The organism is Nocardiopsis sp. JB363 (genome assembly GCF_900143625.1).
Lineage (GTDB): Bacteria > Actinomycetota > Actinomycetes > Streptosporangiales > Streptosporangiaceae > Nocardiopsis.
Genome location: NZ_FRFF01000136.1, coordinates 1 through 57,671, shown reverse-complemented (window position 1 = coordinate 57,671; position 57,671 = coordinate 1). Strand labels below are relative to the sequence as shown.

At 66.6% G+C, this 57,671-nt stretch carries 47 protein-coding genes (1 of these 47 running past the window's edge); 8 read left to right on the top strand and 39 right to left on the bottom strand.

Annotated features, from left to right (window positions below):
* The 32 genes from BQ8420_RS22000 to fxlM form a co-directional block, all read right to left on the bottom strand.
* Window positions 1-596, bottom strand: the 5' portion of a protein-coding gene (locus BQ8420_RS22000) for a hypothetical protein (RefSeq protein ID WP_087101054.1). 37 nt of this gene lie to the left of the window's left edge; only the first 596 of its 633 coding nucleotides appear in the window; it begins with the start codon at window positions 594-596; the stop codon falls past the left edge of the window.
* Window positions 597-697: 101 nt separating this feature from the next.
* On the bottom strand, window positions 698-1,369 hold the full coding sequence (locus BQ8420_RS21995) for a hypothetical protein (RefSeq protein WP_143847467.1): 672 nt from the start codon (window positions 1,367-1,369) through the stop codon (window positions 698-700).
* A 102-nt stretch (window positions 1,370-1,471) separates the two neighbouring features.
* Entirely contained in the window at window positions 1,472-2,071 is a 600-nt protein-coding gene (locus tag BQ8420_RS21990; RefSeq protein WP_087101052.1) for a hypothetical protein, read from the bottom strand.
* 104 nt (window positions 2,072-2,175) lie between these two features.
* Window positions 2,176-2,811: a hypothetical protein gene (locus BQ8420_RS21985; RefSeq protein WP_143847465.1), complete on the bottom strand. Its 636-nt coding sequence runs from the start codon at window positions 2,809-2,811 to the stop codon at window positions 2,176-2,178.
* A gap of 126 nt (window positions 2,812-2,937) precedes the next feature.
* Window positions 2,938-3,234: a hypothetical protein gene (locus tag BQ8420_RS21980; protein WP_143847463.1), complete on the bottom strand. Its 297-nt coding sequence runs from the start codon at window positions 3,232-3,234 to the stop codon at window positions 2,938-2,940.
* A gap of 797 nt (window positions 3,235-4,031) precedes the next feature.
* A complete protein-coding gene (locus BQ8420_RS33170) occupies window positions 4,032-6,440 on the bottom strand; it encodes an OmpA family protein (protein WP_160049385.1) in 2,409 nt (802 codons plus the stop codon).
* A 233-nt stretch (window positions 6,441-6,673) separates the two neighbouring features.
* Complete coding sequence (locus tag BQ8420_RS21970) at window positions 6,674-7,030, bottom strand: pilus assembly protein TadG-related protein (RefSeq protein ID WP_235006418.1); 357 nt, start codon at window positions 7,028-7,030, stop codon at window positions 6,674-6,676.
* Between the two features lie 65 nt (window positions 7,031-7,095).
* Window positions 7,096-7,470 (bottom strand): TadE/TadG family type IV pilus assembly protein, encoded by a 375-nt coding sequence (locus tag BQ8420_RS21965; RefSeq protein ID WP_087101047.1) that lies wholly within the window; start codon window positions 7,468-7,470, stop codon window positions 7,096-7,098.
* 62 nt (window positions 7,471-7,532) lie between these two features.
* Window positions 7,533-7,937, bottom strand: a complete 405-nt coding sequence (locus BQ8420_RS21960; protein ID WP_235006417.1) for a TadE/TadG family type IV pilus assembly protein — start codon at window positions 7,935-7,937, stop codon at window positions 7,533-7,535.
* The gene (locus BQ8420_RS21955) at window positions 7,934-8,140 is read right to left on the bottom strand and encodes a hypothetical protein (protein ID WP_087101046.1); all 207 of its coding nucleotides are present in this window, start codon (window positions 8,138-8,140) and stop codon (window positions 7,934-7,936) included. Before BQ8420_RS21955 ends, BQ8420_RS21960 begins: the two co-directional genes overlap by 4 nt.
* Before the next feature lie 22 nt (window positions 8,141-8,162).
* Entirely contained in the window at window positions 8,163-9,026 is an 864-nt protein-coding gene (locus BQ8420_RS21950) for a hypothetical protein (RefSeq protein ID WP_369825529.1), read from the bottom strand.
* A 5-nt stretch (window positions 9,027-9,031) separates the two neighbouring features.
* Window positions 9,032-9,874, bottom strand: coding sequence for a type II secretion system F family protein (locus tag BQ8420_RS21945; RefSeq protein ID WP_235006415.1), 843 nt, complete (start codon window positions 9,872-9,874; stop codon window positions 9,032-9,034).
* 62 nt (window positions 9,875-9,936) lie between these two features.
* On the bottom strand, window positions 9,937-11,250 hold the full coding sequence (locus BQ8420_RS21940) for a CpaF family protein (RefSeq protein WP_087101045.1): 1,314 nt from the start codon (window positions 11,248-11,250) through the stop codon (window positions 9,937-9,939).
* Entirely contained in the window at window positions 11,247-12,122 is an 876-nt protein-coding gene (locus BQ8420_RS21935) for a hypothetical protein (protein WP_143847461.1), read from the bottom strand. Before BQ8420_RS21935 ends, BQ8420_RS21940 begins: the two co-directional genes overlap by 4 nt.
* Window positions 12,119-12,775, bottom strand: coding sequence for an SAF domain-containing protein (locus BQ8420_RS21930; RefSeq protein WP_235006414.1), 657 nt, complete (start codon window positions 12,773-12,775; stop codon window positions 12,119-12,121). The genes BQ8420_RS21935 and BQ8420_RS21930 overlap by 4 nt, the downstream gene beginning before the upstream one ends.
* A gap of 124 nt (window positions 12,776-12,899) precedes the next feature.
* Window positions 12,900-13,376 (bottom strand): hypothetical protein, encoded by a 477-nt coding sequence (locus tag BQ8420_RS21925; RefSeq protein WP_235006413.1) that lies wholly within the window; start codon window positions 13,374-13,376, stop codon window positions 12,900-12,902.
* Between the two features lie 377 nt (window positions 13,377-13,753).
* On the bottom strand, window positions 13,754-14,260 hold the full coding sequence (locus BQ8420_RS21920) for a hypothetical protein (RefSeq protein ID WP_235006412.1): 507 nt from the start codon (window positions 14,258-14,260) through the stop codon (window positions 13,754-13,756).
* Between the two features lie 233 nt (window positions 14,261-14,493).
* Window positions 14,494-14,760, bottom strand: coding sequence for a hypothetical protein (locus BQ8420_RS31545; protein WP_143847459.1), 267 nt, complete (start codon window positions 14,758-14,760; stop codon window positions 14,494-14,496).
* An 806-nt stretch (window positions 14,761-15,566) separates the two neighbouring features.
* Complete coding sequence (locus BQ8420_RS21915; RefSeq protein WP_087101042.1) at window positions 15,567-16,637, bottom strand: bifunctional lytic transglycosylase/C40 family peptidase; 1,071 nt, start codon at window positions 16,635-16,637, stop codon at window positions 15,567-15,569.
* Window positions 16,637-17,515: a replication-relaxation family protein gene (locus tag BQ8420_RS21910; RefSeq protein ID WP_087101041.1), complete on the bottom strand. Its 879-nt coding sequence runs from the start codon at window positions 17,513-17,515 to the stop codon at window positions 16,637-16,639. Before BQ8420_RS21910 ends, BQ8420_RS21915 begins: the two co-directional genes overlap by 1 nt.
* Before the next feature lie 9 nt (window positions 17,516-17,524).
* Window positions 17,525-19,855, bottom strand: a complete 2,331-nt coding sequence (locus BQ8420_RS21905; RefSeq protein WP_087101040.1) for a type IV secretory system conjugative DNA transfer family protein — start codon at window positions 19,853-19,855, stop codon at window positions 17,525-17,527.
* Window positions 19,855-21,723: a VirB4 family type IV secretion system protein gene (locus tag BQ8420_RS21900; protein WP_087101039.1), complete on the bottom strand. Its 1,869-nt coding sequence runs from the start codon at window positions 21,721-21,723 to the stop codon at window positions 19,855-19,857. Before BQ8420_RS21900 ends, BQ8420_RS21905 begins: the two co-directional genes overlap by 1 nt.
* Window positions 21,724-21,735: 12 nt before the next feature.
* On the bottom strand, window positions 21,736-22,668 hold the full coding sequence (locus tag BQ8420_RS21895; protein WP_087101038.1) for a PrgI family protein: 933 nt from the start codon (window positions 22,666-22,668) through the stop codon (window positions 21,736-21,738).
* Between the two features lie 39 nt (window positions 22,669-22,707).
* Window positions 22,708-24,582, bottom strand: coding sequence for a hypothetical protein (locus BQ8420_RS21890; protein WP_143847457.1), 1,875 nt, complete (start codon window positions 24,580-24,582; stop codon window positions 22,708-22,710).
* Window positions 24,583-24,704: 122 nt separating this feature from the next.
* On the bottom strand, window positions 24,705-25,097 hold the full coding sequence (locus BQ8420_RS21885) for a hypothetical protein (protein ID WP_235006411.1): 393 nt from the start codon (window positions 25,095-25,097) through the stop codon (window positions 24,705-24,707).
* Between the two features lie 120 nt (window positions 25,098-25,217).
* Entirely contained in the window at window positions 25,218-26,045 is an 828-nt protein-coding gene (locus BQ8420_RS21880; protein ID WP_087101036.1) for a hypothetical protein, read from the bottom strand.
* 429 nt (window positions 26,046-26,474) lie between these two features.
* Complete coding sequence (locus BQ8420_RS21875) at window positions 26,475-27,077, bottom strand: phosphotransferase (RefSeq protein WP_200816043.1); 603 nt, start codon at window positions 27,075-27,077, stop codon at window positions 26,475-26,477.
* Between the two features lie 233 nt (window positions 27,078-27,310).
* Window positions 27,311-28,300, bottom strand: coding sequence for a thiopeptide-type bacteriocin biosynthesis protein (locus BQ8420_RS21870; protein WP_087101035.1), 990 nt, complete (start codon window positions 28,298-28,300; stop codon window positions 27,311-27,313).
* Between the two features lie 33 nt (window positions 28,301-28,333).
* A complete protein-coding gene (locus BQ8420_RS21865; RefSeq protein WP_087101034.1) occupies window positions 28,334-29,491 on the bottom strand; it encodes a lanthionine synthetase C family protein in 1,158 nt (385 codons plus the stop codon).
* Window positions 29,488-32,529: a lantibiotic dehydratase gene (locus tag BQ8420_RS21860; RefSeq protein WP_087101033.1), complete on the bottom strand. Its 3,042-nt coding sequence runs from the start codon at window positions 32,527-32,529 to the stop codon at window positions 29,488-29,490. The genes BQ8420_RS21865 and BQ8420_RS21860 overlap by 4 nt, the downstream gene beginning before the upstream one ends.
* Window positions 32,530-32,621: 92 nt before the next feature.
* A complete protein-coding gene (locus BQ8420_RS21855) occupies window positions 32,622-32,789 on the bottom strand; it encodes an FxLD family lanthipeptide (RefSeq protein ID WP_087101032.1) in 168 nt (55 codons plus the stop codon).
* A gap of 4 nt (window positions 32,790-32,793) precedes the next feature.
* Complete coding sequence (gene fxlM / locus BQ8420_RS21850; protein ID WP_087101031.1) at window positions 32,794-34,053, bottom strand: methyltransferase, FxLD system; 1,260 nt, start codon at window positions 34,051-34,053, stop codon at window positions 32,794-32,796.
* Window positions 34,054-34,987: 934 nt separating this feature from the next.
* Between fxlM and BQ8420_RS21845 the strand changes: the two genes are divergently transcribed.
* Window positions 34,988-35,533 (top strand): NUDIX hydrolase, encoded by a 546-nt coding sequence (locus BQ8420_RS21845; RefSeq protein ID WP_087101030.1) that lies wholly within the window; start codon window positions 34,988-34,990, stop codon window positions 35,531-35,533.
* Here the strand turns inward: BQ8420_RS21845 and BQ8420_RS31540 are convergent.
* The 3 genes from BQ8420_RS31540 to BQ8420_RS31535 all read right to left on the bottom strand — a co-directional run bounded on the left by BQ8420_RS31540 (window position 35,510) and on the right by BQ8420_RS31535 (window position 38,790).
* Window positions 35,510-36,688 (bottom strand): helix-turn-helix transcriptional regulator, encoded by a 1,179-nt coding sequence (locus BQ8420_RS31540; RefSeq protein WP_235006410.1) that lies wholly within the window; start codon window positions 36,686-36,688, stop codon window positions 35,510-35,512. The two genes, BQ8420_RS21845 and BQ8420_RS31540, sit on opposite strands and share 24 nt — an antisense overlap.
* 223 nt (window positions 36,689-36,911) lie before the next feature.
* Complete coding sequence (locus BQ8420_RS21835) at window positions 36,912-37,652, bottom strand: 5-formyltetrahydrofolate cyclo-ligase (protein WP_087101029.1); 741 nt, start codon at window positions 37,650-37,652, stop codon at window positions 36,912-36,914.
* 7 nt (window positions 37,653-37,659) lie between these two features.
* Window positions 37,660-38,790: a helix-turn-helix domain-containing protein gene (locus BQ8420_RS31535; RefSeq protein ID WP_143847455.1), complete on the bottom strand. Its 1,131-nt coding sequence runs from the start codon at window positions 38,788-38,790 to the stop codon at window positions 37,660-37,662.
* 323 nt (window positions 38,791-39,113) lie between these two features.
* Here BQ8420_RS31535 and BQ8420_RS21825 point away from each other — a divergent pair, with 323 nt between their 5' ends.
* The 7 genes from BQ8420_RS21825 (at window position 39,114) to BQ8420_RS21795 (ending at window position 48,345) form a co-directional block, all read left to right on the top strand.
* Complete coding sequence (locus BQ8420_RS21825) at window positions 39,114-39,590, top strand: roadblock/LC7 domain-containing protein (RefSeq protein WP_087101027.1); 477 nt, start codon at window positions 39,114-39,116, stop codon at window positions 39,588-39,590.
* Complete coding sequence (locus BQ8420_RS21820) at window positions 39,587-40,393, top strand: hypothetical protein (RefSeq protein ID WP_087101026.1); 807 nt, start codon at window positions 39,587-39,589, stop codon at window positions 40,391-40,393. Before BQ8420_RS21825 ends, BQ8420_RS21820 begins: the two co-directional genes overlap by 4 nt.
* Complete coding sequence (locus tag BQ8420_RS21815) at window positions 40,390-41,697, top strand: hypothetical protein (protein WP_087101025.1); 1,308 nt, start codon at window positions 40,390-40,392, stop codon at window positions 41,695-41,697. Before BQ8420_RS21820 ends, BQ8420_RS21815 begins: the two co-directional genes overlap by 4 nt.
* 59 nt (window positions 41,698-41,756) lie before the next feature.
* Window positions 41,757-42,488 (top strand): class I SAM-dependent methyltransferase, encoded by a 732-nt coding sequence (locus BQ8420_RS21810; protein WP_087101024.1) that lies wholly within the window; start codon window positions 41,757-41,759, stop codon window positions 42,486-42,488.
* On the top strand, window positions 42,485-45,397 hold the full coding sequence (locus BQ8420_RS21805) for a type I polyketide synthase (RefSeq protein WP_087101023.1): 2,913 nt from the start codon (window positions 42,485-42,487) through the stop codon (window positions 45,395-45,397). The genes BQ8420_RS21810 and BQ8420_RS21805 overlap by 4 nt, the downstream gene beginning before the upstream one ends.
* Before the next feature lie 120 nt (window positions 45,398-45,517).
* Complete coding sequence (locus tag BQ8420_RS21800; protein ID WP_143847453.1) at window positions 45,518-46,333, top strand: DUF6879 family protein; 816 nt, start codon at window positions 45,518-45,520, stop codon at window positions 46,331-46,333.
* Window positions 46,330-48,345, top strand: a complete 2,016-nt coding sequence (locus tag BQ8420_RS21795) for a tetratricopeptide repeat protein (protein ID WP_143847451.1) — start codon at window positions 46,330-46,332, stop codon at window positions 48,343-48,345. Before BQ8420_RS21800 ends, BQ8420_RS21795 begins: the two co-directional genes overlap by 4 nt.
* 123 nt (window positions 48,346-48,468) lie before the next feature.
* Here BQ8420_RS21795 and BQ8420_RS21790 read toward each other — a convergent pair whose 3' ends face one another.
* The 4 genes from BQ8420_RS21790 to BQ8420_RS32030 form a co-directional block, all read right to left on the bottom strand.
* Entirely contained in the window at window positions 48,469-51,852 is a 3,384-nt protein-coding gene (locus tag BQ8420_RS21790; protein WP_087101020.1) for a helicase-related protein, read from the bottom strand.
* Complete coding sequence (locus tag BQ8420_RS21785; protein WP_087101019.1) at window positions 51,849-55,799, bottom strand: Eco57I restriction-modification methylase domain-containing protein; 3,951 nt, start codon at window positions 55,797-55,799, stop codon at window positions 51,849-51,851. The genes BQ8420_RS21790 and BQ8420_RS21785 overlap by 4 nt, the downstream gene beginning before the upstream one ends.
* A 324-nt stretch (window positions 55,800-56,123) precedes the next feature.
* Window positions 56,124-56,375 carry a hypothetical protein gene (locus BQ8420_RS31530; RefSeq protein ID WP_041552828.1) on the bottom strand — a complete coding sequence of 84 codons (252 nt, stop codon included), beginning with the start codon at window positions 56,373-56,375 and terminating at the stop codon, window positions 56,124-56,126.
* Between the two features lie 1,023 nt (window positions 56,376-57,398).
* The coding region (locus BQ8420_RS32030; protein WP_200816041.1) for a transposase at window positions 57,399-57,671 on the bottom strand (273 nt) is incomplete at its 5' end.

Sequence of the window (57,671 nt, the reverse complement as noted above, 5' to 3'; positions counted from 1 at the left end):
ACGTCCTGGGCGAACGGGCGGGCACCTTGGCCGCTGTTCGATCGGGTGCAGCCTTGGAACACGCCCCGGCGGGTGCACCAGGTGATGATCGGGCTGCCCCTGTCCGGTTCGGGGTAGGGCACGGCGATGGTGATCGTGATCTCTGGCCGGGTCGTGTCCAGGTAGGTGTCGTCCAGGCGGTGCATCCCACCTCGGTCGGTGAACATCGGTCGGCGCAGGAGCAGGAAGCCCTGCTCGAACATCGCTTGGCGGAGTTGTCCTTGGAAGTGGCGTCGTGTTGAGGTGATGGGTTCCCAGGGCTGCCATTCCAGGCAGGTGTGCGCGAGGGTGTTGGCTGCCTGGGTGATGTGGTCCCAGGGGTCGTGCGGGCTGATCAACAGGGCGGTGTCCCAGTCGTGGGTCAGGTCGCCGTAGGCGTAGACGACCGTCTCCCCTTGGGTGGGACGCAGGTAGCGGTGGTGGGTGAGGCGGTACTCGCCGGCTTTCCTGTTGGCGATGATCAGAGCCCCGGGCCCGGTCGAGGCGAGCTGTTGTAGGAGGTCGGTGGTGATGTGCTGATCGGCCAGCCTCTGGGCGAGCGAACGGTGGATGTCCATACATGTCCTTCCTGTGGGTACGCCGAATACAGGTCTCGGCGCAGGTGGGTGTGGGGGCCGCCCCGCCCCGTGACAGGGCGGCCCGGTGAAGCGAGGTGGGGTCAGTTGGTGCGGGCCAGGTGCGCGTCGACCCGCTCCCGGATCAGGTGGACCTGCATGCCGGCGACGAACTGCTGGGGGATTTTCTTGGGCCAGCCGGTGACATGGCGTCCGAGGTCGGCGATCTTGATCACCGAGAACCCGGGCTTCTCGTCCCCTTCAGGGAGGGGGTGTTTGAGGGTCACTTCCAGGTGCGGGTGCGCCCGGTCGATGTAGCTCTCCCTGACCTGCAGGACCGAGGGGCCCCGGTAATCACCCGGGTCCAGGTAGCGGCGGTGGTAGGAGGGCGCGGTGGTCATATCGAACCCGAGCTCCTGCAGGCGCTGGCGCATCCGGATGAGTGCGTATGGGGTGGCGTTGCGGTCCTCGATGCGCTCGGCCATGCACTCATAAGCGGTGCAGTCGACCGCTGTGACGAACTCGTCCCAGGTGCCGTAGTGCACATCGATGCAGTCGTGGTGTTTGATGAGGTCGCCGTAACCGAATACCGGCAAGATCAGCCCGTCACCGTGGTCGGGGGCGTGGGTTACTCGGAACTCGCGGTGGCGAAAGTCAGCGATGATCATCCCGCCCGGCCCGACCCAGCCCAAGGTGCACAACATGTGCGAGGTGACCTCGGAGTAGTCGAAGTAGTCGGCCATCGCCTTGCGCAGACGAGGTGAGCGTTCAGTCACGGTGTGTGCCTTTCTTAGGGTGCGCCGAATACAGCGTTCGGCGCGAAGGTGTGTGGGTGGTGGGGCCGCCCCGCGACGGGGCGGCCCCGGGGTATGCGGTGTTTAGGGCCGCAGGTCCAGGTGGCGTTGGATGCGTGCGGGTGCTTCGCGTACGCAGGCCGGGGTGCCACTGGTGGCGGTGGTTCGCTCAGGCCAGCAGGTCACGTAGTAGTCCCGGTCGTACATGGCCAAGCTGATCAGCAAGCTGTCGCGATGGCGCTGGACGTAGGTCATCGTGAAGCTCAACCGGGGGTCGTGCTCCCAGGTGAGATAGTCGTCCCACCGGTAAGCGCCGTCTTCGGTACGGCTGGCCTCGGGGCGGCAGTCCAGGAGCAGACCGTGCCGGTGCAGGTCGCGCCGCACCGCCCGAGCCAGGCGGCTCGGGGGCTGGAAGAACAGCCGGTGATGGGCCTTGGCGGCAGCGCTGGTGGCCGCAGCGGCCACCCGGTCCCAGTCGCCGTCGTGCTCGATCAGGTCCAAGCGCAGGTCGTCGTGTCCGTAGGCGATGACCAGCCCGGGGGTGTTCAGATCCACCTCACGGGTGCGCTGCACCCGGTAGGACGCTAGGGCCCCGTGTGCGGTGATCAACGTTGCGGGTCCGCTTTCGTGCAGGTCGGTGAGCATGGGCACGGTGATGGTGTGCTGCGGCCAGGTCGGTGTCACAACCGGGTCCTTTCATGGCAGGCCGAACTCAGCGCTCGGCGCATGTGGTCTGGGTGAGGGGCCGCCCCGCCCCGTGACAGGGCGGCCCGGAAGGTGGCTGTGGCTCAGTCCTGGTAGTACAGGGCCAGGTGGGCGGCGACCGTGGTGGCGATCGTGGCCTCGATATCTGCGGCGCGCATGTGCAGGTAGTCGAACTGCATGGTGTGTTCGCTCAGCGGCCCGTTCACGCCGCTGGCCTGGATGTGCACCGGTTCGGCGAAGCCGAGCGGTACCGTGACCCTGGCAAGGGCCTTGCCGTCGGGGCGAGCGTAGGTATCGGTGACGACCGGCAGGTTGAACCTGTGGCCGATGTTCGGCCCGAAGGTGTGGACACTGTCGGCCGGGTAGATGCCTTGTCGGTCCAGGCGCCGGCGGATCGGCGTGAGCATCGGGGTCAAGGCCCGCACCTGGGGCCACTCGCACAGCCAGTCGTTGGCGATATCGGTCAGGTCCTTCGCCAGTTCCCCGTCATGGGTGGGCCTGCCACTCTCTTCACAGTTCTCCGCGAGGCTGTCCAGGGCGTCCTGGGAAGCGATGATCATCCGGTGCTCGCCTAGCCGTCCGGTGGGTCCGTAGATCTGAACCTCGTTGCTGGCCTCGATCCAGACCAGCAGGCTGCCGGGTTCGGCGTGGCGCAGGTAGGCCACCTGGTCGGCGGTGACTTCGATCGGACGCCGCTTGTGAGGCATACTCGTGCTCACAGCACACTCCTTCTGGGTTGTTGTGTTGGGCCCGCGCCCAGCCGTTCGGCTTCCACACCAGAACTCGGTGGGTGCGGGTGGTTCGGTGGGCCGGCTCGCAGGTTGGCGCCTGCGTGCCGGCCCGCTCTAGGCCGGCACGATCCGGTGCGCGCGCAGCCGGAACAAGGTGATCTCGAGTCCGGCCCGGTACAACTCGGCCCGTTCGTGTTCCCGTTGCGCCTGAAGGGCGGCCTCGCTGGGTCCTTCGGTGCGGTACAGGTGCATGGCCCTACCGCGTGCGGCCAACTCGCGGGCGATCGCTTCGCGGTGGTCGGCTGCGACCCGGGTCGCCCGTTGGGCTCGGGCCCGGTTGGCGATCACCGCCGGCGAGGCCGGCTTCGGGCGGGTGAATACCCATTTCCCGATAATGTAGGTTGCGCGCAATGTGCGCATTCTTTGACCCCCCTTATAATGGCCGGGTGTTTCTCTTTTTCGGCCCGAGTTTCGCTTGGTTGACTAGTGTTTGTCAACTCGTTTCGCGAAACTTTTTCCGCCGCCCCGAAAACGTCATGTGTTTCGGTGGCGAACCCTAGGTGATCTTGGGTGACACGTGTTTGTCAACTCGTGTCGCGGGAAATTCTTCCCGTCACCCCGGAACCGTGTTGCCGTTTCGGGAACAACCCCATAGCAACTTCCGTGACCCGTGTTTGTCAACACGGATCACGGGTTTCTCGAGAACTTTTTTCGGCGCGCGTTTTCCAGAGAAGGAATCGCGCACACGCGCCTACGCGCGCGAGGGGCCGGCGACGAGCATGGGCGACGCGATTTTGGGCGATCATGAAATGTATGAGCGACACTGATCTGGGCGATCACCACAGCCCAAAGGAATGTTATTAGATTTGTTTATAGGGTGGTTTTTTGGTTTTTGGGGAGGGGAGAGAAGAGGGAAGGAGAAGGGAGTGAGGAAAGAGAAGGGGGCGGGTCGGCCGATAGGCCGCCCCGCCGACGAGGAGGAGAGGCCGCCGCCCCCTACGTGAAGTGGACTACCCACTGGGTATAAGTCTGGCCGCGTGAGTCACGCTCAGATGCGCCCTGACCTGCAAGGATGCCAGCTTTCGGCCCTAGAGGGCCACTGGGGGCGCTGGCGTAGTCACAGGCGTAGTCACAGGCGTAGTCACAGGCAGGGGGACGGGCGTAGTCACAGGCGTAGTCACAGGAGCCCCCTGTTTTTCGCCCCTGGCCTACCCTTGCGACTGGGCCTCGGGGTGGGTGAGCCCGTCCAGGAGTTGCTCGCTCACCGGGCTGGGTTTCTTTTTCAGCTCACTGAGGGCTGTTTCCAGCGAACGGTAGGTGCGCCGGACCGCGTCGGGGCGACCCATTCCACCATAGACGCACATCACATCCTGGTAGATGGATTCGTTGAAGCGGTCAAGCTCCATTGCCTTTTTCAAATAGAAAACACGTGATTCCGCTGATTCGGCTTCTTTGGCCAACAGGACCAGCACCTCGACGAACTGGTCAGAGTAGTGCTTTCGGTAGGGCGCAAACCACTCCTCCTCGCAATCGGACAGAAGCGGTTTCTCCCAGAAACTCACCAACTCACGCAGGAGCGCTTCCCGGTCTTCCTCTGCAAGGTTCACACGCTGCCTAAGCTCGTTCGTGTGCCACACGTCGATGTCGAACAGGCCTTCTTGGAGGACGTAACGTCCGTTCTCCTTGAAGAGGATGTCGTCTTCGGATTTGAGCGCTTCGCGCAGCGGGGCTCGCAGGCTGGTGATGGCGTTGTAGCGGTCCTTGCGGGCTTTACTCTCGTCTTTTCCAGAGGCGAGGACTTCGTCGATCTGGCTCTCGGAAAGCCCGCGGGGGCTCAGGGCGAGCATCGCCAGCAGCAGCCGTGAGCTGGACCGGGCCAGCGCATCACGCCCGCCTGCCTCACACACCGGCTGCGGGGCGAACAACCGCACCCGTACCGAGGGCGGGTGCGTGCTGCTATCTGTCTCCTCGGGGGCGGGGGCAGGCTGGGCAACCGGCTCTGGCGCAGAAACAGCTTCCGTCTCAGGCTCGGGCTCAGGAGCGAATTCGGGTTCGGGTTGGGGGTCGGCAGGCTCCGAAACGCACGTCTCCCCCTCGTCCTGGGCGCTGTGGCCCCCAGGACGGACGCGGTGCCGCAGCAGGCCCACTTCGAAGGTCTGGCCGCCTTCGGAGGTCACCCGAGCCTGTTCCAGATCCTCACAGTGCACCATTGCCCCCAGACCTTGAAGCTCGCCCAGTACCCCCACCACGACCCCAGGGGTGTCCCTGAGCACCTGGTCGGCTTCGAGGGCGTCGCGCGCCTCTGTTGCTGTGCACACCACCAGGCTGCAGGGGGCACCGGGTCCGCTGGCCTCATCCGCCCCGAGTTCGTCATCCATGCTCTGTCGCTGGCGCGTCAGCAGAGCCGTCTCCACTGCGAGTCGCACACCAGGCAGATCAGCCACGATCCGCACACCCGAGGTGAGCGCGTCAATGTCGCCCAGCGCCTCCACAGCGGCCCGGGTGGCGACAACCGGCCCCTGCCCCTCATGGCCGGTGACCACAGCCGCCAACACCTCAGCAGCGTGGGCCCCGATGAAGGCGACCCCCTGTCGTGCGTCGACCCGGGCCGTCTGGCCCACCAACATGTAGCCGTCAGAGTCGATGATGCCGTTCTCGGCTCCTCCGAGGTCACCACGCACCAGCTCATCCCCGGGAGGATCGATGCCGTCGTCGGTCTCGGCAGAACCGTCCTCGCACTGGCCCGGCGCCTCCCCGCTCTCGGGGGCCTTCGTGCCGGACCGAGTGCCTCGTGTGTGGGCATGGCGGCGCCCGGCCGCATATCCCACACCCACCCCGGCAGCTCCGGCCGCAGCGCCCACCAACAACGGGCTGGGCCGGTCGTGGTCGCTGGCGGTGCTCACATCCAGCTGCACCTGTTCGGGCAAGGGTTCGGATGTCTCCTCTGCCGCCTTGCCCTGGCCTTCGGCTTTCTCTTCGGCGCCCGGCTCCTCGACGCTTGGGGGTTGGAGGGTGTATGCGATCTCCACACGCCGGTGCTCGGCGTAGGACGCACCCGGCTCGGTTGGTGGCTGGGCCGACCCCGCCCCGACGACCTCGAACTCGACAGGCTCTTCCAAGTGTTCGGCGAGGTAGTCCGCGACCGCCTGAGCGCGCCGCTCCGACAGACCCTGGTTGTAGCCGGGGTCGCCCACAGGGTCGGTGTGCCCGGTCACCACGACCGGAGCGTCGGCAAGGTTGAAGTCGTTGATCATGCCCAGGGTCGGCTCCAAGGAGTCCCGCATACCGGAGGTGAGATCGGCGGAGTCGAAGCTGAAACCGGACAGGTTGCGGGCCCTCTCGATCACCCTTTCTTCCTCTTCCTGTCCTCGGTCCTCGGATGTGGGTTCCTCCTGCCCTCCCGGCACAGAGTGAGCCGGGGCTTCAACGGCCGCGTCGGTATGGGCTGCCACGGCCGCTGTGTGCGTACTCGCCGCAGTCGCTCCTCCCGTGGCCAGAACCCACACCAAACGCACCAGCCCCACCCGGGGCACGAGTCCGCGCAACAGGGCGAGGATGTCCAGGACGATGATGACCAGGTAAGCGGCCCACACTGCCCACAACAGCGCCACGAACACCGCGAGGACCACCTCTGCGGGCAGGGTGCCACCACGCAGGTACTGCCACAACCACACCCAGGAAACGTCCTCGCTGAGCGGCCACCCGAGTTTGGACGCCAGTCCCGGCAGCCCGATGAGCATGACCACCGAGATCAGCGCTTCTCCGATAACCGACCACGGGCTTTTGGGCATACCTCTTGTGCCTTCCTTGTTCGTGAGCTGTTCCTTCGTGCTACGCAGGCTGGATCGTGTCAGGGCTGGTGGGCGGTCGCGCTCGCTTCGGCCTCGATCTCGGTCTCGGTGATCGGCAGCAACACCGGTGAGTAGACGGCTTGGGCCAGGACCACGACTCGCTCCTCTTGGACCACGGCCCACCCCCTCACCCCGGCCGAGTCCAAGTACTCCATCGCTGCTCGGCGCGCGTGCTCCTCATCCAGCACCGGGGCTCCCACGTCCAACGTGGCCGTCTGGTCCACCTGGTGGGTGCCCGCCCTGGCCGCTGAATGCGCCACGGTCATCAGCTCTGCTTTGGCCACCAGCATCTGCCCGCCCTCCCACACCAGCGCGAACACCAACCCAAGCAGCGGCATCAGCAGAATCAAGAACACCGACGCATGGCCGCCATCCGCCCGGCTCCGGCGGCACCTACGTTCAGAGCTGGGGGCGAAGTCGCTCATGGGAACGCTCGGTAGGGGTCCACCGGGGAGGCCGCGCTCGCGGACCACGTGCGCTGTCCGCCGAGCCCGCCCAGATCCACCACCGTCACTGTGCACTCCATTTCCACCTCCACCACCCCGCCCGGAGCGAACTGACCGGTGTTCACCCTCAGGGTGAAAGGAGTACACACCAGCCCCCGGTCGGTGAGTTCCTGTTCCGCAGCCTGCCGGGCCTGAGTGCGCGCCGTGCCCGCCTCGCGCTGCAATGAAGCGGCCCGCGCCGCTGCCGCTGCGGCGTCCTGGGTGATGAGCGCGGCAGAGACCTGACGACCGGCCACGACCATCAACATCAACACCACAACGATGACCGGGACCAGGAGGGTCAGTTCCACCGACGCGCTCCCCCCATCACCCCTACAGCGTTTACGCGCCTGGACGCGGGTTTTCTGAAGGGTCATGGGGCCAGGCGTTCTACCGGGCCCGACACTTCCGAGGAGACCGGCACCCGCGCCCCGGGCAGCAGACTCGGGGCCTGGCCGCTGACCCGCACCCGGGCCTGGTCGGCATTGCGGTCGGCCTCCACCCGCATCGCCCGCAGCACACTCCCACCCAACTGGTCGTGGGCCTGCTCGGCGCGCTCGTAAGCAGCAAAGGTAGATCCGTCGAACGCCCTCGCGGCGGACAGAGCCTGGGAGGCCACGGTTTGGGCGCGGTGCTGGGCATGTGCCCACAGCCCCACCTGCACCACGGCCAGCACCATCACGAACACCACAGGCAGGACGAACAACGCTTCGGCGCTGCCCCGGTCACTGCGGCTCCACCACCCGCCACGAGTACGGGCGCGGCCAGGGCTGGTCACCGGTTCACGCCCAGGTCGATGGACTCGGCCGCCGAGGTGAACTCGGATATGAGGATTCCGCCGACCACGGTGGCGATGGTGATGGCCACCATGATCGTCAACACCCACTCCGTGGTCGAGGACCCAGCATCCGAGGTGACGTTGCGTGCGAGGGCGAGTCGTATGCGTGCACGATTCCAGGCATAGCGAAGAGCGCTCTTCATTCCGGGGACTCCTTTTCCAGACTCAGAAACCAGCCATCACGTGGACCAGCGCCACGTAGACGATCAACAGCAAGAACCCCGAGACCAGGCCCATGGTCGGCAGGGCCATACGTTCGGTCGCCGCGAGCGCAGCGGCCTCGGCTTCAGCCAACCGTCGGGCCCGCAACGACGTCGCCTTGGCTGTCAACGAGTTTCTGGTGCGCGCACCCGACGCACCACCCAACCGCAACGAGGCCGCCAACTCGGAGAGCTCACGCACCCCGCTCTCCACCGCCAAAGCTTCAAGGCCTTCCCACGGGGGCCTGTGGCGCACCGTGGCCGAGTACACCGCTGCTCGGATCCGCTCAGGGGCCGTGCCCCTCCCGTGCTGAAGCGCTGTAGTCAGCGCCCCGGTACTGCCCGCACCGGCAGCCAGCCCCATCACGACCAGGTCCGCCAACGTCGACGTGGCCGCCCGCAGCTCGGATCGCTGACGGGCCGCCGCAGCACGGGCCGACAGGTCGGGAGCCAGCACACACCCGGCCAAGACCAGGAGGGCGAACAGCCCCGCCGGCAGGCTCTCAGGAAGAACATCGCCCGCCGCGAACAACACAACGGCGAGCAGGAGGCCGAGGCCGGTCGAGGCTGCTTTCTCCGCCCGATAGTCCTCCACCGAAGTACCCGCCGCCGCCAAGGTCCTGGCCATCTTCGGCCCCGGTATCCCGGTGTGGATGAGCAGGCTGCCCACACGGCGCCCGATCCGTCGCGACCACCCTCCCTGAACGGAGCGGCGAGGTTCGGGTTCCGGTCGTGGGGTCAGCCGTTCGGTCAGGGTGGGACGGCGCAGCGCATAGGCACCAGCGCACACCCCGGCCCCGAGCATGCCCCCGGCCAGACCCAGCATCATGACGCTCACCGCACACCACCAACCCCTGCCACAGCTGCACTGTTCACGGTTGTCGGGGAGAAGGGGCGAGGCTGCTCGACCGAGGCGGCCAGGCGGGCAAGCCAGAAGAAGGAGAGGGCCCACACACCGCCAACCAGGCCGAGGATCAGCTGGCCGGTCACCGTGCCCAACGGTTCGAGAAAGGTCGGGTTCAGGGCCACCATCCCCACCAGCATGATCGTGGTGGCAGCGGCAATGATGCGCACCGAGGAGCGCACCCGCGCCCTTGAGGCCGACACCCGAGCGATGCTACTCGCCCGCTCCCGAGCCGCCTCGGCCAGACGCGAGAGCGCACCGGCCACGTCCCCGCTCTGCCGGGAAGCACCCATAGTCAAGGTGAGGGCGACCAGGTCGCCCAAGTCCGAGTCGACGTCCCGCGCGAACACCGGTGCGGCCTGCTCCATGGGCTGGCCCGCCCGCAACCTAGCCTCCAACCCCTGCACCGGGGCCCGGACCGGTTCAGGGGCAACCGGCACCGTCGCGGCGATGGCCTGATGGAGCCCTGAAGCGCCGGTGATCATGTCCCGCAGCTGCTCAGCCCAGGATGCCAGGGCTTCGGCCAGGTCGGCCTGCTTCTGGGAGGTGGTGTCGGGGCGGAGCAGAGCGGGCATCCACCACCCTGCCACTGCGGCGAGCACCACCCCCACCGGCCAACCCGTCACCACACCAACAAGCGCCCCAGCGCCCGCCGAGGCCGTCAGACGGATCCAGGTGTGGCGCTGGCGCAGCGCTCCCACCCAGGCCGGTGGGTGCGCGCTGGTGGGGGTGCGCCGGGGCAGCAGACTCACCACGTAGGCAGCGCACGCCACCCCAGCCCCCAGCAGAACCCCACCGACAGCGAAGCCTCCTACTGTCCAGTCCCACGGGCCCATCACGCCCACCCCCGCCCCGAGTAGCCGACCCGGTCCAAACGGTCCGCGACCATCCCGGACGGGGCACACACCAGCCCACCCGAGGAAGCATCCGGTGTGCGGAGGTAGATCTCGTTGGAGATCACCTGCTCACCTTCGGCGCCCACGACTTCGCGCACGCTGGCCACGTACCGCTCACCTTCCGGGGTGGTGTCGATGTGCACCACCAGGTGCAGAGCAGCCCCCACCAGCGACGCTGTCGCCGAAGCCGTAAGGCGTTCGGGGCTTTGGGCGCAGTAGGCGGCCAGCTTCGCAAACACCTGCTGCGAACTCGAGGCGTGGATGGTGGACATCGACCCGTCCGAGCCCATCGACATGGCGTTGAGCAGAGCGATCGTCTCCGGGCCCCGGGTCTCACCGACGATCACCCGGTCCGGGCACATCCGCAACGCCGCCCGCACCAACTCCGCCAAGGCCACTTCGCCAATGCCTTCGACGTTGGCAGGGCGCCCCTGCAGGGCCTGGACGTCCAGGTCGGTGTCGGCCGAGCGGTGCAGACCCAGTTCAAAGGCGTCCTCGACGGTGATGAGCCGCTCGCCTTCCAGGGTGCCCAGCATTGCGCGCAGCAGGGTGGTTTTCCCGGAGTTCGTCGCGCCGCTGATCAGGAGGTTCAACCGGGCCCGCACGGCTGCACGGAGCAACTCCTGCACGGTCTGGTCGACCATCCCGGAGCGGGCCAGATCCCGAAGGCGCAGGTGCTGGGTGGGGTGGCGGCGGATGGTCAGGGTAGGACGAGCCGCCACACCCGGCATCACCGCCGAGAGGCGTTCTCCTCCTGGCAATTCCATGGACAGGATCGGCGCGGACACATCGAAACGCCTCTCCCCGCCCGGTGCACGGGCTGCGGCCCGCTGCACCAATGCCACCAGCTCATCGTCGGTAGCCACGACCGGTGCGCGGTGTTCCCTTCGCCCACCACCGAAGTCCACGACCGCAGGATCGTTGCCGGTGATGTGGATGTTCTGCACGCCCGGCTCGACCAACAACTCCTCCACTGGCCCCAGCCCAAGGACATGGTCCAGGACCAGACGGCGAAGGCGCGGTTCGTCTACCGTTCCCCGCGTGCCCTGCACCAGCGCCGTGCGTGCCCGCTCCTCCAGCAACTGGTCCACGAGCTGGCCTACCGCATCGGGGTCCGCTGACTCTTCAGGATGGGTGACGAGGTGTTCGGTGACGCGGCCGGCCAGCTCCACCGCGGCCGCACGCAACGAGTCCTCAACGATCGCCTCCCCGGAGGCGGATGTCAGGTCGGGGACCTGGTGCATCGTGGTCATGCCGCTTGCACCTCCAACACCCGACGCTTCTCCGCGCCGAGCCCGAGGCCGTCGAAGTCATCACACAGCTCCGCCAGCGCTTTGGCGGCCTTGATCAGCGGCATCCACTCCAAACCGTCAGGGTCGCGGCGTTGGGCACGCCACGCCGCCAGCCGATCCCTCAAGCGTTGGGGCGGGTGGTGCTCGCCCCGCACCAACCCAGCTCCGGTGGTGTCATGAGGGAGGCGTGCCCATACCGGCAGTCCACCGGTGACTTGGGAGACCTCGCTGTCCGTGTGCTGGCAATGCCCGGTGATGGCCAGGCCGACCCGGACCCCGTCCTGGCGTAGCGAGCCCAGGACCGGAGCGCACACCCGAAGGCGTTCGGCCTGCTCTATCTGGCCTGCCTCGACTAGGACCACGGCGGTGTCGGCGTGACGCAGCAGGGCCGCCCCCGCGGACCCCGGCACCGCACGCCCCACATCCACCACACTCACCCTCCCCAACGTCAGCAACCGAGGATTACGGGCGAGGGCCTCCACCGCACGTCCTGCTTCCAACGGATCGCTCGGGGCCGCCACCACCCGCAGCCCTCCGGGCAACTCGAGTGCGTGTCGCAGCACAGGGTCACGGGAACCGCTTGAGGCGGTTTCATGGGACGCGGGAGCGCAGGAGCCCCCCGGAACCGGTGTGCGCGAGGCCGCAGCCAACGACACCAACCCGGCCGGACCAGGCTCAAGGCCGTACCAGGCCGCCACATCGCCCCCCGAGGCATCGGCCTCCACCAGCACCGGCACCGTCAGTACCCCGCTCGGCCACGCGGCGGCCATGGCCGTGGCCAGACTCGTCACCCCCGGAGCCCCACTCAGCGAGCACACCGCCACCACCGTCATTCGTTCCCCTCCCCATCCTGGTCCTGGGCCTGCTCGTGCGGGTTGACCACCGCGACCTGAACCTCACCCGCAGCGACCGCGTCCGCGATCTGACCCGTCTGCTCCCGAGGCACCACCACCTCCACCGCCTGGCCACCGGGGCCGAACCCATCACCGCTGTCCGCGACCACGCGGTGCACCAGAGCGGTCACCACCCCCGAACCGTCCTGCGCCGTGTCCCCGTCGTCCTCGGCCGCCTCCGGTACACCCCCGGCCGGGACCAGGTCCACCGTCGTGCCCGCCTCCAACCCTTGAGGAAGCACTGCGACTGGGACTGGGACCAGAGCCGACCCCTTCTCCGGCCACACAGCCGTCTCCGACACCGCGCCCGCCACCAAAGGGGACCCCGCCGACACCGGGCGAGCCAGCACCATCCCCTCCACCGTGTCCGGCGCCAACAACCGCAGCCCCTCACTCGGCGCCACCTCGACCGAGGCGAGGTCCTGAGCAGCAATCACGTGCCCGGCGGGCAAATCAGTAGCGAGCACCGCCACCGGCAGCGTGTCTTCTCCAGCGAATCCAGCCCAGGCCCCGGCCGTCCCGCCACCGGCGATCAACGCGGTGGCCAACAAGGCCCACTTCCACCGGCGACGCGAAGTCGCCGCCAAACGCACCGACTCCCATTCCCGGCCCCCGTCAGGAGCCTCCGTCTTACTCTTAGTTTTCTGGTTGGTTTGCTGGGGTTTCGCGAGCGCGACCATCCCACCCTCTCTTTCCATACCTACCTCTGCCGCCTGGTCAGCCGGTGCGGGTGACGACCGAGTGGATCTCACTCACCGCGACCGCTTCCGTCGCCGACGTCGACAACTCCTCCAACTCGCCACCCTCCCCGGCGCTGGTGGACCAGGACACCGACCACTCCCACACCGCGACCAGATCCACCTCGGCCCCCGCGCCCCCAGGAGGAAGAGAGGTGTAGGTGTGGCCGCAGTCAGGCGAGCCCTCCTCACGGAACACAGCAGGGGAAAACTTCGTCCCGGCGCTTTCACACACCACCTGCTGGCCGTCCCCGGTCTCCCACACCACCCGCTCCGGGGTAGCGACCACCGTCACCGACCCCGCGCCCACCGACGCCGTCGCCGAAACCGGCTCCCACTCACCCGAGTTGATCCACATCCACGAGGGCATGTTCACGAACCGGGGCTTACCGAGCGGCGGTGCCGTCCCGATCTCCGGGAGCGGCAAGGTCATCGACGCCCGCGCCTGCTCGGCCAACACCACAGGATCGATCGCCTCAGGGCTGTCCTCGCCTTCAGGAGCCGAAAACGCTGTAGCCGAACACCGTGCACGCCCCGCAGGCATCTGAGCCGGGCCTTCCTTGCCAGATCGAAGGAACTCCGTATCCGGCATCACACACGAAGAGCTGGTATCACGGCCTTCACCGCGTCCTCCTTGGTGCGGTGTCGAGGGAGGGGCGGCCCCTGTGACCGCTGGACCTGAACCGGAGCTACGGACGACAACCTCACAGGACGCACCTGAGCAAGAGAGGCTCTCATCGAATCCGGGCGAATCCGCCCAAGCCACGGACACGGGGACCACACTGCATGCGACGGCTACCGCGCTGATCAGCGCTCCGTTCCAGAGTCGCCTGGTCAACATGCGTTGGGCTCTCCCGCCCACAAATCCTCAACCTGCCATTGTTGCTCAACTTCAATCACAGTGGCCCTATAGAGCCTCGTGTTCTTCTCCGACTCATCACGAGGAGCATGGCCTTCCAACACCCATTCGGTGTTGTCCATGCAGTCCTCGACCACGATGCTCGCGGGGTCGGCTTCTAGGTCAACATCGGTGGCCTCGGGACGCAGGACCGGCTCTCCCATGGCCTTGGCCCCATCGAGCATGGCCGTGGTCAGCTCGAGAGCTCGACCGCGCGCGTAACGCTCCAAGTCCGGGTGGTCCTCGTCCCCCTCCAGCGACGCCTCGACCACAGCGCCCATCATTCCCAGATAGGCCTCCACAGCCTCCTCCTCCGGAGAGTGCTCGGGTGTGGAAGGGGCGGCCAGAGGCGGCGTGCCCGCCTCGGCCTGCTCGTGCTCGCCCTCCGTTGGCGCACACCCTGCCAACGCCACCACGACCGCCACCCACGCCACCGCACGCACAGCACACCTCCGATTCCGCATCCAACGTGATCCCACTCCGTGCTTTCGAAGGGTGACACTAGCCACACGCAGTGTGACTGCACAAGAGGAATTCGGACACTCTCCGTCACCGAAACTGTGAAGAGACCCACCGCTCTCAGATGTCGAACTCTCTACCTGCACAAACACCAAAACGAGTCAACGCAAACAGGGCCGCCCCGGCGCGGGAGCGGCCCTGTTTCTCGTCTTTCCCGTCAGGCCACGGGCTGCTGTTGGGCGTGCCACTGCCGTACCAGTCCGGCCAGCTCGCCCCACTCATCCGGTTCCTCGACCTGGCTCACCCGCGAGAGGGCGTTCGGAGGTAGCGGACCATGCCGGTGCCGCTGCAGCGTTGGATTCTCAGGTTCGCGGTAACCACGTGGACGTTGCTCGTGCGCGACCAGGTAGGGGCGCACACCCCGACCACCCGCATCGTCTTCGCACCAGCCGAACCTCGGCAACCGCTTTCGCTTTGTCGTCACCTGGGGTTCGTAGAGGTGTCGGGCCCACTCTGAGTGATCGCGGCGGGCCTGATCGTAGCGTCGCACCCACTCGGGCTCCGCAGGCGACACCGGGGGGCGTGCTGTCGTGACCGCTCGCACGGGTGGAGTCTTCTTCGCTGGTCGCGGGCGCAGCGGGGGTGGCGGTTTCTGCGCGCCGAGGACGGCTTCGAGTACGGCCCCGACCGTCCAGCGCACACGACTGGCCCAGCCGCGTCGACGCCTACGGTGGCGGCCCCTACCATGGTCCATGGTCTTCCTCCTGGCTGTATCAGGTGGGGGATCACGCCTCGGTCGGTGTTGGAGCACCGTCCGAGGCACCTTTTTCTTGTGTTTTTCTTTTTCTCGAGGCGCGTGTTCCGCCGTTCGGGGCGGGGCGGGTGTCAATGGTCTTGGTGAGGTCGTACGCCCTCACCTAGACTGCGCTTCCTCGCCCCGCCCGATGTCAGCGGACAGGCGCTACCAGCTGGTTCTCAGTTCCCGCTCGGCCGAGGTGACCAGGTGCGGCAAAGATTATGTGCGAGCATCACAAAGCCCCTCTTTTTGAGCATGCGAAATAATTCGGACAAATAGGTATCGCGTTCATTCGGACTGACCGGCGTGGGTGTGATGTTTCCCTATGCAAGCGAGTATTTTCAACCCCGCATTTCGTAGAAGTCATGGACCAGCGAAAACACGGGAAATGGGGCCGCGCGGGCATCGCGTCCCGCACGGCCCGCAGGGCGGCCCCGACCCGGGGGTTCCCCGGGCTGGGGCCGCCCTGCGCCGGTGTGGGGCGGGTTGGCCGCTCAGCCCGGCCGTACCGCCGCCACGAACACGGTCGGGTAGTACTCGCCCGCCACCGGTTCGACCCGGATGTTCTGCCCGGTACGCGGTGAGTTGACCATCTGCCCGTCGCCCACGTACATGGTCACGTGCGAGGGGCTGCCTCCCGGGGCCCCGGTGTCGTAGAACAGCAGGTCTCCCGGCTGCAAATCTGCAAGATCTACTTGGGTTCCGGCGTTGACCTGGTCAGTGGTCACCCGCGGCAAACCCACCCCGGCCGCCTTCCACGCCTGCATGGTCAGCCCCGAACAGTCGAACCCGTGCGGGCCGGTCCCGCCCCAGATGTAGGGTTTGCCGACCTGGGCCAGCGCCCACTCAGCTGCTGCCCGCCCCTGCTCGGTGCTGGCCCCCGAACCCACTACGGGAACCTCCGCAGCAGCGGCCTGGGCAGCGATCTCGGTATAGGCCTCGATATGGCCCATCACTCTGTCCACGTACCAGCCCGCTCGGTTGTAGCGCAGCAGCGCCGCTTCGAGGTGGTCTGGGTCGGTGAAGTCGACCGGTTCGGCTCTGGGGTGGCTCACGCACAAGTACACCGCTGCGCTCCACATCGCGTCGTGAATGTTGTGCGGGTCGGCGATCCCGTCGTCGTTGCCGTCCAGGCCGTGGGAGGTCCAGGTGGTGGGAATGAACTGCATCGGCCCCACCGCCCTGTCGTATCCGGTGTCCCCGTCCCACTCACCTCCGTCCGAGTCATGGTGGGGGGTGGTGTTGCCCCCAGCCCCGCTCCCGTCCAGGCTCGGGCCGATCATTTTGGGCCGCACGTCACCCGACGCCGATACCTTCCGCCCGTTCACGTGGTTGGATTCGACTTTGCCGACCCCGGCCAGCACCGGCCACTCCAGCCCCTGGCACTGCTCGTACTCGCTCTCCAACCGGGAGGCCGCCTGAACGTAGGCCGACAACACCGGGGCGGGGATCCCCTCCACCTCACCGGGAACCCCCACCGCGTTCTGGCCCGGGTTGCCCGCCGCTCCGATGAACAGCACCGGCACCAGGAAGAGGATCCCCGCGCCAGCGAAGACCTGACGCATCACCCGCTGTCGTCCTGGCCCTGCTCCTTTCGAGGATGACGGCGAGCGATGCCAAGCAACCCCAACTGTTGCCCGCCCGGCTCCCCTGGCACCCGCCACACCGCCCGCTCGGGGCCACGCCCATGCAGCCGTTCGTGGGTGCTCACGTAGGCCCTCACCATCCGCAACCGCGCTGAGGGCGCTTTGGCGAGCTTGTCCAGAAGGTGCTCGGCGCGCTGGTCGGAGTGGACCGCGAACAACACGATGGAGTCCAGTCCACTCTCCGTGGCCAGGTTCGTGTACCCCTTCATCTTGCGCACGACCTTCGTCAAGGGTTCGGTGCCGGTGTCGTACTCCACGAAAGCGTGCAGCTCCTCCTGGTCCTGATTCCATTGCAGGTAGGCGTCGGGGCGGATATGTCGCCCCCACCGGCGTGCGCTCTCACGCTCGGAGTACCAGCACTCCAACGACGCAGACCGGGTGCGGCGGGCGGCCAGGATGAAGTCCACGAAGGTGTCGGCCAGCCCGAGCACGTGCCCCAGCTGGTAGTCCAGGGCGACCCGCATCCGGTGGTCGGCCCGGTAGTCCAAATCCGCCAGCGCCGTGTTCCGTTGCGCGGCCAACAACTGCACGCCGAGGCGGTCTACCACCCAGTGGTTGGGGCTCGTACCCGCATGCACGTACGGGCGGAACGGAGCGATCAGTCCGTAGGAGCGCAGCTGGCGCAACCGCTGGTTCATCGTCCGCACGGCCCGCCCCTCGAAGTGCAGCTGGTGCAGGTGGTGGGTGGTCAGAACCTGGTGGTCGTACAGATCGTTTAGGATCTGGCGGTCCCGAGGGGTGACCTTGGGGACCAGACTCAGCAGGGTGTCGGTCGCATCCATTTCAGTGCTCACCATCGGCCCCCTTTAACTTCCCCGTCGCTCTTCCGGTTGCGCTTGGGCCTCGGGCCCATGCGCGCGGGCGGCCCGGCGCACCTGGGTGGCCCTGCCCTTGGTGCCCTCCGGTAGGGGGCGGGTGCGCACCGTGACTGCCCCCAACTCCTTGGCCCCCACCAGCGGGCGCACCGCGGCCTGGAAAGCGCCCAGGTGGGTGAGGTCGTAGGCGCCCAACACCGGCTGGGTGTGCTGCTGCAGACTCACCGCGTCATCGGGTGAGGCGGAGAAGTAGATCTTGGAGCGGGCGTTGGCCGAGACCGCTTTGCGCAGATCCCCTGGGAGTTGTCCGAGTTCTTGGTGGGCCAGGGTCAGGCCGAGGCGGTAGCCGCGGGCTTCGGCGAGCATGTCCTCCAAGGACCCGGGCAGGTTCAGGAAGTTCTGCGCCTCATCGATAAACGCGCACAGGTCCTTGCGCTGGTGCTCGGGTGTGTGGATGCGGGCGGTGACCGCCTGCCAGGTCGCGGCCAGCGCAAAGCTCCCGATCAGTGAGCTGGTGTCCTCACCCAGGCGGCCCTTCGGCAGGCGCAGCAACACCAGGTGCCCGGTGTCGAACAGCTTGGGAAGGTCGATGGTGGAAGGCCCAGAGGCCACAACCTGGCGCACCCATTTGCGCAGCAGCGCCGTCCTCAATTTGTTCAGCACCGGCCCGGTCACCGACGACCTTGCTGAGACGGTCAGGCCCGAGTACCAGCCCCAGAAGTCCGCGAGGGCTTCGTCCTTGCCGGTGTTCTGGACGACTTTGGCCATCACCTCGGTGCGCAGGTCGTCGTTGGAGAGCAGGCGCGGCACGTCCCCCAGGGTCAGCGCGGGGTCCTTAGCCCGGGTCAGGGTGAGTGTGGCGGCGCGCAGGATGTCGTCGGTGCGGGGTCCCCAGTACTCGGCGTAGATGCGCCGGAAGATCCCCACCACGGTGTCGGAGGTGAAGTCCGGGTCCGGCCCCTGAAGCAGGTTCAACCTCGGTGGTGCGGCCTGATCGTCGGGGTCGAACAACACCACCTTGTCTACCGCGTGCTCGGGTAGGCGGGCCAGGATGTCGGTGATCAGGTCCCCGCGCGGGTCGATCACCAACCCTGCCCGCCCCGCTTCGGCGTCCTGCAACACCAGGTTGGCGAGCAGGGTGGACTTGCCGGAGCCGGTCTTGCCGAGGATGTGGGTGTGCTGGCGGGCCTCCACCACCCCCAACGCGACGGGCCGCTTGGTACCGGCGTCGGCATCCCCAACGATCCGGGTGTTCTCACCCCCGCGCGGAACAGCCGGTGCCGGTGCGGCAGGGCGGGCTCCGGCGCGGGCCAGGCCGGGGACTGACGTGTCGGTGGGCAGGTGTGCGATCCCGGCCAGCTCGGCGGTGGACAGCAGTGCCCCGCAGGCCAGGAACCGGTTCGCCGCCCACCAGCAGGGTTTGAACATGTAGCTGCGACGCAGGTGGTTGGTGCCCGAGGTGAACGCGGCGAACGCCGAGGCGATGCCGTGGGCGCGGCCCCGCAACCGCTCCTGGAACTCCTCCCCCTCGTGGGTGGTGGTCAGGATGTAGGACAGCGAGCACGCCAGCCTCGGACTGCTGGCTTTGTTCAGGATCGCGCGGATGTCATCCCCGGTCCCCGGCAACGACACCGCACGCCGTGACCCGCCCCCGGCACCTGCTGGGGTGAAGGCGTCGACCATGGCCGTGCCCATCCCGGCGTGCCCCGCCAAACGGGCTGCTGCCTGCCGGGCGCGGGCGGCCCGCCACCCCGTGACCGGGCGGGCGGTGATGCGCACCAGGGCGTGTTCGCCCTCGACCAGGTCCTCCATCGCACCGAGCAGGGGGCGGGCGGGGTCGTCATCGAATTTGGTGCGCAGCGGGAACACCTCCGCGCGGCCCAGGCCCAGGTGCCCGCCGGTGGTGTAGGCCCCTGCTGGGAACAGTGACTCCTCTGGGTTGAGGTGACGGGTGGAGGTGGTGGCGCCGGGCCAGGCCGCCGAGATCGCCCGCTCCACCGTCCCCGGCGGCACGATTCCGGGCACCCACACCTGATAGCGCACCCCGGCCGCCGAGCCGATGATTTCCAGAGCCAGATGCGGTTGGAGCAGCCAGCGCGACCAACGCGGGCGCAACAACCCCATGGTGTGCTGCCAGAACGCTTTCGCGTTCTCCAGGCTGGCCTCGGGTGGGGGCAGAATCTCCACCACCCGAGCCTCCTTGGACAGGTGGACGTGGCGGGCCCACCTGAGCCCGAATACGGCCGCGCCCACCAGGGCACCGGTGAGCGGGATCGCCGCGATCAGGAGGAAGATTCCCCCGCCGAGCAGGAAGCCGAGCATCACACCACCTCTTCTTCGATGTCCTCGTTCTGGTCCCAGGCACGATCGGTCTCGTCGTCCTGGTCGTGGCGTTTGAGCTCAGCGGACGCTGCTTCCGCTTCGGCGCGTATCGCGGCCAGTTCGGCGGGGTCGGAGGTGATCAGGGCGTGCTCATGCGCTGAAGCCAGCGGGTGGAAGCCCACCCGTTGATGGCCCGCCACCAGAAGGGCAGAGCCTCGGGGTGCGGTGCCCACCAGGTGGGTCTCGCCCGCCGAGAGATGGAAGGCTTCGGCCACAGCGTCGAGGTTCTGCGGGGCTTGTTTGAGCAGGACCTGGGTGGCGGCGTTGGCGATCACCACCCGGCCCAGCTCCGTAGAGAGCACGTCTCCCACGTCTTGAGTAATCAACGTGAGCCCGCACCAGTGCTTGCGTCCGGCCTTGGACCAGCGGGCCAGGTAGCGGGCCGCGGCCGGGTCCTGGAGCAGAAGCCACGCCTCATCGACCACCACCATCCGAGGCCGCGCGGGTCCCGGTGCGGTGACGTTGCGCCAGATCGTGTCGAGTGCGAGCAGCACCCCGACCCGCCGCACCTGTTCGGGTAGATCCTTGAGGGAGACCACCGTGAGGTGCCCGCCCACCTGCGCGGTAGAGGCGCCCTCGAACAGAGCCGCGTGGGAGCCGTGGACGAAGGGCTCGATTCGCTCGGACAAGCTCTGGGCCCCAGCAGCAGGGGCCGCTCCTGTGCTGGGGTCGGTGGCGATCTCCTCCAACGCCTCGGCCAGATCCGCCAGAACCGGCGCAGGCCTCTCCCACGTGGCGGGATCACGGGTGATCCCCGCAGTCGCGTAGGCGGTCACGATCGCCCGGTCCAACACGCTCTTGTCGGTCGCGGTCAGCTCGCCGACCATCGCGCTGATCAGGGTGTGCAGGAACAGCGCCCTGGACGTGAACGAATTGCCGTCCTCGCCCTCGCCGGAGGTGGGCAGGGCAAACGGGTTCAGCCGCCCCTGGTTCGTGCCGAGGCTGATGGTGGTGCCGCCCACCGCCTCGGCCAGACGCAGGTACTCCCCCTCAGGGTCGATGACCGCGACCTCAACACCCACCAGCAGCGACCTGAGGATCTCCAGCTTGGCGAGGTAGGACTTGCCCGCACCGGAGCGGGCGAGGATGACGGAATTGTGGTTGTCCAGGTCGCCGCAGAACCGGTCCCAGGCCACCAACCCCGACGAGTGGGTGTTGGTGCCGTAGACCACGGTGGTCTCCCCCAGGTCCGCCACCAACTCCGGTGAGGTGAACGGCAGTGTCGTGGCCACCGCGTCGGTGTCCATCGAGCGGCCCATCCCCAGGGAGTCGGTGCCCAGCGGAAGCGTGGAGATCCACCCCGCCAACGCACGGAACGTGGAGGGGACCGCATCCACGAGCAGTGAGTCGCACAGCGCTTTGACCTGCTGGAGCTCGGCCTCCAAATGCTCCAGACAGGTGGCGTGCACGGTGATGTAGACCGCCACCCGAAACAGCTTGCCCTGACCGGTGGCGATACGGTCGGCGATCTCGGCCGCATCGGCCGCTGCCGCCAGCTGGTGCGGATCCTCCACCCGGCCCTGGCCGGTGCTGGTGCGATGCGCCGATTCCAACCGGGCCCGGCGTTTGCGCAACTGGGTAGCAGCGCGGGGCGCGGGCACCGGGTCCAGGTGGAAGCTGATGTCGAGCTGTCCGGGGTAGGCCAGCAAGGGTTCGGCCCACCCGACCGCGACTTCGCGCGGGTAACCGGTGACGATGAGGGTCTGGCACACCCCGCCTTCGACCTCCAAATGGCGGGCCCCGACATGGACGGCCGGACCACCCAGGGCGGGCGAACCAACGTGTTTCCACAGGCTGTGGATAGCCATTGCTCAGTCCTCCTATTCGTTGGTGATGTCGGTGTCGGGGTCTGCGTCGTCGGGGTCGGTGTCGGTCAGGTGTGTGCCGGGGGCGCTCATCGCCGCCCGTAGCGCATGTTCGGCCGCCTCTCCGTCCAGGACCTGGGTGCGCACCCCGAGTGCGGCGAGCCGATCCGCCACGTCTTCCGTGCGGCGCCGCAATGCCCCACCGGTGCGGCGGGCGGGCCCGGTGGCGGTGACCACGACCAGTACCTGCTGATGGGACAGCTCGTGAGTGGCGGCGATCTCGTCGAGGAAGTCGGCGTGCGCCGCCGCGGCACCGGCCAAAGCAGGGTGGGGAAGATGGTCGGCGTTGGCACGCACCATCGCCACCAGCCCCGACAGATCAGCTCGGCGGCGTTGCACCAGGATCTGGATGGGTTCGGTCAGCGAGTCGAGGACCCCGGCGAACGCCGCCACGACCTGGTCCTGTTCGCGGCCCGAGGCGAGTTGGAACGGGATCGTGGTGCAGGCGACGATCGCCGCGCACCTCCCTCCCAGGTCGATCACCCCGCTGGGGGCAACCGCGGCGGCGGGCAGGCGCAACGGCGCCAGCTTCGGTTGCATGAACCGGGGTGCCCAACGCGGCAACGTAGGGAGTTCACCGGAAGGTACGGGTACCAGGTGCTTGGGCGAGCGCTTCCACGCCCAGGCGTTGGCCAGCACTTTCTCCAGGCCCCGGCCGTCGCGTTCGGCCAGCGCGATCGCGATGACCACCCCCAAGAGGGGGGCCAATACCAGCGCGAGTACCCACAGCGGGATGGCCTCACGCAGGAGCAGGTAAGCGACCCAGGCTCCGGCCAGGGCGGGTGCGATGATCAGGCACTGGCGGGTGGTGAGGTTGAACAAGATCGGTTCGGGTCGGTCGATGTCAGCGGGGATCCGGCCCCGCCACGCAGACGGCTCTTCAGGCACATGCTCCCTTTCGCGATATTCGTCGAACGCGGGTAGTGGTTACGTGGTGTCGCGGCGGGGTTTGGGGAAGAGCCCGTACTGCTTCCACCCCCGTTTCGGGTTCGGGAAGAGCGGCCTCTGCCCCTTGACGTGAGCGGGTTTGCTCCACTGCACCGGCGGCATGTCGGGTAGGTGACGCAGCCTCGGCGCGGAGGCGGGGCGAGGCGCGGGTTCGGGAAGGCCGAGACGTTCGGTTCCCTTACGGCCGGGGATCCGGACCGGTGGCGGGGTGGGCAGCACGCCTTGCCGCCACCGGCGCTGCGGCACCCCAGCAGCACCACCACCCTGTGGTTTGGCCCCAGACGGTGAGGGGCGTGCGAAGAGTGTCTGCTGTCCGGTCGTGGGTGATCCGGGCATACGGCCCTCCTCCAACGCGCGGCGAACAGGTGCGGGTGAACCAGGGCGTGGCGGCGGTACCGGCGGCAACGCTTTCTGCCCCGGCAGAGCAGGTGGCGGCGTGCCCGGGTCGGGGCTTGGTCCAGGCCAGGGACCGCGAGCCCCGGGCCCGGGGAGAGCGCGCCGACCTGCGGTGGTCAAGTCCCCGATCGGTTCGGGTGGGTCGGTGCGGTTCCGGTACCACCACGCCTGGGATTGCAACGGTTGAAGACCGTTACCGGGCTGGGGCTTGTACCGGGGCAACGGTTTCCCCGAAGCGCGGTGGGGCCGACCGAACTGGGGTTTACGCAGCCCCAGGTCCAGGCCGGTGCGGAACACTCCCGGCATCCGCATGGAGCCCACAGAGCGGAACGCCATCATCCAGGCGATGTTCTTCAGCAACGCCGCGATCGGGCTCGTGCCGGGGTTGGGTTGCCAGACCAGCTTCATCACCCAGGAACTGATCCGGATCTGCACATACAGCAGCACCAAGAGCAGCATCAGGTTCATCAGCCACCCGTCCTCGCCCACGTCCTCGGTGGTGGGCGAGGCGAGGACACTGCCGGCCAACGTGACGGTGCCCGAGGCCGCCGTTCCCAGATCCAGGTGCTGCACCTGGCCGGGCGCCGCGGCCGCATCCGGCATGTTCCCGAAGATCGTCATCTGGCCCTCGAAGAACAGCTGGGCCATCGCGATGTAGACGATGGCCTGGGCGATGGGGATCGCGCACAATCCCACCATCGACTTCCACCACAGCTCGGCGAGGCGGTTGGTGTGCGGTAGCGCGTGAAACATCAGCAACAGGGGTGCGGCGATGACCAGGACGATCACCATGCAGATACGGACCGCTTCGGTGATCATCCACACCACCAACATCACGACCACGACCACGAGCAGCAGCAGGATGAAGACGACGGCTTCCATGAGCAGCACATCGATGCGGTCGCGGAAGTTCTTCGCTGCTTCTTGTGGGTCGATGCCCGCCGCTCCGACTGCTTGGGCGATGTCATTAGAGGCTCCGACCATCTCGGTGGCCAGCCACAGCGACAGGTTCGATGCGGCGAACCCGAACACGAGCCGGGGCAGGATGTCCCCGATCGCGTAGCGGGTTTGGACCGTTTGGTATCCCATGACGATCACTCCGCCCGCGACCACCAGCAGCAGGTACAGGATGTTGCTCGTGGTCAGGATTCCGGTGTGCAGGGCCTTCATGCCTTCGGTGGGCAACGGTGTGTGGAACGCCTTCTCCGCCAACCAGCCCAGGGCCGGGTTCAGCCCGGAGACGACGAAGTCCGCGAACCAGTTGCTGACGTGGCATCCGCCGTCGGTCAGCCCGCAGTCGAAGATCTTGTCATCGGTCTCCAGCTCGACCGATTCCTCAGGAACCTCCTGTGGGCCACCTCGCGGTTCATCCTCACGTTCGTCCTCCGGAGGCGGCAACGGATCATCGGTGATCTCAGGTTCCGGCTCTGGAGCAGGCTCCGTCTCCGACTCAGGCACGAGTTCTGGTTCAGGGTCGGGTGCTTCAGGTAGTGGCAGCGGATCATCGGAAGGCGGAGGCAACGGCTCATCCGAAGGCGGGCCTGGGTCCGCCGGAGCCCGGCCCCGCATGCTCGCCGGACTCACTCCCCACCACCGGCCTCACCGGCGGCCAAAATCCACTCCAAGATGGCCATCAGCACCGTGGCCAGAACCGCGATCCCATAACCGAAGGCCACACCGCTCAGCGCCCGTTTGGCTCCATCGATCGCGCCCGGTTCGCCACCAGCGACCAGCCACCGCACCCCCGCGATCGTGAGGAAAAGGGTCCCGAGCGCGGTAGCGAGCACCATGATCACCAAGTAGACCCGGTTCACCACAGCCACCAGCGGCGCGACCGTGGCTTCGGCTGACTCATCCGGCCCCTCGACGTCTCCTTCGGTGGTGGCCCACACCCATGAGGCGTCGTCAGCTGTGAGCAAGCTCCACACGGTGGCGATCAACAGGGCGGCCATGATCACGAACAACCTGCGCACCTATCCCCCTTTTTCAGTACCGGGCTCTTTGTCGCCCACCTGGCTCTTCTGTGTCCGCTGCTCGGGAACCGGCAGGCCCACTGGTCGTACCGGGGTGGGCCTACCGGTCTTCTCACTTGGTTAGGAAGCCAGCGGCCAGCCCGGATTCGACACCGTGGTCTCGACGGCTTCACTGAAGGGGCGCGCATACGCGGACGAGATCGGTGTAGCCACCGCTGCGGGCTCGCCCCCGCGAGCTTGTCCGGATGCCGGGCGCAACGCGGCGGCCAACCGTGCCTCGGCACGCTGGCGGCGTTTCGCCAGGGTCTTGTAGCCCACCCCCGTCTGGGTGGCCAGAGTCACCAGGGAGACCCCTTCCAAGCGGGTGTGGGCGATCAACTCGGCTTCGGTGGCTGTCAGGGTCCCGGCTCGCACGGCCGCGTCCAGGACCGGCTCACATGAGCGGGTCGCCGCGAGCTCGGCCTCGGTGCTGACCTCCCGCTCATCCAGCAGCACCTGCTGGGCGGCGATCTGGGCCCGTTTGCGCTCCCCCAGGGCTGCGCGGCGCACCCGGCACAGCAGGAAGTAGCCCTGCCCGGCGTGGTCGATGTTGGCAGTGCGGATCTGACGGATCGCGGCCGTGACCACCTCGGCTTGGAGGTCCGCCTCGCTGGCCTGGTCCAGGCCGCGGCCGGCGTGGCGCACTGCCGAGCGCAGCATCGGCATCGCCAGTCCCAGCGCGCCGGCCATCCACTCCTGGGAGTGGCGGGCAGCACGGAAGGTGTGCTGCCACACCGCGTCCCGGAGCTGGTTCACGGTCGCCCGGTCCAGCAGGACCTCACGGAGCTCAAAGAGCGAATACGTGCGCTCTTCCAACAAGGGGTGCACGTGGGTGCCGTGCAGGGTCAGGTGTGTGGGCGCGATCGCGACGAAGCTGGATTCAATTTCACAAAGCAGAGAAAGGTTCATGTGTTCCCCCTGGAAGTGCCACCGGGATCCGACACCGACCACTTAAAGACACAAGGGACTCAGGGGTTACTCAGAACGGGCTCACAGCACGCTCAAACTCGACTCAGAGCAGACTCAGAAGTGACTCATCAGCACCAAGGGAAGGTAAAGTATTTCCTTCTAGGATCTTTTACCCGCGACGGGTGAGTCATGCAACCAGGAGCGGACTCAGAGCTACTACCTGCGGATATGCTGGATTCACTGGATGACTCAGATACTTGCGCAGTGGACTCATGAGTCACCGTGAGCATTCACTAAAAGGCTCTCTAAGAAATTCTTTCTAGAATCTTTCGACACGCACTCAACGGCCCATTGAGGAACACTGAAACAGCTTCCCGGGGTGCGAAGCGGCAAAGATGGACAGAAGCCGAACAACCACGGCAGGGGTACTCATCGGGCCCGTTCAAGAAGGTGCGAGGCGCGCCGGAGGAGAGGAGTTCGGAGCTCGGTTTCCTCACTCCTGACAGTGAGGTGCAGGAGTTCGGTGATGGTGACCAGCTCGGCGAACCGCCCAGCGGGGGTATCGAGGATGTGTGCCAGTTCCTTTCGGATCCGTGCGGCCGCGGAGGGTACGAGCAGGCTGTAGCTGTGCAGCATGGCCGCGTCGTAGCCGGTCGGAGCCACTCCCCATCCCTCCCAGTCAAAGAGGATGAGGGCCGGGGCGCCGAGGTTGGCGAAGTGGAGGTCTCCGTGGGCGGTCGACCACGAGGGAGCGACGGTGTCGACGGGTGCCCCGAGGTAGCGGGGCATGGCGTGGTCGAGAAAGGGCTGGAAGGCGGTGCGCCGGTGTGTTCGCACCCGCGAGATCGTGTGCAGGGCTCTGCGTAGTCCGTCCCACCAGCTCGGTGGCAGGTCGGGCTCGTGGGTGAGCACTGCCGTCTTTGAAGCGGCAGGAGACGAGGCCCTGTCGTACAGCTCGGCCCGGTAGGACCATGATCCGTGGTTCCAGTCGTGCAGGTCGCGCAGTTTGGGGCGGGGCAGCGTGGTGGGCATGGCCTGTTCGGCGTCAACGACTCCGTTCCAGAAGGTGGCGACGATCCGATCGGTTGGGGCGCAGGCCAGGCGTAGCCATGCCGGGCCGTGTGCCGTGGTTACCGGCCGACTCAGGGTTCGCCCACGCCACCCCCACATCTCATCAGGATCTGAGGTGGCCGTGGCGTGGAGCGCAGCTCGTGCGCGTGTGTGTGCCGCTCTCATCCGGGCGGCGGTCTTGGGGTCGGGGTGTGTCAGCATCTGGTCCCTTGTGAGGGTCCCGGTTCGGTGTCCATCAGTGCGGTGCGGGCTGCGTGGGCGAGGATGCTCTGGGTGCGTGCGGTTAGGCCGATTCGGTTCCAGTGGAAGATCACGTGGTGGGCCAGGACGGCGCGTAGGCCGCGTTGGAGGGTTCCGGCGTGCGCAGCTTGGGACAGTGCTCGTCCGGCGGAGGCGAAGTCGAGTATCCAAGGCACGGTGAACGCCAAGGGGTTGTCCGGGGATTGCGTGGGGTGGTGGGCGGTGAGGAGCCGGCGCAGGGGGACGCTCAGTTCTGGCATGCGCTCAGGCGGAACGTCCTCGGGGAGGGGACGCATCCGCGCGATGCGGTGCCAGATGTCGCCTTGCTCGAACTCGTCCTGGCCCGCGCCTCGGAAAAGAGCGCCGCACAGCATCGTCGACAGCTCGCGGCGGCCGAGGACGGTCGCGTGTGCGTTGAGGTAGTCGAGGATCGCGCGGCTGTCGGTGTGGAAGAGGTCGTGGGCGGTGTGCATCGCTTCGGGTCCGCCGAAGGCGAGGGTTTCGGGTTCGTAGACGGTTCGTCGCCAACGGATGACGGCCTCTGGAGTGGAGAAGCCGTCGAGGATTCGTTTGAGCAGGTCGTCGCCGGGAGTGGTGGTGTCACTGAGCCGCAAGCGCAGTCGCCAGCAAGGCGCTTTGCGGATGAACCACCAGGAGTCCACGAGTCCTGACTGTTCGGCGTGATGGAGTCGGGGTGTGAGTCGTTCGGTCACCGTGGTTTCGGCCGTCCGCCAGTCGGTGAACTCGATGTGGACCTGGTGCCAGCCGTGCTCTTGGGCCTGTATCTGGAGGGCGGTGGCGCCCGCTTCGGTGTAGGCCTGGACTGCCTCCTCGAGGTGGTCCGTTTCCACTCCGGCACGGAAGGCGGCGCTCTCCGGTGGGGTCCCGGAGAGCACGTCGAGAACTCCTTGGGCGAGTGGATGCCCGGTGTCGGAGATTTCCACGGCGTTGTTCTCCTTCCTTAGGTACGGGGCGGGTCAGTTGATCAGCAGGCAGGCATCCCACCCGGTGACCGGGGGCAAGCCTTGAGTTGCGGTCATCTGGGCCAGGGTGACTCCCGCCTGTCCGTCGAGAAACCCTTCTGTGTCTGCTTGTTCCTGGTCGAGGCGGTCGTTCAGGAACGGCAGGTGGTGGGCGATTGCCGGGGTGAGCGCGTCGGTGGCGGTGCGGTTCGCGGTCTGCGTTAGACCGGCCCAGCCGTGGCAGAGGCCGGGGTCGTGAACGCGGGCGAGCTGGTTGGGGTCGGCGAGGCAGTCGGCGAAGGCCTGTTCGGCCATGCGTTGGCGGTCGGTGTCTGCGGTGGTGAGGGCGGCGAGCTGTTGGGCTCGGGCCAGGCCGGGTGTGCCGTAGCACCAGCTGGGGCGTTGCGGTCCGCTCTGGTCGGTTCGACTGTTGCGCAGCTCTTGGGAGGTGATCCACTGTGGCCACCAGGTGCCGGTGTCGTTTTCGCTACGCCAGGAGTCCAGCCACGCGCAGATGAGCTCGATGGCCTCGCTCTGCCCATCGACGGTGATCTGGCGTAGCTGGGCTTGGGCGAGGAGGGTGAGCGGGCCGGTGATGCCGTGGGCGATCCCGAGGTTGGCGTGGCCGCCGGGGAAGTGGGCGGAGGTTCCACGCTGGGGGTCGTGGTGGACCCACCAGCCGGGGAGTCTCCGCCCATCGATGACCAGAGGTCGAGTGAGGCGGACCAGGTAGGTGAGGATGCGTCCGAGCACGTCATCGGCGGGGTCGTGGTGGAGCAGGTGGGCGCCGATCCCGGTCAGTCCGTGCAGGAGGTCGTATTCGGCGAAGGCCGCGGGTTGTGCCCTGTCGATCCGGGCGTGGGCGAGGTCGAGTCGGCGGTGGGCGAGGCGCCTCACCGCCGTGTCGATGCGCTCTGTCGCCGCAGCGTAGCGGGGCGCTCCGTCGGCTTGGGCCGTGTGCAGGACGAACGCCAGTGCGGGGGCTCCGAAGTACAGGCATGCTTCGTCTGCCGCGCTGACCGGGTCTGCGGCCGCTTTGTGGACCTGGGTGTGGGCCCTCTCCCAGCTTCCTTCGCCGGTGTGGGCGTGCTCGATGTGCATCAGTGCGGTGCCGATGGTGCCCGTGGCCAGGGACTGGGATTGTGCGGTGGGGGTTGCGGTCTGGGCGCTCATCGTGTGGTCTTCCTGGCGAGGTCGCGCTGGGCGGCGGCGCGGACGAGGTGGTGGGTGAGTTGTTCGCGCTGCGGGTCGGCGCCGAGTGCGCGGGTGTGGTGCAGGTGCAGCAGGGAGCGCAGCACCGGTTCGGGGTCACGCTGGGAGGCCAGGCGGGCACGGTAGTCGCTCAAGGCGGTGCGTCGGTGCTGCCAGGCCCGGAGCACTTCCTGCCCGGTGGGCAGCGCCTGGAGTGCTTCTCGGCTCTTGTCGGGATCTGCAAGGTGCAGTGCCTGGTCCCGCACGACGCGGTCGAGCTTTGGTGCTTCGTGGGGGAGATGGTCGACGAGCCATTCGACGGCCTCCCGGGCGTTGGGGGTGTAGGAGGTGGCGAGGTCGTACATTCCGGCGACGGTGACCACCTCCCCGGGAGTACCCGCCTGTGCGGTGTACGCCGCTTGGGCCAGGGCTGCTGCGGAGTCCGCGGCGAAGAGCCGTTCAGCGGCGCTCATGGCCGTTCCGTGGCCGTAGCGTCCGGTCTGCGGGTGGTAGGTGGCCAGTTGGAAGTGCGGGACGAGGCCATGGCTGCGAAGAGTGGCAGCCCAGGCTCCGATCCGGGTGACGGCGTCGCCGTACCCCCGCTCCGAGCGCAGGCGGAAGTACAGGGCGAGGTGTTGGTCTCGGTCGGGGTGGGTGAGGTCGTGGTGTCGTTCGAACCACCAGTAGTGCAGCTCCGGCCACTCGTTGACCAGGTCCGGCAGGTGGCGCAGGAGGATGGTGTCCTGGCGAGCGGGATGTCCGTGGATCTGTGCGTGGACCACGTCGGAGAACCCCGGTAGCTTCCCCTGTTCTGACGGTGTGACGGGCGTGCTCGGTCGCTCGGTCTTCAGTGGAGGGTCGGCGGCCGTGTGGTGGAAGGGGACGAGGATTTCGTGGGCGCGTCCTAACCATCCGTTGGAGTCCGGGGAGGGTCCTTCACGGAGTTCGACGGTGCTGGTGCGCTCCAGCCGTGCCCGTAGCACCTCGCGGTCCAGCGGGCGATCCAGGTTCAGGGGGAGGCGCATTTCCGCGCTGCACATGACGACCTCCGTGGGCGCCCCCAGGCGCTCCCGCCAGGTGCTCAACGCCTTCACCCAGGCAGAGTTCGGCGCACCTGGGCCGGGGAGGCTGTCCGTACTCAGCCTCCACCGGGCAGCGGCCAGGACGGTACGCCCGCGTCGAAGGCGGGGCAGGAAGGGCAGGGATGACGCCGCTCCCCAGTCAAAGGCCTGGTAGACAGCGCAGCGACCAGTCGGGGCTTCGGCGAGGAACCGTGCCAGCGCAGGTGTGAGCACGGCGGCCTCGAGCGCGTGGGTCACCCGTGGTTCGACGTAGCGGCCGGTGGAGAGCTGGAGGAGCCTGAGGTGGCGCGCGTCGGCGGTCAGGGCGAGGTCGTGCAGGCCGATGACGTCACCGCCGGGCACGTGGTGTTCTGCCAGGGGGATGATCACGGGCAGGAGCCGGGAAGTGCGGACGGCGTTCGCTGTACGCCGCTGACGTGGCGGAAAGGACAGCTGCGCGGTGACCGTGCCCGGTTCCGCGGGAAACGTATAGCTCTCGGCGAGGCCCGACCTCGCGGAGGCGGACAGCAGGTGGGCGAACCGGCCGGCCATGCTGCTGCCCGGTCGCGGAGCCGAGGTGACCAGAAGCCGGAAGTCCCCTCGGTCCACGGCCCCTGCTGAGGGGGCGTGTAGTTGGAAGGCGAGCTCGACCCGGGAGGGAGCAAGCACCTCCTGTGGTTCACCCAGGGCGATCTCATCGACCATGCTGTCCGTCAGGACCACTTCTGTTCGGCCGCTGAGGGCAGCCTCTTGAGCGAGGGCGAGCAGGTACCGGTCACGCTCGGTCAGGGCCGGCCGAGCGCTGGTATGCGCAGAGCCGAGATAGTCGGCGGGCAGACCCAGACCGGCATCGGAGACGACCTCGACCACCGGGATGACGGCTCCTGGGCCGTAGCGTTCCCGGAACCTGGAGTGAAAGTCCTTCCACCGCGGATAGCCGTAAGGGTAGGGGCTCAGGCGGATCAGCGCGGCTGCGGCTGCTTCGGCTTCCCGAAACACGTTCTCCGGCAGGGTGATGCCGGCGTCCAGCACGGTGTCCACGACCGACCCGACCTCACTGGGTGACTGCCGATGGCATTCGAGGCCCCGGTGGGTCTCGCGGAGTTCGCTGACGATGTCGGCCGTCTCGGGAAGCTCCTCGGCTCCGTACTTGTCCAGGTGGGTGCACAGGTAGGCGAGGGCGTCGGGCTCACTCATCGGGGCGCGCAGGCTGGTGATCAGGAAGTTCTGTGCCACCAATGCGGCCAACAGAAACCGGGTCTGTTCGCGCGGAACGTTCGGATACTCAGCGACCAAGGCATCGAGGAGTTCCCGGAAGAGCAACGGAACCTGAGCCGCTGCCATGGCGGCGCGCACGGGCGGAGTATGGCGGATCGATACCTCTTGAGGCGCTATCTCCCTGGGTCGCTGGGAGCTGGGCAGACCGGGGATGACGAGCCGGTCGTCTCGGACGAACGCGGTGGCATTGGCGATCACCGGCAGCAGGTGCAGGAGTCGGGGCTGTTGTTCCAGCCGGTCCACGGCTCTCTCCAGCCAGTCAGCACCAGCACGGGCGATCGTGCGGTGGCCATCGCCCCAGCGCACCCGTGTCTGAGTGCCCGCTTTCACCTCGGCCACTCCGGCGAACAGACCGAACGGAGTGGCCCTTCCCCGCCAGCGCAGCACGTAGGAGCCCAGCGAGCGGACCAGGCGGCGGATGCGTCGCGCGTCCATGGTGTGCCCGGCCACCACCCGTCCAACCTGCTCGAACAGAACGGGGCTGGCGTGCTGGACGGCACCCCGGAGGCGTTCGTCGCGCCACACGTGCCTCAACCAACGGTTCCCCTGTTCGACCGCGTCCTCAGGCGCACCTGATAGGTCCGGGGCATCGGGCAATCGGAGGTCCCGGGGGTAGGTCGTGGCCCGGATCAGGGGTGGTCCTGCCCGGTGGTACAGGGTGCGGTCCGCTCTCGGTGCCATCAGCAGGGGTCCTGCCTGTCTCGCTGTGTACAGGGATAGTGGCGGGTCCGGGCGAGAGCATCGCCCGGACCCGCCGGGGAGCGATACCGGTGTTAGGCCGGGTCGCTGGCGAAGGACACGCAGGCGGTCCCATCGCATGTGGAACCGCAGTTGTCACTGGTGCTGCGGAGCAGTCCGGGCAGCGGCTGGGTGGCTTCCTCCACCACCTGGATGTCGAGCGTGAAGTCGTCGAAGGCGTTGGGGGCCAGGGGGTTCACCATGGGGTTACTCCTTTTCGTCGGGGTTGTGTGATGCGGCCTGGCCCTCGTCGGACCAGGAGATGACGACCGACCCGTGCTGCTTGCGCAGGACTCGTCCTTCAGGAAGGTCCTTCGGGTCGGTAGTGGCCGGGTGGAAGCTGATGCGTGGCACGGATCCGCTGCGGTGGCTACGCCCCCAGGCGGTGATCGCCGCGTTCATGGACTCCGCGAGCTCGTGGGCGCGGGGGCCGAAGGCGTGGACCCCGAACTCGAAACGGGCCACGCCGTCTGCTTCGGTCTTGCGTACGGCCAGGTAAGCGAAGCTGTCCCGATCTACTACGGCCGGGCAGGCCAGCTTGTTCTGCGGAGAGACCACCCCGGTGTCCAGGGCACGGTCCACACTCATGAGGCAGAACCCGTCCAGAGCCGTGGCAAGCCACAACTGGAGCGTGTCGAACTGCTCCGAGGCGGTGATCTCCACCCCCGACCACGCCTCGGCGCGCTCGGTGTCCAGCACGCCATCGAGCTGGTCAGGATCGGCGGGCTCCCCGTCGTCGAACCTCAGCCCGATCTCCTTCCCCCGCAGCAGAAGCAGCCGCTCGGTGTGAGCGCCGGCGCCCTGCATCTTGACGAAGCCGCAGATCTTCGCGGAGGTACTGACCAGGTGGGCACCCTGGCGGACGAAGGTGACCGAGCGAGTCAGACCCCGCATGCGCAGCGGAACCGTCAGAGTTCCGTCCGGGGTGAGCTGGTCGATCCACGCGGGAGGGATGTCCCAGGCTCCGACCGTGACAATGACCCGCTGGTAGGGGGCATGCTGGGGGCATCCGTCCTCACCGTCGGCCAGGACGACGTTGACGTCGTTGTATCCGGCGTCCTTCAGGCAGGCGCGAGCACGGTCGGTGACCTCGGGGTCGATGTCGAGCGTGGTGACCTCACCGTCTTGTCCCACCAGTTCACTCATCAGGGCGGCGTTGTACCCGCCTGACCCGATCTCCATTACCCGCATTCCCTGGTCCAGCCGGGCCTGTTCGAGCATGGTCGCCTGGATCTGTGGGGCGGAAACCGAGCTGATGGTGGTGCCGTGCTCATCGCGTTTGGTGACCACCACACCCTTCTTGTAGGCCTCTACCAAGGTCACCTCCGGGGCGAATCGCTCACGCGGGACCGTGAGGAAGGCCTTCTCGACCGGGTCCGTGCGGATCAGTCCGTCCGCCTTGAGCTCCTCGGTGAGCTGCCTGCGGAGTTCGGCGGCTCGGCTGGTGTCAACGGTCGGTTCGGTCACGAGGTCTCTTTTCTCCATACGGGTAGGTATCAGCGGCAGGCGTCCCGGAGCCGCCCGGTCTCACGTGTGGCAACGGCACGACCATCGCGATGCCATCACTGTGTGTGGTGAAAAGGCGAGGGTTTCCAGAGGTGTCGGGGAAGTGATCCTCACGGACGATCCGGCCCACCACCACCCAGGCTGATCTGCCTCATCCTGGGCGGTGGTGGTCGTGCCGGGCATAAATTGATCTCCCCTGGTGCGTGGCGTTTTCCCATGGATCGTGTGCCGGATGCCTGTTCCGACACGGTTGCTCTTTCCGCTGGGTCGCTCGGTACCAGCAGTCTTCCGAGAAGCGGGCCGGTCCTCCTATGCGCATGTGCATAATTTTCACGTTCGATTCATGCGCGGTGTTCGATTTATGCGCCCTGAACTGGGATTACTCTCGCGAATAAGTTTCTTAATTCGCATCGATCGACGGTTTCGGGACGTACAGTGACCATGTGGTCGAATCACCGCCATCATTGACAACCAAGACAGCACTGCGCATCGTGGGCGAGACCAAGGCCGAGTTCGGTTGGTCGAGTCGCGGAGCACGGATTCTCGTGCCTGTGGGAGAGAATGCCTCCGTCCACCTCCCTGAGCAGGGGTTGGTCGTGCGCATCTGCGCGCGCGACCAAATGCAGCGGGCGGCCCGGAAACTATCGCTCGCCCGTTGGCTGTGCGAAGGCGACCCACCCGCGACACGGTGGGCGAAGGGTCTTCCACTCCACTGCTGCATCAGGGGTGGGTCATCACCGCGTGGCGATACATCCCCGGCATCGAACCCGGAACTCCGCAGAGCATCGGCGCGCTTCCACGCCGACTTCACCCCTGGTCTCCCTCCGCGGCAGGCTCAAGTGGGACATACCTGCTCCAAGATGTTCAACAGACTCCACCGCGATAGCTTCGATACATGGACACGACCGAGGGAAACCAGGACCGTTGGGTTGTGCACGACGAGCGCACCCTCTACGACAATCCGTGGGTGCGATTGGGAAAAGCCGATGTCACCACCCCCTCGGGCACCAGATTCGAACACCACACCGTCACCCTCCCTGCCGCAGCCATGATCGCGATCCTGGACGAAGCCCGGGAACAAGTGCTGATGAGTTTTCGGCACCGGTTCGTCCCCGATGTATGGGGGTGGGAACTACCCGGAGGCCTGGTCGATCCGGACGAAGACCCCGGGCAAACAGTGATCCGTGAGGCCCTGGAAGAGACCGGCCACCAGGTCGCTTCAGTGGAGCATGTAGCCACGTTCGAGCCGATGATCGGGATGGTCCGCAGCCCTCATCACGTTTTCGTCGGTCGTAGTATTTCTTCGACCGACGATCCGACCGAGCTCGACGAAGGCATCTACGTGTGGGTTCCTCTGGCCAAGGTCCGTTCCCTGATCAGCGAAGGACAAATCCAGAGCTCAGGTACCCTCATCGCTCTACTTCACCTTTTGTCCTTCTAGCAAGACACGGCTCCCGAAATACCGCTTCAAGCGGGCCTGTTGGCGGAGTGACCCGGAGCGCTCGGACAACACGGCAGCACTTTTCGCTTGTTCTCGCGCCAACGTGTGCTCGCCTCTGGTGGTGAAGGCCAGTGCGAGGTCCGTGCGTAGTCCGCATTCGGTCCGGCCCAGACCAAGAGGGATGATCTCGTTCAGTGAAGCCGTCAGATCGTCGATCGCCTGTGTGTCACCCAGCCGTGCCAGGCAGTGGCCCCGCCAGCGCAAGAGGTGGGTCTGGTCGAGCATGAGGAAGGGCAGCGCGGGATCATGCGATTCCGAAGGCAGGATCGCAAAGGCTCGGTCCAAGGCTTTCCGAGGCCGCGTTTTCTCTCCCAGCGCGGCGTGGACCTCCGCCTCTGCGGCCCACAACCACGAGCGCAGGAGTGGTGGCAAGGACCCGGTTTTTCCATGGTTGATGGCGGTGATGATGGCGAGGGCTTCACGACGTCGATCGCTGTCCATGAGCACATAGATCTGCTCAGCGCTCACGTACGCCAAGACCGCAGGGTCTTCACTCTCTCTGGCGGCGGCTTTGGCTGTTTCGTAGTAGCGCCAGGAGGTGGCGGGCTGCCCTGAGTCCAGGGCCTGCCAGGCAGTCAGGGAAGCGGCTTCGGCGAGCACTCGTGCCAGTACACGACGCACTGTTCCTGGAAGCGTGCAGTTCATCAGGTCGTGCATCTGTTGCACGTGGGCCTGGCTCTGTGCAAGGAGGAAGTGCGCCCCCAGTTTCCGGTCGATCAGGCGGAGGTTCTGAGTCTGTTGCTCAAGAAGCAGGACCAGGGCGTGATCGACCGTTTGGAGTTCCAGGCGCTCTTGAAGTTGATGGGCGACGGCGGGCCGCCCTTGGTCAAGAGAGCCGTTCCCCCAAGGAAGGAGAGCTCCCATCGAGTCCGATGACGTTCGGGGGTGTCCATCACTCAAGGGTGCGCCCAGCCCTTGGAGAGCCTCGTGGGCTCGACGCCGGTCGGTCAACCCCTTCCCTGCTTCGGCGCGAGTGATGGTGCTCTGCGCCACCCCGCACATCCGAGCCAAAGCCTCCTGGGACAGGTTCTTCACCCTGCGACGCAGGAACTGGATCGCCCTCTGAGCATCACGTTCACGCACCGCGGCCACCATGGCCGGTTCCCGCCACACCCATGACGGGATACACGTACACGCGTTCCGTGATCCATCACGAACGCGCCCACAGTTACCGCAACGCATCCTGGAGCCTCTCGAAGTCGTTGGAACCTCTCGCTGCGTGCTTGAGGTGCTTTACCGGAGGAAACGGTCGAAAGAATCCACCGAGCGAAGACCCGTGGGTGGGAAGGTGATGGCAGTTCGGAGGAGATGGCCACCGTCATGTCCTCCTGCCGCCTTCTCGCAGGGCCTGGAGGATGGGGATCGCGCTGACCTTGTCCTCTGTCAGGGACTCCCAGTGGATCCCGGAGGGGCGGCGCCTGGGTGGGCACGGGATGACTTCCTCGGGAGTGACGATGAGGTCCACGCTCACGTCGTGCTCCGATTCCGGGATCGGCTCATCGGTGACCTGCAACGAGTGCACGGTGGTGACGACGAGGGTGGCGTCGGTGACCAACCCCGCCTGCGCGAGCAGAGCCATCTCGATGTCGCTGTAGCCCGCGCCCTTCCCGATGCGCACGCCGTTGGGGTTGACCGCGACGCTTCCGCAGACAATGACGTCCAGGGGCCGCATCCTCTCAGGATGGGTTCGGGGAGCGTGCTGCGCGGCGAGCTTTCCGGAGGACGCGATCTCGGGCGCGGTGGACAGCTTCTGCGGGTCGATCAGGTAGAAGGGATCCTCGGTCGCGATCTTGGGCACCGCCATGTACAGCAGCTTGCCCGCCTCCACTGCGGCTCGGCGTACTTCTGCCTGTGCCTTGTCCGGATTCGCCTTGACGATCTGAGCGGCGATCCACCCGGGGTGCTGGGAGAGCAGTTGGGCGGCCTGGTCGGCGCCGTGGAAGTTCGGGATCTTGCCGTGCACCAGGCCGGTGCGTCCAATGTTCTCGGCATCCAGAAGTGCCCACATCTTCTCTCTAAGGTGGTTCTTTGCCTGGGCATCGGGGCTGCTCGAGCTCATGAGGGTCCTAACGGGTGAGCAGGTCGATGAACCGACCTTGGACTTCTGCGACGGCGGGCGCGGTGCGCCAGGCGTTGAGTTCTTTCAGCGCGGTGGCGATGAGGGAGGTGGCCCCGCCGGCTCGGGTGGTGTGCGCGACGTCCATGGCCCCGTTGAGCGCGGTGGCGGCAGCATCGGGCTCACGTCGGCCTACGTGGGCCAGAGCCAGGTTGGCGAGAACGATGCCCCGGGATTTGGGGCGTTCGCTCAGCTGGTCAGCGGCTTGTTCGAGGAGGTCGCGCGCGTGGGTGGGTCGGCCCAGAGCAAGGTAGACCGATCCAGCGATCCGCAGTCTGCGCCCTTCCCATGCGGTGTTGTCGAGGGCCTGGTCGGTGCGTGCGTAGTCATCGGCGATGTCGAGGTAGCGAGAAGCCTCACGGGGGCGGGCGAGACGAGCGTGGGCCTCGCTCACGTGCAGTGCCGCGAGCGCCTGGAGCTCGGGGGTCTCGGGTGCCGCTCTCATGGCTTGGTGAGCGGTGTGCATCGCCAGGTGATGGTCGCCGGTGGGATTGTAGAGGGGGATGAAGGACTTGCGCAGTAGTGCCTGGGCCAGAGTGTGCTCATCACTAACGGCCCGTGCCGTGGCGATGGCTTCGTCAAGGTAGGCGGTGGCGACACGAGATTCTCGACGTTGCGACGCGTCCCAGACCAGCTTGCCCATAAGCAAGCAGGAGCGCGCTCGGAGTTTTTGTGTAGTGGAATGACGGACCAACCCTGGGTTGTGGGTCAATCTTCCATGTAGCTCTCCGGCCTGCGCCAGAGCCACCGTCGAGGGCACCGTTTGGTAGTCCCGCTCCAGCAGGAGGAGGCCCAGAGCCAACTCCTCAACATCGCTGCTCTGGCCCGGCACCGGTTTTCTGAACGTTGAACGCGGTACTTCTCGCGCACCGCTGCGTGCTGGGAGCTGTTCGGTGCTCAGTGCTCCGAGCCCACGAAGGGCTTCGTAGGCCCGGCGCCGGTCGGTGAGCCCCTTACCCGCTTCAGCGCGGGTGATGGTGCTCTGCACCACCCCGCACATCCGCGCCAACGCCTCCTGAGACAGGTTCTTCACCCTGCGACGCAGGAACTGAATCACCCTCTGAGCATCACGCTCACGCACCGCGGCCACCATCACCGGCTCCCGCCACACCCACGACGGGATACACGCACACGCGTTCCGTGATCCATCACGAGCGCGCCCACAGTTACCGCAACGCATCGAGGGCTTCCTCCGTCACCTGGGGGTAGGGGGCGCAACCGAGATACCCCCACCGTAGCTACCACAACGCCGACCGTTGAGGGCTTTTGGTGGAACCATCAGCCGGTTGATGAGGTGTTTGGGCTCGTCAACCTGGATGAATCGAACAGCGCGCATGAATTCGAACGCCAAGCCATGCGCACACGCATAGGTTCACCGGCGTATCCGGTTCGAGACTGCTCTCCATGTCGACCACAACCCCCGTACCACCACGGCTGTTGAATACCGCCACGCCTGATCCCGAACATTGCGATGAGCTCCAGCGATCGTTGGATGAGTTGGTCCAGGACACCGGCGCCTCCTATGGGGTGGTGTTCGGTACCCATGGCCTGCACCTGCTCCGCTCTGGTGGCCTGGGCCAGGTCGGTGCCGAGAGTGTCACCGCGGTGATGACCAACGTGCTGCTGCTCTCTCGCGGCATGGGTCGGCTCACCGATCGCGGCGAAGCAAAAACGATCGTGGTGCGCTACCGCTCCGGAGCGCTCGTCCTGGCACCGTTGTCGCCCGCCTTCGGGCTCGGGCTGTTCTCCGACCACGTCGGAGATCTGCAACAGATCGCCTATGGCGTCACCCGCTTCTGCTCACGCACAGTTCACCTGCTCCCCCAGGACCTGGTTTCGGTGCCAGCGGTTGCACAGCCTTTGACGGAGGGAGCACGGTGAACGCTCTGGTACCCGCACCACTGTTGATCCGTCCCTCGACCGGGGTTCTCATGCATTCGGTGTTCGAGGCCAATCCGGATGTGTCCGCCTCCTACTCTCCGGATCTTCCGGAGGTGTTCTGGCATGCGCTTGGGGTGTGCCGGGAGTCCCAGCGCGCGATAACGGTCGCCGAGGTGGCCGCTCGCACCGGCCACTCTGCTGCCGTGACCGGGGTGGTGCTCTCGGAGTTGGCGGAGCTGGACCTGGTGCGGTCGGTGTGTGCTCCGGCACGGGCCGAGCGGCTGCGTACCTGGGCCGCGCTTGAGCAGCAGGTGCCGGTCGCGGTCGCAGTGGTCAAGTTGCTCATCGTCGGCACCCAACACCAGCAGACCCACCACGCGCTGGCCACCCTGGCCCAGGAGGGTCCTTGGCGTTTGCAGAACGATCCCTGTGTCGAGGTCGCCACCAGGCGCATCGCTCCGGATCTGGACATGTTGGCTTTGGGGGTCAGCGGCCTGGGTGGCGGTAGCTCGGTGTGGAGCGATGCCTGCCGGGAAGCATTCGGTGCCGTGGTCATCACCGGCCCCTCACCTGAGGAGTTGACCAGTGCCCGGGAGAGTCTGTCGACACTACGGGCCGCCGGTGTGCCCGTCGTGGTGTTGATCCACCACGACGCCGAAGGCGAGGTCGACACCGACATGGTGCGCGCCTGCATGGGGTTGCCCGACCACACCCCGGTGGTGATCGGTGACGTGTACAGGCGTGGTGTGTGCGAAGCGTTGATGGATCTGTGCTCGACGCTGATGAACGGAGGCCGCCGATGACCACGCCACCCCGTGCGGTGATCTTCGGGTCGGGCCACTCCGCTCTGACCCTGGCCACCGGCTTGTTGGAAGACGGTTGGCGCGTGGACGTGTTCACACGCCACCCCACTGCGGAGATTCTCGGCAATCCGGCGGGGCTGACCCAACTGACCTTGCCCTCGGTGCACGCCACCGAGCTGGCGTTGGGTTTGGGGTTGTGGCAGCACACCGCCCCGCCCGCGCACGAGGTGCGGATGCGTATGGTTCCTCCTCACGGGGAGGAGTTCGACTTCACCGCACCGTTGCCGGGCCCGGCGGTGGCCATCGATCACCGACTCAAGAGCGCCTACTGGCTCCAACACGTGGCAGAGCGCGGCGGGCGGGTCCACGAGCGCGCCTGTACTTCTGCGGATGTGTCCGGGTTCGCCTCCACGCGGTTGCACGACTTGGTGGTCGTTGCCCCTGGTAGCGACAGCGACTTGCGGCACTTGTTCGCCCCGGATCCGGATCGGTCGGGTGGGGCGACCGATCGGGTGGTGGTCCAGGCCCATCTGGCCGTGCCCGAAGAGTGGCTCCCGCAACGTGTGGAGGTCCTCTCCTGTCCTTGGGGTGAGGTCATGGTCTATCCCGTGCTCACGGTCGATGCCCTCTCCCCCTTCCAGGTGCGCTCTCTTTCGGCTATCGACGCACCGCCGATGCACGTCACCCCGTATTCAGCGGTGTGTGTTCAGGTCATGGCACGCCCTGGAACCCCGCTGGACCCTGCCTTTTCCCCAGAAGAGGGGGGCGAGACAGGAGCGGGGCTGCCGCGCCGACATGGCGCTCACGCCCGGAGTGCCTGGGCTCATGTGCTCGCCCAGCTCGCCCGACTGGCCCCGGACTTGGCTCAGGAGTGCTCTGAGGGGGTGGTGATCGCGGGGTCGGAGTTGGTGCGTGAGGTGCATCCGCAGGTGCGTCGACCCGTCACCACCATCCAAGGGGCCCCGGTGGTGGGGATCGGGGACGCCACGATGACCGTGGAGCACGCCTCCGGGCAAGGTGCCGGGGCCTCGACCTGGGTTGCCACCACGCTGCGCGACCAGCTCCGCCAACACGGCCCGCCGTTCCACGCTGACGTCCTGACCGGGGCGTGGGAGGCCTACTGGGCCCGGCACGGCCAGTACACCTCGGCCTTCGGTGGGTTCGTCACCGCCTACTGGAGTGGAGCCCTGCCCGAACGCGTCCTGACCGGCTTCGCCGAGACCGTGTCCACCCCTGAGGGTGCGGCTGCGTGGTCGGCCGGGTTGGACGATCCCGCGCGGATGAACCACCTGCTCACCCTCTGACCCCCGCCCGCACCCACTTCCTCCTTGTCCTTCATCGAGCCGGAAGGCGTTGCTTCGCCATGCCTGAGAACACCCCCCACACCCGAACGAGTTCGGTGCCCAACCCCCGCCTGTACAGCCCTCGGAACCTGCGCCGTTACCGACGCCTGGTGGTGGGCCTGTCCCACAAGCTGGCGTGGAAGGTCGACAACGACCACATCCTGGACCTGTACGCCGCGCTGACGGCCCCCACTCACCTGGATGTGGGACCGGCCGACGCACATTTTCTTCTCCGCGCACCCGCCCCGACCGGACCTTCTGGGGAACCGGTATCCGCGGCGCTGCGGCAGATCCACCTGATGGACCTCAACGAAGGCCCCCTGGACTACTGCACTCCCCGGTTGGCCGAGCATGGGCTGGTCGTCCCGCACCGGCACGACGTCCTCACAGCTCCTTGGCCCTTGGGGGATGCGTCGGTCGGGTCGGTGGGGATGTTCCACGTCCTGCACTGCGTACCCGGTGCCTCGTTGCGGCACAAGCAGACCGCATTCACCGAGGCCGCCCGTGTGCTCGGCCAGGGCGGGGTGTTCATCGGCTCCACCCTCCTGGGAGTCGAGGACCCCCATACCCACAACAACCGCCTCGCCCGCCGCCTCCAACACGTCTACAACCAGCCCGGACGCAACATCTTCCACAACAACGGCGACCGGCTCGTCGACCTACGCGCCATGCTGGATCTGCACTTCGCCAGCGTGGAGTTGACCGTGATGGGCTCGGCCGGGGTGTGGGTGGCCAAGGAGCCGCGCCGATGACCACCACGAACACGAGAACTCGACCGGATAAGCCGGGTGGGACGGTGGCGATCATCGGCATGGGCTGCCGTCTGCCCGGCGGCATCGACTCCCCCGACCTGCTGTGGAAGACCCTGACCGAGGGACGCGACTGCGTATCCCCCATCCCTCAGGAGCGGTGGGAGCGAATGGTCGCCCACCTGCACCCCGACCAGATCCCTGAGCATCCGTTCTCCGCAGGGGTGGTGGAGCACGTCTTCGATCACGCCTTTTTCGGGATCAGCGCGGACGAGGCCGCCGAGATGGATCCTCAACAGGGATGGTTGCTGGAAGTCGCCTATGAGGCGTTGGCTGATGCCGCGCTCGTGCCCGCATCGTTGGCCGGTTCCCGTAGTGGTGTGTACGTGGGAGCGGCCTCCATCGATCAAGCCGCGGAAAACTTCGGGGCGAGGAATCGGGCGGGGGTGTTCACCGCTTCGGGTGCGGGGATGGCGATCCTGGCCAACCGCGTCTCCCACCATCTGGATCTGGACGGGCCTTCGCTGACCATGGACACCGCCTGTTCGTCCTCGCTGAGTGCCCTGCACTACGCGGTGCGCGACCTGCGCGCGGGCGAGGTCGACCTTGCGCTGGTGGCCGGGACGAACGTGCTGACCAACCCGGTGATCACCGCCTCCTTCGTCGAGAGCGGTGTCCTGTCCCCTGAGGGGCGGTGCAGGCCCTTCGACCAGAGGGCGGATGGGTACGTGCGCTCCGAGGGCGCGGTCGTTCTGGTGCTGGCACGAGCCGCACTCGCCGCCGAGCGTGGTCACCGGGTGTGGGCGCACGTGGCTGGCACCGGGGTCGGGCACGGTGGTGCTTCGCCGCATCTGTTGGCTCCGCGCAGGGGGCGTCAAGCCGCGACGCTCCGGCGATCTCTGGCCGATGCCGGGCTGGCTCCTGATCAGGTGGGGTGGGTTCAGGCGCATGGGACCGGGACCAAGGCTGGGGACCGCGTCGAAGCCGCCGGTATCGCCGAGGTGTTCGGGCACCAGGGTCCTGTGGTGGTGGGGTCGGTCAAGAGTGCGCTCGGCCATCTGGAGGGGGCGGCCGGGGTCACCGGGGTGATGGCCGCCGCGCTCGCCGTCCATCACGGGCAGATCCCTCCCACCGCAGGCCACCAGAACCTGCGCAAGGGATTGGAGAAACAGGTCCGGGTGCCGGCCCGGGTGGAGCCGTGGCCCGAAGGCGACGGTTCGGTGCGGGTGGCGGGGGTGTCCTCGTTCGGGTTCGGTGGGTCCAACGCTCACGCCCTCATCTCTCAGGCCCCGGTGACGGAGCCACCAGTGGGTGAGGATCCGATGCCGTTTCCGGAGACCGTCGTGGTCTCGGCTCACTCCCCCACCGCGCTGTCCGCGACTGCGGGGCATCTGGCGGCTGATGCTCCTGCGGTGGGATCGGTGGGGGTGGTGGCCGATACCTGTCTGGCACGCGGTGCTCATGGTCGTGTCCGAGCCGCTGTCACCGCTGCCGATTTGGGGACGTTGGTGCAAGGGTTGCGCAACCTCCAAGATGGCACACCCGATCCGTACGTCATCGGCCCGCGCACCGTGCCCACCGTGCGCCCGAGGGTGGTGTTCGTCTACTCCGGGCATGGAGGCCACCACCCCCACGCCGGTGCCGAGTTGATGCGGCTATCGGCCTTCGCCACGGCGGTGGAGGAGGCACGGGCTACCCTGTCCCACCACACCGGGTACCCGGTGTGGTGGCCGGGCGATGACCTGGACGGGTTCGTTGACGCCCAGCACTGCACCTTCCTGATCCAGCTCGGGCTCACCGCTGTGTTGGCCGAGCACGGTATTGTCCCCGACTTGGTGTTGGGCCATTCGGTCGGGGAGATCACCGCCGCTTACACCGCTGGGGTCCTGAACCTGAACGCGGCAACCCGGGTGTTGGCCGAACGCAGTCACCTACTCGGCAAGTTGGGCGAGACCGGTGGCATGTTGGCCATCCGTGCCGACATCGACCAGGTTCAAGCGGCCCTGACCCCTTACGACGGGCAGGTCACCGTCGCCTCCTACAGCGCACCCGCGGTCCAGGTGGTGGCCGGCCCCTCCGGGTATCTGAACCACCTTCGCGCCCGGTTGGAGGAGCGGGGTGTGTGGTGCAGACCGGTCGCGGATGTGATCCCGGCGCACTCCCCCGCCGTCGACCCCATGGTGCCTGCTCTCCGTGAAGCCCTGGCCGGGCTCATCAGCGGCGCTGGCCGGATACCGATCATCTCCACCGCCCGCCCTGACCACCCCAGCGACGCTCCGGGACGGTGGGGTGCCGGGTACTGGGCCGAGCAGGCTCGATGCCCGGTCAGGTTCACCGAAGCACTGGCCGCAGCCGCAGCACTCGATCAGGATCGGTCAGTGGTGTTCGTGGAGATCGGCCCCCGTGCCCTGCTGAGCGAACACATCCACCACACCATCTCCCCTACCACCGCCGTCGCCATCACCAGCGATACGGCCGAGTTCGCCCGAGGCATCGGAGAGCTCTACACCGCCGGTCTCACCCCCACCAGGCCGACCGGACGCGCCCATCCGCACCTGGTGGTTCGCCCCGGTTGGGACCACAGCAAACACTCGTCCCCTTCGCAACAACTCGACGTGGTGACCACTCCCGCCCCCGACCACGTTCTGGCACACCTGACCGAGGAACTCGGCCGCCTGACCCCGCTGCTCGAAGGGTTCGACCCGCACAGCACCTGGACCGAGACCGGGTTGGACAGCCAGAGCCTGCTCCATCTCCTCACCCGTCTGCGCCGAGTACCGCCGTGGGCCCAGGTCGATATCCGGCTGTTCCTGCCAGACCGTACCTGGCAGCAAGTGTCCACCACTTTGGTCGAGTTCCTCCCCAGACCACAGAGGCTCTCCCAGAACGGGGCTGCGTCCTTCCTCCCCTGAGCCGGAGGGCAGCCTGCCCCATCGCGGTCTCGCCCGCTTGGCGGGTTCCCACCGAGTACACCGTTCAAGGCCTGGCTCTGGCCCGCCTGACCGACCCTGCGACAAGGACCCCCTGAAGAGATGTCTTCTGCAATCCACCGGCTTCAGCAACGCACACGCTTGATGGCCGACGCCCGCACCTACCTCTCCCCCACCGATGCGCAAACGCTGACCGGGCACACCCGGCACACACTCAAGCTCCGGGTCGAAGAGGGCACGTTGGTCGCCCACCGTGTGGGAAACCGAACCTTCTCCTACCGGACCGACTCGGTCATCGCCTACTGCCAGCGCCGCCACCCCGAGCTCACACTCTTCGACCGGTTGGCCAACACCGAAGGGAAACTGATCACCGAACAGGAGCTGGCCGACGAGCTCGACCACGCGCCGGCAGGGACGTGGTGGACCCTGGCCCGCCGCGACCACCGCCCACCGGACTGGCCGACCTGGCAGGCCTGGTACCAGGGCGACACCGAGCGAGCCGAACGGGCCCTGGCCAAGCAACAATCCCGGTGGGAGCAAGAGAACGCCCGGCTACGCGCCCGCGGCGTGCTCCGGCGCACCCTGTGGATACCCGCTCAACCCCTGAGTGGGTACGGACGGTACTGCCTGGCCCGGTACCTGCACGTGGCCGCCGCCGGCGGGTGGGTACGAGTGTTGCCCGCGTGGAAATGCACCCACCTGGAACAGCGGCGCAGTCTTCCCGACTTGGAAGTGGTGCCGGGCGTGGTCTACGTGCGCCGCCACACCCATCTGGGGTCACGTGCCGGGGCGCTGCGCATCCAGGATCCGGACCTATCCGGTGCTCTGCATGAGTTTCTGACCTGGGCCAGTGACCGGCACGCGCTGTCCTTGGTCGACTTCGCCCGTTGGCGGCACCCGCTCCAGGGGGCGGCTTGAGCAACAACGTACAAGGGCCGTCCGGAGTGGTCGTGCAGATGCGTGACGTGCATGGCGGTGGCCTTCATATCCACACCACCCCCATGCCCCAACTCGTGGTTCCGCGTCAGCTTCCCGCGCCGCGGTTGTTCTTGGACCGCGACCAGGCGCGTGCTTGGCTCGATCGGTCCTGGAGAACCCGTCACGGGCCCATGCGGGTCGCCGTACAGGGCCCCTCCGGGGTCGGGAAAACAGCGCTGGTCACCGCGTGGGGCCATGAGCACCAGCACCGGTGGCCCAACGGAGCCCTGTACGCGGACCTGTCCACCACCGATTCCGACACCATCCTGCGGGGATGGCTGCTCGCCTTGGGCCACACCTACCTCCCCGAGGACCCCGACGGTCTCAAAGCCCTGTGGCGAACCGCCACCGCGCACCAGCGTCTGCTCGTGGTAGTCGAACAGACTACCGCCGAGGCCGTTCATGCGCTGTTCCCGGCTGGGCCAGGCTGCGCCGGGATCGCCACCGCCCACCACGGACTGGACGAACTCGTGGCCACCGGCGGACGCGTCGCGCACCTGGCGGGCCTGCCGGACCAGACCGTGGGCGACCTCATCAACCGCCTGGTCGACCGCCCCCTCCCCAGCCGGGTGCTCGACGGAGCCGTCGCCTCTGCCGGCGGATCGCCGTTGGCCGCGGCCCTCACCGCCGCCGCCCTGGCGCGCGGCCTGTACACACCGCTGGCCGAAACCGAACAGGAGAACCTGGTGCCCGACCGCATCACCACGATCCTCACCGCCCTGGCCGAGCAGAGCGCGACCGCTGCCGTCCTCATCGCTGCCTTCCCCGGTTCGTTCGTCACCGCCGAGGTGACCGCCGCCCTGGTGGGAACCCCATGTGAGCAGGCCCAGCGCACTTTGACCACGCTGGTGGAGGCGGCGTTGTTGGTCGACCTCGGCCGGGGTCGGTACACCGTCCACGACCGGGTACGCCAACCTCTGGCGGACAGGCTCGCCCCGGAGAGGCACACGGCCATGGTGGAGGCCCTCGCTGACTTCTATCGGGTCCGGTTGGCTGCGGTGGACCTGGTCCTGAACGTGTGGCGGTGGAGGGCCGACACCGAAGGTATTCAGCTGGCCCGCGTTGCTCAAGAGGACGAGGTGTGGTTCTCCACCCGTGATGAGGCGCTGGCGTGGGTCGACGCCGAGTTGGACAACATCCTCGCCTTGGCCCGCCTGCTGCACCGGCTCGACCGGGCGGAGGTGGCGATGTTCGTGGACCACATCGGTACCTATGTGACGCTGCGGAAACCACCCATCGCCCGTGAACTGTACGAGTGGGGGCTCGAGGCGGCGCGGCCCACCGGGGATGGGCGTTTGGTGGGGTTGATGCTGCAGCGTCTCAGCACGAGCCTGCACCCCGATTGGCAGGCCGCTCTCGACCTCAACCTGCAGGCCAAGGACGCCTATGAACAGGCCGGGTTCGCCCAGGGGGTTGCTTCCGCCTACGAATCGATCGGATCGATGCTGGCACGTCTCGGACGTTTGGAGGAGGCTGAGGAAGCCCAAACCATGTCCCTGCGCATGCACCAGGAGTTGGGTAAGCATCGCGGGGCCGCGTTCCAGACCCGCAGGTTGGGCGAGATCCACGTCCGACAAGGGCGAACGCAAGAGGCCATGGCGGCCTTCACCGCCTCCTACCGGACCCTGCTCCACCTGGACCCGCCCGACATCTACCAGGCCACCCGCAATACCCAAGGCATGATCGCCCTGCTCCTGAACGAAGAGGACCCGGCGCTGCTCCCCGTGGCCGAACTGCTGGCGCTGGAGGGCCTGGCCTCCACCCTGCTGTCGGGTTCACTGCATCAGCGAGCATCCTTGTACATGGAGCTGGCCACCATCGCCCGCACCCGCACAGACCGCTCCCAAGAGATCGACTACCTTCAGCGCACTCATCCGCTGCTCTCCCCCGGTCATCCCGTGGTGGAACAAGCCGCCTCCCGTTTGGCGGAGTTAGGGGCGCCCATCTCATAACTTGGCCCTCCGGAAGCTGTCAAACGTGTTGAAACTTTCTATGCTGCGGCTTCACCAACGGGCAGCGGAAGCCGATATGGTTTCTGCCCGCTCCCGCTACCCAGAGCCGGTTCTGCTGCTGGGCTACTCAGTAGAGGTGATAGCGATCCAGCACACGAGATGAATGTCCTCCTTGTCCGCCGGGGGCAGCGGTTGCACCCTCGGAGGGGGCGTCAAACCGTTGGACTCGGCGAACTCGTACAGGGCACGCACCTTCTCCTTGTCGGTCATCTGCTGGTCGACCAGAATCCACCGGACTTCTCGCTGGATACGCGGCGCGTAGGGGGCGTTGAGACGCCGGTCTAGTTCTTCCTGCTTCTCCAAGAAGGATCCGTGGGCCCTGACGAGTGCTGATGCGTCGCGCATGGCTTTGGGCACCTGTGGAGCCAGATTCAGCGGGTCTGTCTGCCGCTTCCACTGGGTAAGGATGTCCTCCTGCGCGGCTTCCCAGGCGTCGAAGGCGGCTTGATACGTCTGCTCGCCCAGTACCGGTTCGGTGGTCGCGCTCGGCGGTGTGGCTTGGGCCAAGCAGGACAGGACGTCGTTGATGACCACGGTCGTTTCCTCACCGGGGTTCACCTGGACGGTGAGGTTCTTGTTCATCGGTACGTAGCGCAGCCACGGCTTGGGGTGGTCGCCGATGCGGGCACAGAATACGAACCCCGGGTCCGCGCCCGGGCGGTTGAATCCCGAGCCCGACCCCCAGGGCAAGCCTAGGACCGTCTCCTTGTCCTGGGAGCTCTGGAACTCTTTGGTGAGCTGACGCCGGTATTCCTCACCAGACAGGGAGGAGTTGCCCTCATCGGAGAACAGGATTGACTCTTCGCGGCGTAGGCGCTCGATCTGCTCCCGGGTGTCGGTGATGACACGTTCCACGGCTGCCACGTCGGGCAAAACCGTGTCTTGCCCGATGGACGCGGCGGCCTGCTTGAGTTTGCGCTGGAGGCGCTCTTCTAGACGCAGGACTGCGTCCAGGCCTTGGTCGGGGAAGAAGCATCGCATGAACACCTCGGTGTGAGGTGATCCAATGCGGTCGATGCGGCCGTGGCGTTGGACCAGGCGCATAGGGTTCCACGGCAGGTCGTAGTTGATGATGTGGCGCGCCTGCTGGAGGTTGACTCCCTCGGCGAGGGTGTCGGTCGCCACGATGATGTCGTAGCGGTCTTCCTCTGTGCCGGTGCCTGCGGTCATGGGGGCGAATCCGGTGATGGCATCGCCGCGGTTGGCCTTGTCGCTGCCCTTCACCAGGACGACCCGGTCCCGGTACGCAGCCAGGGCTTCATTGACGGTGATCGCGTGTTTGATGGCCCGGTCGAGGTAGTCGGCAGTGTCGGAGAAGTAGGTGAAGATGAGGACTTTGCGTTTGTTGCGGATGTCGTCCTCACCGATGCCCTCCTCCTGGGCCTCCTGGGCTATGACAGCGAGCTGATCGATGAGTTCGGCGACCTTGGGGTCGTTGTGGAAGTCGACCACCCGGACCTTCGCGCGGAACTCCTGCAGCACCGCCAGGTCGGCATCAACCGCTTCCTTCAGCCGCTCGACGTCGTAGCCATCAGTGCTGGAGACGTTTTCCTGGGAATCGACCGCGTCCAGGAACTCCTCGACGTCCTCACTGGAGAAGTCCTCCCACTCGCTGAGGGCCTTGCCGGTCAGTACCATCCCCGATTCCAACGCTTCCAGGAACAGAACATGGGAATCGACCATCTTGCCCACGGTCTTCTCGAAAGCCTGCGCAGAGGACTCGAAGCGCTTGAGGAGGTTGGACCTCAGCAATCCGGCGTTCTGAGCTTCGTACTGCTCCGCCACCCCCGTCTTCTTAAACCGCGAGGGGACGTAGCGGGCCATGGTGAGCACCGCCCCCAGACGCTCGAGGATGACCCCGGTGAGTGTGCCGTCGACGGTGTCAGTGTCCTGGTGGGTATCGGCACCCAGCGCCGTAGCCAGTTCCTCGAAGATGCCCGGGAGCAGCGAGTCCAGGTTGTAGTCGATGCGCTGCACACGGCACGTGGGAAAGCTGATTTCCCGCTTCCTACCGTTGATGACCACCTCGTCGCCCACGTAGTGGTTCTTGACGAAGCGCCGGGTACGGCGGACGGCTACCTCATCCAAGACGTCGAAGAGGTGCTCGGGGGACAGATCGTCGGGATGTAGCGCCGAGGCTCGGTTGAAGTAGGCGCGCAGGCTGGGAATGCCCACGTCCGCGAACTCGGCATCGTTGGTGGCGAAGTAGCTGATGAGGTTGTGGAGGTCGTCCAGGCTGTTGTTGACCGGGGTAGCCGTCAACTCCACCAGGTCCTTAGCCACCGACCCCGCCAGCAGTCTCCGCACGGCTGCTGCTCGCTTGGTGCTGTCGTTGCGCAAGGCGTGCGCTTCGTCGACCACGACCATTGCGTACTGGTCGGGGTCCTGGAGCGCGGAGTTGTGGGAACCGGCGTCCTCAATATGGGCAACGAGTTCTTCGAAGGACACGCACTCGACCGCAGCGAGGTTGTGTTCGCGCAGGAACGGTCGCCAGGTCGCGTCCCGCAGAGTGGCCGGCGCGATGATCAACACCTTCTGGCGGCGTTCGAAGACCGCCTCGTGGATCAGTTCCCCGGCCAGGAAGGTCTTGCCCAGACCGACCTCGTCGGCGATCAGGACACCGCGGCGCCTTTGCAGGATCCTTTTGGCCCGCCACACGCCATCGGCCTGAAAGCGTGTCAGGCCCAGACGCGAGTCGCCGTGGGTGTCCTCCTCCAGGTCGGCTCCGTAGAGTTCGTGCAGCATGCGCAGGAACACGTGCCAGGGCTGGTGCGGCTGCCACCGCGCCTCGTACAGGGCCGCAAGATCGTAGGGGGCGGCGGCTTCCCACTGCTGATCAAACCAGTCCAGGACCTGTCCGACCACGTGTGGCTGGTAGTGGCCCAGGTTCAGCTCGTTGTTGCGGGCCAGACCGGCGTAGGTGAAGTTGCTGGACCCGGCGATCACGCCGGTCGTGTCGGTCTCCACGAGGAACGCTTTACCGTGTAGGAATCCCTGCTCGTAGCGCCGCACCTGCACCTTGGGGTGTTCGCGCAGCCAGGCGACCAGGCGCCGCTCCCGGGCGTCGGTCTCGCGGGTGAAACCCATCAGATCCCGGTCCTGGTACAGGGAGCGTTGGTGGCCTTCCAGTGCCCGGCGCACTTCGGGGGCAGGTGCAGAACTGCGGCCTCGGCGCTTCTTCGGGCCGCGGTTGAGCGGCCGTACCTGGGGCTGTTCCTGGGCGGGTTCAGCGCCCAGAAGCAGGCGCACCTGGCCGACCTGCTCCAACTCCTGGGCGAGGAGGGCGAACCCGCCCGGGTTGAAGTAGGCCGTGGCGATGGCCAGGTCCGGCGGTTGCACCAGCCGGGTGCGTAGCCCTCCCAGGAGGGTGTTGATCGCGCTGGCGACCGTCTCCCCCTCCTGCGGGGTGTTGGTGGCGAATTCGGGCCTGTAGGTGTGGGAGGTCACTGCGGGGTTCCCTTGCCGAGGTTCAAGGCGGTGCGAAGTTCGGGCGAGAGCCCGGTGGTGCTGAAGTCCTGCGCGATGACCTCCAGGTCGTGGTGCTGGAGGCCGAAGCCGCGCAGGGTGAGGCGTTCGAGCTCGGCCAGCAGTTCCACGCTGTCAGTGCCCTGGTGCCGGTCGGTGACGTCGATGCCTCCGGCCAGGCGGGTGCTGCCTCCGCGGCTGAGAAGGGAACCGGTGATCGCGGCGGCGGTGGCGATGCCGTCGCTGTCCCACGCGGGGAGCCGGAGCTGGTTGATGATGGGCGAGGTGACATGCCGGTCCACGAAGCGCCGCGCCCACCAATCCATCGTCAGCGTGTTCAACAGGCCCACCAACGCGAGCCGGGAGGTGGGGGACGAGGTGATGTCGTGCATGATGGCGTGCACGGAACCCTTGTTGTGCAGGTATCCCGTTTCGGGCAGGGCGGTGGCGATGAGGGTGCGGCTGTCGTCACTGCGGCTGGGGTGACGGAAGATCAACAACGGGTGCCCCGCCCCCAGAGTGAAAGCGCCGTCGGTGAGGGCCACACCGCGTTTGAGTTCGGAGAGCGGGAGTAGGTCGGTGACAAACTGTTTGTGCGGTTCATCGTCGAAGGTGAACGCGTCCACGTGCCGGGTCATCAGCACCTTCCAAGCACCTGAGGCGTCTTGGGACGTGACGAGCCGTTTGTCGGGGCCACTTCCGCGGAAGTCCCAGCGTGCGTCGTGCGAGGCGCGGATCCACCCCTGCCCGGAGGAGATCCGAGGAAAAGATTGCATGATATCGATTATGTAGCGGTCCTCTGACTTATTGAGCCAGGGAATGACGTTCGTATCTGAAAGGGTTTCCAGTTCATTTGGAGTGAAATAGGTGTTGCGGTCCGCGGCAACAGCATGCACCTCCTCAGGGCTGCGGGCGACACCAACCTTGATAGTGCGCTGTCTGCGTGGCCCGACCGACAACAGCACCACCGCATAAGAGGCATGGACTTCCTCGAAGATCCACTCGCTGTGGTTGCGTCCCTGGACGATGCTCAGGTCATAGGATCCCACCAGATGGCCGCGCAGCTTCTTCCACCCTGCCAGTACCATGCTCTGACGTGGCAGCACCAACCCCAAGTGGCCCGTACGGGACAGCGACCGCAGGGCCCGCTCCAACATGAGTTGCGCCAACTCCAGATGGGTACCGCCGCGCAGCGTGTAAGCCTTCTTGAAAAGGCCCTGAAGAATCTCCCGCTCCTGCCGCTCCTGCTGCTCTCGTTCGGCCTCCAGGGGGCGTTCGGCTCGCAGCTTCTTGATCTTCTTTTCACGCGCTTGGTCGGTCAGCGCCATCAGACCAGGAGAGACACCCACCCAGTACGGGGCGGCCTCCCACCGCACCTTCTCCCACGGCGGGTTGCCCAGGATCACGTCAAAGCCGCCCGCCGGGCGGAGGAAGACCTCGGGGAACTGGTAGAGCAGGTGCGTGGCGCGAACCGCGGCAACGGCCTCGCGCGCTTCCTCGCTTCTACCCCTGGCGATGGCCTGGTCTGGGTCCATGGGCAGCGGGATGGCGCCCATCTGTACTGCAACGGCTGCATCGAGCAGTGCTTTGGCGTCCTCGGCTTCCTGCAGGGCCTGTGCGTGGGCCTCGCGGGCGGCGTGCACTTCTTGTTTGGTGGCCTCGGCTGTCCTGCCGACGCGCAGTAGTCGGGCCCGTGCTTTCTCCAGAGTGGTCTCGATCTGTTCAGCGAAGAAGCTGACCTGACCCGGAGTCCGATTTGCGTCCAGTACGTCCAAAACTTGGTTGATGGTGGCCATTCCGGTGAGGCTGTTGCCGGCAACAAGGCCGTGGTCCAGTGCCGACATGGGCAGACCGGGCACGAAGGTGTGGATCCAGATGCCCAGGCGGGCCAGCTCCACCGCCATCGCGTTCAGGTCCAGCCCGTAGATGCAGCGCCGGGCGATCTGCCTGCGCAGCAGCATGGACGTCTCGATCTCCACCTGGTCGGCCTGGTCCCCCAAGGCTTCACGGGCGACCTGAGCGAGCCGCTCCAGCTCCTCGGTCACCGTAGGCAGCCGGTGCTCCGTGAGGAAGGCGGCCAACCGGCGCTCGATACGGTCGATAGCCGCGACCAGGAAGTGGCCCGAGCCCATCGCCAGGTCCGCGACCCGGAAGTCGAAGAACGCCTCGGCGGCTTTGGCCTCTTCGCCTTGGTCGATCAGCGCGCGGAGCCGGTCCAGGTGCTGGGTGAGTGCCGGTTCCAGGGACGTGTCCAGCAGGTGCTCGACAGCGAAGGACTTGGTGAAGTAGGAACCGGTGGCTTTGCGCTTGCCGGAGGCGTTGTGGAAGTACACTCGCCCGGCTGGGACCTCGACCTTTTGACTAGTCTTGGCCGGGACGAAGGATTTGTCCTTGGTCAGGGTCAGGTCGGTGGGGGCGATGCTCAGTGAGGACTCCAGCAGGCCCTCGTAAATCGTGCCGAACTCCCGTACCGACAGGCTACGGAAATCGACTGGGCCGAATACCCCGTCGTCGGAGGTGTCCACCAGAAGCGCCCGTAGTGCCGGGCCGATCTCGACATTGGTGAGCTGCATCCGGCTGATCTCCCGGCCGGAAGGATGATGCTCGTCATCGGCGAACAGGCCGCCGTTGTAGGCGGGCACGTCCCACTCTTCGTTGCCGTCGTTGATGGCGCGCCATACCGCCAACAGGTCGTTCCACAGGTCCGTGGCGTTGGCGTCGAACTCCTCGTCAGGTGAGTCGACGAACTCCCGTGCCAGGGTCTTCAATGCCTTGCGTGTGTAGCGGGGATTGCCTGGGTAGGGCAGGAGGCCACGGTCCTCCGCATAGGCCACGAAGAGGAGCCTGAATAGGATGACCAGGGTGCGATGGTAGGCCTCCTCCAGCTTCTCCTCGCTTTCGGCCCCCATGTGGGAGGCGACGGCGACCGCGAGGGCGGGCACGGCCTCGGTGTAGATGCGCTCGCGCAGCCGCGCTCCTAGGGCGGCAACGTGGTTGGCGGAGGCCTGCAGGATCTCGTCGACGCTGCCCGCAGGGGCCAGGGCCTCGGCGTGAAAGAGGAGCGGGAGGTAGGTGGCGGAGTCCTCGTCCAACAGGGCGAGGTCCAGTTCGACGTAGGTTTCGGTCTGGCCCTTGCGTCCCACCCCCACCTGGGGTTTGGCTGAGTACAACCGCAGCTGGGTTCCACGCAGGAGCAGCAGCCAGGGTAGTTCCTGCTGCTGGGCCATGCTCAGCCCGTAGAGCACTGGGGATTCGGCATTCAGACGTGACGAGGGCCGGTCGAAGTGCTCGTTGTCCTCGACCAAGACGGCGACCGCGCGGCGCGGTCCGTCCTGGGTACTGAGGAGAAAGCCCGCGGATCGGTAAGGGGAAACGTCGTAGCCAAGGGCGTCGAGCAACCCTGCTCCACGGTGCGCCAACAGGGACCGGGCCAGGGCCTTCTGAGTCTGCCAGTCGGGGCGCTGAGGTACCCCTGCGCGTAGCTCGTGGGAGGCGAACAGGCCCGTGTTCGTGAGCCCGGGGATCTGATTCTCTACCAGGTCCGAGAGCAGCTTCTGAAAGAGGCGCTCCCCCTCGGATACGGTGGGTGAGTCGAAGGCTGCGATACCCACCCGTTCTACCTGCCCGATGTCGAAGTCGAATACGACGTCGGCGTCCTCGCGTAGACCGCAGACGGCAGCCTGATTTCCGTGGGTGGACTCGTACTGCACCACCAGGGCCACGGGGGCTGCACGCATGGCCCAACGTGCTTTCCATAGCCGCCGCATGTCTTCGGCCTTGGGTTTGGCCTGGCTGTGGGCGACGACGACCTCGAGCGCGTCAGGCTGGTCTCCGACCAGCACGGAGTCAACGTGCAGCGTTTTCGGGACATCCGAGGGTGCTTCCCAGTGGATATCCATCGCGTTCGCGTTGTCCAGCAAGTCGTCCACAGAGGCACCTCTAGCTCTCGTTCTGTTCGCCAGCCCAATCTTGCCGTATGAGGGCGCTTCTACGCAGGGCGCAGGGGTTTGGGACGACTCTGACTTTGGCACAGCGTACGTAAGCCTTCGGTGGGGAGGCCGACCGCTACTCATCACAGCGGAAGAGCACCCGGACCAACCCTCTAGCCACGGCACCACCCCAGCTGGGTACCTGCTGTTTCAGGTCCAGCGGTGGCCCGTTCCTTGTGAGTGACGGGAGGCGATCCCGACACACACCAAAGCCTCTAACACACCCAGCAAGTAACACCCCAGCACGATCAGATGCCTGAGCATTCATCCACCTTGCACGCCAAGCGAAGGCCGTTGTGGATGCCAGAAAAACGGCCACCCATCGGGATCACCGGTGTCCACGACCCCCCGACGTCCTTCGCACATCCACTCCACCTCAAACCAGAACGTGCACTCCTGTTCGATCACGAGATCCTCCTCAGGATCGATCAACCCATCAAGGTAGATCAGGAATGACTCGGCCTTCCCGTCTGCCAGATCGAACTCAAAACGTGCCGAACCCGTATCAGGCTCCACACGTGGCCTGTCCGAGCTCAAATCAGCAATCCACATCTCATGCAGCGATATCTGAGAGCGGACAGGGCCAGGAGGCGGGGTGTAACAGGAACGAGCTGGAAGCCGTGACACGACGTTAAGGCGTGGACGCGTGATGACGGTCTCGGCTCCATGAACTCGTTGCACGACGACCTGTACGCACTCAGCAACCGGAACAGACCTCCATGCCTTGTCCGGGCCTTGCACCGTTACGTTCTCCCACTCAACGAGTTCGGCTGATACAGCGATCGGCGTGTCAGGTTGTTCCCGGCCAGCGTTCACATGGATGCCTCCATGAACGGTTCCAGCTTGCACCACGGACCTGGCCTTCCCATTGAACCGGTTTATCTGCACCCGTCATCACTCTCTTACACGCGTCATCTCTCGTGCTGGCGTGCCTATCCTCTCGGCTCAGAAGCCGTCTCGCAGGCACTTCTTCTAATCCCATGGCCGCAGGTTCAAATCCTGCCGGGTGTGCCACAGAACCTCAGGTCAAACGGGGTGTTCCGCCTCACTACAGAGGAGCCACCCCACTGATGGGTCCAGGGTGGGGCCAGCCTTCCGCTCACGCCCCATGATGCCTGCCATGACGCCTCCGGCAACACCATGCCGACCGGACCCAACATCACCTTCGACGGTTGGTCCAGGATCGAGAGCGACGGCTGCCCGATTCACAAGAGCGACGGGAGGCGATCCCAACACATGCCAGAGCTTCCACCAGATCCAACACGAAACATTCCCTCCGCAGGGCCTACCTCCATCAGCTGCACAGCAACAAGTCAGCCGTCTACATCAACAACCTCCTTGGGCGTGGCACACGAAAGGCGATCATTGACTGAGAGCCTCGTGGGGGACTAGAGACTAATCGGCCCGAGGGCTGAAGAGGTGCGACTGGATGGCCCAGAAATTCTGTGACTGGTCCTTGAAAGTGAAGGGTGACAACGCGTCGGTGTACAGCGTGGGTCCGGTTGCGGAGGCAGCGGCGGGGCCAGGGCTCCGGCAAAGTCAGGTCTGTAGGAGTCTGAGCGGGCGAGCCTCGTCGCGGATCATGTGACGGTTGGCCTCGGCGATGTTGTCGAACCCGGCTGCTCTGAGCAGTCCGATCGCGGTGTTGCGCAGGGTCGCCATGACCTGCGGAGCGCTGCCCGTGCGCACCTGGGAACGGTCCTCCTCATAGGTCACATCCCGCACGTGATGGAGCTTGTTCTCGATCCCCCAGTGCTGGCGCACCCACCCGGACAGCACCAACGCAGGCGCAACGCGGTGGTCGGCCGAGGT

Bases quoted from the DNA above. Each gene is read 5' to 3' on its own strand.
- BQ8420_RS21955 (WP_087101046.1), bottom strand. From the start codon at position 8,140: ATGAAGAGCGCTCTTCGCTATGCCTGGAATCGTGCACGCATACGACTC.
- BQ8420_RS21950 (WP_369825529.1), bottom strand. From the start codon at position 9,026: ATGATGCTGGGTCTGGCCGGGGGCATGCTCGGGGCCGGGGTGTGCGCT.
- BQ8420_RS21940 (WP_087101045.1), bottom strand. From the start codon at position 11,250: ATGACCACGATGCACCAGGTCCCCGACCTGACATCCGCCTCCGGGGAG.
- BQ8420_RS21935 (WP_143847461.1), bottom strand. From the start codon at position 12,122: ATGACGGTGGTGGCGGTGTGCTCGCTGAGTGGGGCTCCGGGGGTGACG.
- BQ8420_RS21915 (WP_087101042.1), bottom strand. From the start codon at position 16,637: ATGCGTCAGGTCTTCGCTGGCGCGGGGATCCTCTTCCTGGTGCCGGTG.
- BQ8420_RS21910 (WP_087101041.1), bottom strand. From the start codon at position 17,515: ATGGTGAGCACTGAAATGGATGCGACCGACACCCTGCTGAGTCTGGTC.
- BQ8420_RS21905 (WP_087101040.1), bottom strand. From the start codon at position 19,855: ATGCTCGGCTTCCTGCTCGGCGGGGGAATCTTCCTCCTGATCGCGGCG.
- BQ8420_RS21900 (WP_087101039.1), bottom strand. From the start codon at position 21,723: ATGGCTATCCACAGCCTGTGGAAACACGTTGGTTCGCCCGCCCTGGGT.
- BQ8420_RS21880 (WP_087101036.1), bottom strand. From the start codon at position 26,045: ATGAACCTTTCTCTGCTTTGTGAAATTGAATCCAGCTTCGTCGCGATC.
- BQ8420_RS21875 (WP_200816043.1), bottom strand. From the start codon at position 27,077: ATGCCCACCACGCTGCCCCGCCCCAAACTGCGCGACCTGCACGACTGG.
- BQ8420_RS21865 (WP_087101034.1), bottom strand. From the start codon at position 29,491: ATGAGCGCCCAGACCGCAACCCCCACCGCACAATCCCAGTCCCTGGCC.
- BQ8420_RS21860 (WP_087101033.1), bottom strand. From the start codon at position 32,529: ATGGCACCGAGAGCGGACCGCACCCTGTACCACCGGGCAGGACCACCC.
- BQ8420_RS21855 (WP_087101032.1), bottom strand. From the start codon at position 32,789: ATGGTGAACCCCCTGGCCCCCAACGCCTTCGACGACTTCACGCTCGAC.
- BQ8420_RS21845 (WP_087101030.1), top strand. From the start codon at position 34,988: ATGGACACGACCGAGGGAAACCAGGACCGTTGGGTTGTGCACGACGAG.
- BQ8420_RS31540 (WP_235006410.1), bottom strand. From the start codon at position 36,688: ATGGTGGCCGCGGTGCGTGAACGTGATGCTCAGAGGGCGATCCAGTTC.
- BQ8420_RS21835 (WP_087101029.1), bottom strand. From the start codon at position 37,652: ATGAGCTCGAGCAGCCCCGATGCCCAGGCAAAGAACCACCTTAGAGAG.
- BQ8420_RS21825 (WP_087101027.1), top strand. From the start codon at position 39,114: ATGTCGACCACAACCCCCGTACCACCACGGCTGTTGAATACCGCCACG.
- BQ8420_RS21815 (WP_087101025.1), top strand. From the start codon at position 40,390: ATGACCACGCCACCCCGTGCGGTGATCTTCGGGTCGGGCCACTCCGCT.
- BQ8420_RS21810 (WP_087101024.1), top strand. From the start codon at position 41,757: ATGCCTGAGAACACCCCCCACACCCGAACGAGTTCGGTGCCCAACCCC.
- BQ8420_RS21805 (WP_087101023.1), top strand. From the start codon at position 42,485: ATGACCACCACGAACACGAGAACTCGACCGGATAAGCCGGGTGGGACG.
- BQ8420_RS21800 (WP_143847453.1), top strand. From the start codon at position 45,518: ATGTCTTCTGCAATCCACCGGCTTCAGCAACGCACACGCTTGATGGCC.